The 56,134-nt window shown below is 71.3% G+C and carries 49 protein-coding genes and 1 pseudogene; 19 read left to right on the forward strand and 31 right to left on the reverse strand.

Features of this window, described 5'->3' with window-relative positions:
- The 4 genes and pseudogenes from C3489_RS38805 to C3489_RS25465 form a co-directional block, all read right to left on the reverse strand.
- A pseudogene (locus C3489_RS38805) lies at nt 1–588 on the reverse strand (hypothetical protein); the annotation flags it as partial.
- A 187-nt stretch (nt 589–775) separates the two neighbouring features.
- Nucleotides 776–1,192: a DUF6113 family protein gene (locus C3489_RS25455; protein ID WP_103784394.1), complete on the reverse strand. Its 417-nt coding sequence runs from the start codon at nt 1,190–1,192 to the stop codon at nt 776–778.
- Nucleotides 1,192–2,058 (reverse strand): N-acetyl-1-D-myo-inositol-2-amino-2-deoxy-alpha-D-glucopyranoside deacetylase, encoded by an 867-nt coding sequence (gene mshB, locus C3489_RS25460; RefSeq protein ID WP_103784395.1) that lies wholly within the window; start codon nt 2,056–2,058, stop codon nt 1,192–1,194. The genes C3489_RS25455 and mshB overlap by 1 nt, the downstream gene beginning before the upstream one ends.
- A gap of 52 nt (nt 2,059–2,110) precedes the next feature.
- On the reverse strand, nt 2,111–2,305 hold the full coding sequence (locus tag C3489_RS25465; RefSeq protein WP_030842840.1) for a hypothetical protein: 195 nt from the start codon (nt 2,303–2,305) through the stop codon (nt 2,111–2,113).
- 156 nt (nt 2,306–2,461) lie between these two features.
- Between C3489_RS25465 and C3489_RS25470 the strand changes: the two genes are divergently transcribed.
- A complete protein-coding gene (locus C3489_RS25470) occupies nt 2,462–4,579 on the forward strand; it encodes a S9 family peptidase (RefSeq protein WP_103784396.1) in 2,118 nt (705 codons plus the stop codon).
- A 123-nt stretch (nt 4,580–4,702) separates the two neighbouring features.
- Here the strand turns inward: C3489_RS25470 and C3489_RS25475 are convergent, their stop codons facing one another.
- The 6 genes from C3489_RS25475 to C3489_RS25495 are packed head-to-tail and all read right to left on the reverse strand — an operon-like array spanning nt 4,703 to nt 10,509.
- Nucleotides 4,703–5,794: an ABC transporter ATP-binding protein gene (locus C3489_RS25475; RefSeq protein ID WP_103784397.1), complete on the reverse strand. Its 1,092-nt coding sequence runs from the start codon at nt 5,792–5,794 to the stop codon at nt 4,703–4,705.
- A complete protein-coding gene (locus C3489_RS25480; RefSeq protein ID WP_103784398.1) occupies nt 5,787–6,761 on the reverse strand; it encodes an ABC transporter ATP-binding protein in 975 nt (324 codons plus the stop codon). The genes C3489_RS25475 and C3489_RS25480 overlap by 8 nt, the downstream gene beginning before the upstream one ends.
- A 6-nt stretch (nt 6,762–6,767) precedes the next feature.
- Nucleotides 6,768–6,941, reverse strand: coding sequence for a hypothetical protein (locus C3489_RS38810; RefSeq protein ID WP_181139836.1), 174 nt, complete (start codon nt 6,939–6,941; stop codon nt 6,768–6,770).
- A gap of 6 nt (nt 6,942–6,947) precedes the next feature.
- Nucleotides 6,948–7,955 carry an ABC transporter permease gene (locus C3489_RS25485; protein ID WP_181139837.1) on the reverse strand — a complete coding sequence of 336 codons (1,008 nt, stop codon included), beginning with the start codon at nt 7,953–7,955 and terminating at the stop codon, nt 6,948–6,950.
- Nucleotides 7,948–8,871, reverse strand: coding sequence for an ABC transporter permease (locus C3489_RS25490; RefSeq protein WP_103784399.1), 924 nt, complete (start codon nt 8,869–8,871; stop codon nt 7,948–7,950). The genes C3489_RS25485 and C3489_RS25490 overlap by 8 nt, the downstream gene beginning before the upstream one ends.
- 6 nt (nt 8,872–8,877) lie before the next feature.
- The gene (locus C3489_RS25495) at nt 8,878–10,509 is read right to left on the reverse strand and encodes an ABC transporter substrate-binding protein (protein WP_103784400.1); all 1,632 of its coding nucleotides are present in this window, start codon (nt 10,507–10,509) and stop codon (nt 8,878–8,880) included.
- A gap of 408 nt (nt 10,510–10,917) precedes the next feature.
- Between C3489_RS25495 and C3489_RS25500 the strand changes: the two genes are divergently transcribed.
- Genes C3489_RS25500 through C3489_RS25520 form a run of 5 tightly spaced genes read left to right on the forward strand, consistent with a single transcriptional unit; the run spans nt 10,918 to nt 16,698 of the window.
- The gene (locus C3489_RS25500; protein WP_103784401.1) at nt 10,918–12,768 is read left to right on the forward strand and encodes an ABC transporter substrate-binding protein; all 1,851 of its coding nucleotides are present in this window, start codon (nt 10,918–10,920) and stop codon (nt 12,766–12,768) included.
- 3 nt (nt 12,769–12,771) lie between these two features.
- Entirely contained in the window at nt 12,772–13,806 is a 1,035-nt protein-coding gene (locus C3489_RS25505) for an ABC transporter permease (RefSeq protein ID WP_258054940.1), read from the forward strand.
- Complete coding sequence (locus tag C3489_RS25510; protein WP_103784402.1) at nt 13,803–14,711, forward strand: ABC transporter permease; 909 nt, start codon at nt 13,803–13,805, stop codon at nt 14,709–14,711. Before C3489_RS25505 ends, C3489_RS25510 begins: the two co-directional genes overlap by 4 nt.
- Nucleotides 14,708–15,712 (forward strand): ABC transporter ATP-binding protein, encoded by a 1,005-nt coding sequence (locus tag C3489_RS25515; RefSeq protein WP_103784403.1) that lies wholly within the window; start codon nt 14,708–14,710, stop codon nt 15,710–15,712. The genes C3489_RS25510 and C3489_RS25515 overlap by 4 nt, the downstream gene beginning before the upstream one ends.
- A complete protein-coding gene (locus C3489_RS25520; RefSeq protein WP_103784404.1) occupies nt 15,709–16,698 on the forward strand; it encodes an ABC transporter ATP-binding protein in 990 nt (329 codons plus the stop codon). Before C3489_RS25515 ends, C3489_RS25520 begins: the two co-directional genes overlap by 4 nt.
- A gap of 121 nt (nt 16,699–16,819) precedes the next feature.
- Here the strand turns inward: C3489_RS25520 and C3489_RS25525 are convergent, their stop codons facing one another.
- The 7 genes from C3489_RS25525 to C3489_RS25555 all read right to left on the reverse strand — a co-directional run bounded on the left by C3489_RS25525 (nt 16,820) and on the right by C3489_RS25555 (nt 27,572).
- Nucleotides 16,820–17,968, reverse strand: coding sequence for an ABC transporter ATP-binding protein (locus tag C3489_RS25525; protein WP_103784405.1), 1,149 nt, complete (start codon nt 17,966–17,968; stop codon nt 16,820–16,822).
- Nucleotides 17,961–19,019: an ABC transporter ATP-binding protein gene (locus C3489_RS25530; protein ID WP_103784406.1), complete on the reverse strand. Its 1,059-nt coding sequence runs from the start codon at nt 19,017–19,019 to the stop codon at nt 17,961–17,963. Before C3489_RS25530 ends, C3489_RS25525 begins: the two co-directional genes overlap by 8 nt.
- 11 nt (nt 19,020–19,030) lie before the next feature.
- Complete coding sequence (locus tag C3489_RS25535; protein WP_103784407.1) at nt 19,031–19,969, reverse strand: ABC transporter permease; 939 nt, start codon at nt 19,967–19,969, stop codon at nt 19,031–19,033.
- Nucleotides 19,962–20,894: an ABC transporter permease gene (locus tag C3489_RS25540; protein ID WP_181139838.1), complete on the reverse strand. Its 933-nt coding sequence runs from the start codon at nt 20,892–20,894 to the stop codon at nt 19,962–19,964. Before C3489_RS25540 ends, C3489_RS25535 begins: the two co-directional genes overlap by 8 nt.
- A gap of 165 nt (nt 20,895–21,059) precedes the next feature.
- Nucleotides 21,060–22,682, reverse strand: a complete 1,623-nt coding sequence (locus tag C3489_RS25545) for an ABC transporter substrate-binding protein (RefSeq protein ID WP_103784408.1) — start codon at nt 22,680–22,682, stop codon at nt 21,060–21,062.
- A gap of 616 nt (nt 22,683–23,298) precedes the next feature.
- Nucleotides 23,299–25,215, reverse strand: a complete 1,917-nt coding sequence (typA, locus tag C3489_RS25550; RefSeq protein WP_103784409.1) for a translational GTPase TypA — start codon at nt 25,213–25,215, stop codon at nt 23,299–23,301.
- Nucleotides 25,216–25,379: 164 nt separating this feature from the next.
- Entirely contained in the window at nt 25,380–27,572 is a 2,193-nt protein-coding gene (locus C3489_RS25555; RefSeq protein ID WP_103784410.1) for an ABC transporter family substrate-binding protein, read from the reverse strand.
- Nucleotides 27,573–27,873: 301 nt separating this feature from the next.
- On the opposite strand from C3489_RS25555, the gene C3489_RS25560 reads away from it, so the two are divergent.
- From C3489_RS25560 to C3489_RS25575, 4 genes are read left to right on the forward strand one after another with little or no spacing between them, the layout of a single operon-like run.
- Nucleotides 27,874–28,161 carry a hypothetical protein gene (locus tag C3489_RS25560; protein WP_103784411.1) on the forward strand — a complete coding sequence of 96 codons (288 nt, stop codon included), beginning with the start codon at nt 27,874–27,876 and terminating at the stop codon, nt 28,159–28,161.
- A gap of 19 nt (nt 28,162–28,180) precedes the next feature.
- A complete protein-coding gene (locus tag C3489_RS25565) occupies nt 28,181–29,002 on the forward strand; it encodes a hypothetical protein (RefSeq protein ID WP_103784412.1) in 822 nt (273 codons plus the stop codon).
- A 23-nt stretch (nt 29,003–29,025) separates the two neighbouring features.
- Nucleotides 29,026–30,954, forward strand: a complete 1,929-nt coding sequence (locus tag C3489_RS25570) for a fumarate reductase/succinate dehydrogenase flavoprotein subunit (RefSeq protein ID WP_103784413.1) — start codon at nt 29,026–29,028, stop codon at nt 30,952–30,954.
- Nucleotides 30,954–31,724, forward strand: coding sequence for a succinate dehydrogenase/fumarate reductase iron-sulfur subunit (locus tag C3489_RS25575; RefSeq protein WP_103784414.1), 771 nt, complete (start codon nt 30,954–30,956; stop codon nt 31,722–31,724). The genes C3489_RS25570 and C3489_RS25575 overlap by 1 nt, the downstream gene beginning before the upstream one ends.
- Here the strand turns inward: C3489_RS25575 and C3489_RS25580 are convergent.
- The gene (locus C3489_RS25580) at nt 31,705–32,886 is read right to left on the reverse strand and encodes a hypothetical protein (protein WP_258054942.1); all 1,182 of its coding nucleotides are present in this window, start codon (nt 32,884–32,886) and stop codon (nt 31,705–31,707) included. The genes C3489_RS25575 and C3489_RS25580 overlap by 20 nt on opposite strands.
- Nucleotides 32,887–32,994: 108 nt before the next feature.
- Here C3489_RS25580 and C3489_RS25585 point away from each other — a divergent pair, with 108 nt between their 5' ends.
- Nucleotides 32,995–34,572 (forward strand): hypothetical protein, encoded by a 1,578-nt coding sequence (locus tag C3489_RS25585; RefSeq protein WP_258054943.1) that lies wholly within the window; start codon nt 32,995–32,997, stop codon nt 34,570–34,572.
- Between the two features lie 2 nt (nt 34,573–34,574).
- Here the strand turns inward: C3489_RS25585 and C3489_RS25590 are convergent, their stop codons facing one another.
- From C3489_RS25590 to C3489_RS25620, 7 genes are all read right to left on the reverse strand, one after another.
- The gene (locus C3489_RS25590; protein WP_103784417.1) at nt 34,575–37,190 is read right to left on the reverse strand and encodes a SpoIIE family protein phosphatase; all 2,616 of its coding nucleotides are present in this window, start codon (nt 37,188–37,190) and stop codon (nt 34,575–34,577) included.
- A gap of 248 nt (nt 37,191–37,438) precedes the next feature.
- Complete coding sequence (locus tag C3489_RS25595) at nt 37,439–37,927, reverse strand: ATP-binding protein (protein WP_181139839.1); 489 nt, start codon at nt 37,925–37,927, stop codon at nt 37,439–37,441.
- 182 nt (nt 37,928–38,109) lie between these two features.
- Nucleotides 38,110–38,586, reverse strand: coding sequence for a (deoxy)nucleoside triphosphate pyrophosphohydrolase (locus C3489_RS25600; RefSeq protein ID WP_103784418.1), 477 nt, complete (start codon nt 38,584–38,586; stop codon nt 38,110–38,112).
- A gap of 30 nt (nt 38,587–38,616) precedes the next feature.
- Nucleotides 38,617–38,817, reverse strand: a complete 201-nt coding sequence (locus tag C3489_RS25605; protein ID WP_103784419.1) for a hypothetical protein — start codon at nt 38,815–38,817, stop codon at nt 38,617–38,619.
- A gap of 346 nt (nt 38,818–39,163) precedes the next feature.
- Complete coding sequence (locus tag C3489_RS25610; RefSeq protein ID WP_103784420.1) at nt 39,164–39,916, reverse strand: GntR family transcriptional regulator; 753 nt, start codon at nt 39,914–39,916, stop codon at nt 39,164–39,166.
- A gap of 146 nt (nt 39,917–40,062) precedes the next feature.
- Nucleotides 40,063–41,286: a DUF4190 domain-containing protein gene (locus C3489_RS25615; protein ID WP_103784421.1), complete on the reverse strand. Its 1,224-nt coding sequence runs from the start codon at nt 41,284–41,286 to the stop codon at nt 40,063–40,065.
- A gap of 121 nt (nt 41,287–41,407) precedes the next feature.
- Nucleotides 41,408–42,238 carry an oxidoreductase gene (locus C3489_RS25620; protein WP_103784422.1) on the reverse strand — a complete coding sequence of 277 codons (831 nt, stop codon included), beginning with the start codon at nt 42,236–42,238 and terminating at the stop codon, nt 41,408–41,410.
- 80 nt (nt 42,239–42,318) lie between these two features.
- On the opposite strand from C3489_RS25620, the gene C3489_RS25625 reads away from it, so the two are divergent.
- On the forward strand, nt 42,319–43,248 hold the full coding sequence (locus C3489_RS25625; RefSeq protein WP_103784423.1) for a LysR family transcriptional regulator: 930 nt from the start codon (nt 42,319–42,321) through the stop codon (nt 43,246–43,248).
- Nucleotides 43,249–43,318: 70 nt separating this feature from the next.
- On the opposite strand, the gene ychF is transcribed toward C3489_RS25625, so the two are convergent.
- Nucleotides 43,319–44,407 carry a redox-regulated ATPase YchF gene (gene ychF, locus C3489_RS25630; protein WP_103784424.1) on the reverse strand — a complete coding sequence of 363 codons (1,089 nt, stop codon included), beginning with the start codon at nt 44,405–44,407 and terminating at the stop codon, nt 43,319–43,321.
- Between the two features lie 342 nt (nt 44,408–44,749).
- Here ychF and C3489_RS25635 point away from each other — a divergent pair, with 342 nt between their 5' ends.
- Nucleotides 44,750–45,235 carry a DUF6542 domain-containing protein gene (locus tag C3489_RS25635; RefSeq protein ID WP_308460824.1) on the forward strand — a complete coding sequence of 162 codons (486 nt, stop codon included), beginning with the start codon at nt 44,750–44,752 and terminating at the stop codon, nt 45,233–45,235.
- Nucleotides 45,236–45,280: 45 nt separating this feature from the next.
- Here C3489_RS25635 and ppgK read toward each other — a convergent pair whose 3' ends face one another.
- Together ppgK and C3489_RS25645 are read right to left on the reverse strand one after the other, a co-directional pair.
- Nucleotides 45,281–46,027: a polyphosphate--glucose phosphotransferase gene (gene ppgK / locus C3489_RS25640; RefSeq protein ID WP_103784426.1), complete on the reverse strand. Its 747-nt coding sequence runs from the start codon at nt 46,025–46,027 to the stop codon at nt 45,281–45,283.
- Nucleotides 46,028–46,056: 29 nt separating this feature from the next.
- A complete protein-coding gene (locus C3489_RS25645) occupies nt 46,057–47,073 on the reverse strand; it encodes a 4-hydroxy-3-methylbut-2-enyl diphosphate reductase (protein ID WP_103784427.1) in 1,017 nt (338 codons plus the stop codon).
- Between the two features lie 64 nt (nt 47,074–47,137).
- Between C3489_RS25645 and C3489_RS25650 the strand changes: the two genes are divergently transcribed.
- From C3489_RS25650 to C3489_RS25665, 4 genes are all read left to right on the forward strand, one after another.
- On the forward strand, nt 47,138–48,502 hold the full coding sequence (locus C3489_RS25650) for an APC family permease (RefSeq protein ID WP_103784428.1): 1,365 nt from the start codon (nt 47,138–47,140) through the stop codon (nt 48,500–48,502).
- A gap of 137 nt (nt 48,503–48,639) precedes the next feature.
- On the forward strand, nt 48,640–49,848 hold the full coding sequence (xseA, locus tag C3489_RS25655) for an exodeoxyribonuclease VII large subunit (RefSeq protein ID WP_103784440.1): 1,209 nt from the start codon (nt 48,640–48,642) through the stop codon (nt 49,846–49,848).
- Nucleotides 49,849–49,857: 9 nt separating this feature from the next.
- The gene (locus C3489_RS25660; protein WP_103784429.1) at nt 49,858–50,079 is read left to right on the forward strand and encodes an exodeoxyribonuclease VII small subunit; all 222 of its coding nucleotides are present in this window, start codon (nt 49,858–49,860) and stop codon (nt 50,077–50,079) included.
- 133 nt (nt 50,080–50,212) lie between these two features.
- Entirely contained in the window at nt 50,213–50,803 is a 591-nt protein-coding gene (locus C3489_RS25665) for a malonic semialdehyde reductase (RefSeq protein ID WP_103784430.1), read from the forward strand.
- A gap of 95 nt (nt 50,804–50,898) precedes the next feature.
- Here C3489_RS25665 and C3489_RS25670 read toward each other — a convergent pair whose 3' ends face one another.
- Nucleotides 50,899–51,432, reverse strand: a complete 534-nt coding sequence (locus tag C3489_RS25670; protein WP_103784431.1) for a DUF4245 domain-containing protein — start codon at nt 51,430–51,432, stop codon at nt 50,899–50,901.
- A gap of 127 nt (nt 51,433–51,559) precedes the next feature.
- On the opposite strand from C3489_RS25670, the gene glpX reads away from it, so the two are divergent.
- Complete coding sequence (glpX, locus tag C3489_RS25675) at nt 51,560–52,594, forward strand: class II fructose-bisphosphatase (RefSeq protein WP_103784432.1); 1,035 nt, start codon at nt 51,560–51,562, stop codon at nt 52,592–52,594.
- Nucleotides 52,595–52,712: 118 nt separating this feature from the next.
- Here glpX and C3489_RS25680 read toward each other — a convergent pair whose 3' ends face one another.
- Together C3489_RS25680 and C3489_RS25685 are read right to left on the reverse strand one after the other, a co-directional pair.
- Complete coding sequence (locus C3489_RS25680) at nt 52,713–53,081, reverse strand: WhiB family transcriptional regulator (RefSeq protein ID WP_103784433.1); 369 nt, start codon at nt 53,079–53,081, stop codon at nt 52,713–52,715.
- Nucleotides 53,082–53,204: 123 nt separating this feature from the next.
- Entirely contained in the window at nt 53,205–53,906 is a 702-nt protein-coding gene (locus C3489_RS25685) for a DUF1707 domain-containing protein (RefSeq protein ID WP_103784434.1), read from the reverse strand.
- A 157-nt stretch (nt 53,907–54,063) separates the two neighbouring features.
- On the opposite strand from C3489_RS25685, the gene C3489_RS25690 reads away from it, so the two are divergent.
- Nucleotides 54,064–55,734, forward strand: a complete 1,671-nt coding sequence (locus tag C3489_RS25690) for a fumarate hydratase (protein ID WP_103784435.1) — start codon at nt 54,064–54,066, stop codon at nt 55,732–55,734.
- The last annotated feature ends 400 nt before the right edge of the window (nt 55,735–56,134 follow it).

Raw genomic sequence — 56,134 nt, forward strand, 5'->3', positions numbered from 1 at the left:
GCCGTTGGTGGAGCCGGGCCGTCCGGAGCCGTTCACGCCGGGGCCCGTCTGAGGGCGGCCGGCGGGGCCGGGCCGGGAGCCGCCCGGCGCGCTCATCGAGCCGACGACACCACCGGCCCGGCCCCCGCCCTGGCCCGCTCCACCGGAACCGCCGGACGCGGCCGGGGCGTTGCCGGCGGAGGCGGGCGCTCCGCCCTTGGCCGGCGCGGACTTGCGGGGCGCGAACCAGTCGCTGGTCGCTTTCTCCTCCGGCTGCGGCGCGGGCTCGGCGGGCGACTCGGCGGTGCCGGCGGACGTCGCGGCGCCGGCCGGACGGGGCTCGGCGCTCTCGCTCTCGGCGGCTTCGCCGTCCCCGACGGGCTTGCGCACGACGACGGGCGGAATCGGCCTGGACCCGGGGATGTTGATCCGGATCCGGGTCGTCAGCGTCGTCTCGGTCTTCTTCTCCTCCGGCTGCGAGGCCGCGCGGCCCGCGTCCGTGGTGTCGCCGGAAGCCGTCGGGGTGCCGTACGGCGGAGTCCCCGAGGGGTAGGCGGCTCCGCCGCGCCCCTTGGGCCCGGAGGACGGAGTGTCAGTTTCACGACTCAAGGCAGGTTCTCCCGGTTGGCTCCGCCGCCCGCGTCATCGACCTTCGCTGGGGGTCCCCCCTGCTCGTGGAGCCTGGGGGAAGCTCGGCGGCGCGCACCACCATACTGGCCACCTCTGACCCGTATCCCACGACCGCTGGGGAAACCCACACGGGACTCGCACGTGCACGCGGTGGCGAAGTGGTACGTCACTTGCCAAGTCGGGCGGTGTCCGCGCCGGGTCGCCGACCGCCGCCGAGGGTGGCACAGATCACAGCCACGGCCATGCCGCCGAGCAGGAAGAGGTACGAGCCGCCTCCGGCGCCGAACAGGAAGTCCCCTTCCGGGCGAGTGGCGGTGAGGAAGACGACGGTGATCATCCAGCCGGCGACGGGCGCGACGGCCCCGGCCCGGCTGCCGGCGGCGCGCGCCCCGCCGAGGAAGAGCCCGGCGGCGCCGGCCAGCGCCAGCAGCAGACCGCCCGGGAACCAGCCGGCCTGCACCAGCGCCCCGGCCACGGCGACGACGGCGCCGAGCACGAACAGGCCGAGGTAGGCGGCGGCCCGCGCGGGCGACGGCGGCCGCAGCGGCTGGGCGAGCAGGGAACCGGAGCCGCGCTGCTCCATCACGCCTCCTTGGAGCCGAGGCCCGCGAACAGGTCGCTCTCGCACCCGTCCGCGCGCTCCCCGCGCACCAACTCGTAGTACTCGGTGGTGAACAGCGGCTGCGCCAGCTCGTTGGAGAGCGCGAAGTACGCGCCGCCGGGAGCGACCTCGATCTGGGTGGCGTGCGCGGCCATCGCGGCGGCCTTCGCGGCGGAGTACGGGGTGCCGTCGACGGCGGTGGTGACGCACGCGTCGGCGACGACACCGGGTACGTCGTCGACCGTGGCCGTCTTGGTGAAGGGCAGGCCCGGCAGCTCCCGCTGGAGGCGGGCGAAGGAGTCGTCGGCGACCGTGCGCGGCACCCGGTTCCAGTAGATCCTGGCCACGGGCCGGCCGGCCTCGGCGGCGAGTTCGGCGGCGCGCATGGCGACGCGGTGGGCCTGGATGTGGTCGGGGTGGCCGTAGCCGCCGTTGTCGTCGTAGGTGACGAGGACCTGGGGCCGCACCTCCTGGATCACCTGAAGGAGATGTCCGGCGGCCTCGTCGACGTCGGCCTGCCAGAAGCAGGCGGGGTCGTCGTTGTCGGGCAGGCCCATCATCCCGGAGTCGGTGTAGCGGCCGGTGCCGCCGAGCATCCGGTGGTCGGTGACGCCGAGTTCGCGCATCGCGGCGGCCAGCTCGCCCAGCCGGTGCCGGCCCAGCTCGGCGCCGGTCAGATGGCGCAGGGCGGGCGGGATGACCTCGCCGCGCTCCCCGAGGGTGCAGGTCACCAGGGTGACCTGGGCGCCCTCGGCGGCGTACTTGGCCATGGTGGCGCCGTTGTTGATCGACTCGTCGTCCGGGTGCGCGTGCACCAGCAGCAGACGTCGGGAGGGCAGTGCGGTCATGAGCCCACCCTACGGTGAAGCCGGGCGCCGCCCGGGGAGGGGCTGAAGCGGCTCAGAACTTGATGCTTCCGATCATGCCCGCGATGTTCGTGGTCAGCTCGTTGATGGTGGGGGCGACCGTGGAGGATGCGAGATAGAAGCCGAGCAGCATGCAGACGATCGCGTGCCCCGCCTTCAGCCCGGACTTCTTGATCAGAAGAAAGACGATGATCGCCAGCAGCACCACCGCCGAAATCGAGAGTGCCACGGCGGTTCACCTCCAAACAGAGCAGGGCACCTTGTAAATCCATGCGCTTGCCGACAGGTTCATACCCACGCAGCGTTAGTGATCATAGCTGTCAGTACGCGCGCATCGCTCGGCGCACGGGCGCACAAGGGGGCTCATGGCCAATATGGTCAGGGCATGACGAGCGAGCCTGATTCCTTCCCGCGGCGGCATGCCCGCACCCAGCGATTCACCCTCGGCGTGCCGCGTTCGTTCACGGTCGCGCCGGACGGCTCCCGTGTCGTGTTCCTGCGGTCGTCCTCCGGGACCGACCGGGCGGGCGCGCTGTGGGTGCTCGACGTGAACGACGGCTCCGAGCGACTGGCGGCCGACCCGTACGCCCTGCTCGGCGGGGCCTTCGAGGATCTTTCGCCCGAGGAGCGGGCACGCCGCGAGCGCAGCCGGGAGGGTGGCGCCGGCATCGTCGGCTACGCCACCGACGCGGCCGTGGAACTGGCCTCTTTCGCCTTGTCAGGGCGGCTTTTCACGGCCGAGCTGCGGGTTGGCACGGCACGTGAACTGCGGGTTCCGGGGCCGGTGATCGATCCGCGGCCCGCCCCCGACGGGCGGCATGTCGCCTACGTCGCCGAGGGCGCCCTGCGGGTGGTCGGCGCCGAGGGCGAGGGCGACCGGGCGCTGGTGGAGGCCGAGACCGAGGGGGTGACCTGGGGGCTGGCCGAGTTCGTCGCGGCCGAGGAGATGTCGCGTTCGCGGGGTTTCTGGTGGTCTCCGCAGTCGGACCGGCTGCTGGTGGCGCGGGTGGACGACACGCCGGTCAGGCGCTGGTGGATCGCCGATCCCGCACATCCGGAACGTGAGCCACATCATGTCGGGTATCCGGCGGCCGGGACGGCGAACGCGGAGGTGCGGCTGTTCGTCGTCGGGCTGGACGGGGTGCGCACGGAGGTGGTCTGGGACCGTGCGCGCTACCCGTATCTGGCGCGAGTGCACTGGTCAGCGGCGGGTGCGCCGCTGCTCCTCGTGCAGGCGCGGGACCAGCGCAGCCAGCTGTACCTGGCGGTGGACGCGGACACCGGGGCGACCCGGATGGTGCACGCGGACGATGATCCGATTTGGCTGGAACTTTTCGCCGGGGTGCCGAGCTGGTCGCCCTCCGGACAGCTCGTCCGCATCGCGGACGAGGGCGGCGCGCGGGTCCTTGCGGTGGGCGAACGCCCGCTGACCGGGCCGCAGTTGCACATCCGCGCGGTGCTGGACGTCGCCGACGAGGACGTGCTGGTCTCGGCGTCGGCGGGCGCGGAGGCCGAGGCGCCGGAGACCGGTGAGGTGCACGTCTACCGGGTGAACGAGCTCGGCGTGGAGCGCGTGTCGCAGGAGCCCGGCGTGCACTCGGCGGTGCGCGCCGGGGGCGTCACGGTGCTGGTGTCGGCGGCGCCGGACCGGCCGGGTACCCGGGTCCAGGTGCTGCGGGACGGCAAGCCGGTGGCGACTGTCCCGTCATATGCCGAAGATCCCGGTCTGTCCCCGCGCGTGACGTTCACCGAAGGGGGCGCACGGCGTATCCCGTGCGCCGTGCTTATGCCAACGGACTACCCCGGTGACACCCCCCTGCCGGTGCTCCTCGACCCCTATGGTGGCCCGCACGGCCAGCGGGTGGCCGCCGCGCACAACGCGCATCTGACCTCGCAGTGGTTCGCCGACCAGGGCTTCGCGGTCGTGGTCGCGGACGGCCGGGGCACCCCGGGCCGCTCGCCGGCCTGGGAGAAGGCGATCCACCACGACTTCACCCTCACCCTGGACGACCAGATCGAGGCGCTGCACGACCTCGCGCGCCGCTACCCGCTGGACCTGTCCCGGGTGGCCATCCGCGGCTGGTCCTACGGCGGTTACCTGGCCGCCCTCGCCGTACTGCGCCGCCCGGACGTCTTCCACGCGGGCATCGCGGGCGCCCCGGTCACCGACTGGCGCCTGTACGACACCCACTACACCGAGCGCTACCTCGGCGACCCCACCGCGGACCCGGCGCCGTACTCGCACAACTCCCTGGTGGACGACGGCGGCCTGGTCTCCCCCGCCGAACCGCACCGCCCGCTGATGGTGATCCACGGCCTCGCCGACGACAACGTGGTGGTCGCCCACACGCTGCGCCTGTCCTCGGCACTGCTGGCGGCGGGCCGCCCGCACGAGGTCCTCCCCCTGTCCGGGGTGACCCATATGACCCCCCAGGAACAGGTCGCGGAGAACCTGCTCCTGCTCCAGGTGGACTTCCTGCGGCGAGCGCTCGGACAGCCCTGAAAACCTCCGCGAACTGCGTTAACACACCGGCAACTTCACGGAAGCGGTACCGATATACGGACGCGGGAGGCTGATCAGCGTACGGCCGTGCGGGTGCCGTGAGCGGGCCGGGGTGCAGCGATGTCACCCCGGCCCGCTGCCGTGCTGCGGCGGGCGCTGCTCGGGGGGCGCCTCGGGCGGGCGGCCGGGACGGTCCTCCGCCGGGACGACGTGCTTCTCCTCCGCGAAGTGGCAGGCCGACGGGTGGGCGGGTGGGCCCACGGGCAGCTGGGGCGGGATCACCAGCAGGGGGACCTCCTGGGCGCACTTGTCGCGGGCCTTGAAGCAGCGGGTGCGGAAGCGGCAGCCGGAGGGGATGTTGGTGGGGGACGGCACGTCACCGCTCAGGATGATGCGCTCGCGGTGTTCGCGGGCCTCCGGGTCGGGGACCGGGACCGCGGAGAGCAGGGCCTGGGTGTAGGGGTGCGTGGGGTGGTCGTAGATCTCGGTGTCGGTGCCGATCTCCACGATCCGGCCCAGGTACATCACCCCGACCCGGTCCGAGATGTGCCGGACGATCGACAGGTCGTGCGCGATGAAGACGTAGGACAGGTCGAACTCGCTCTGCAGGCGGTCCATCAGGTTGATGACCTGCGCCTGGACGGAGACGTCCAGCGCCGAGACCGGTTCGTCGGCGACGATCACCTCGGGGCGCAGCGCGAGGCCACGGGCGATGCCGATGCGCTGGCGCTGGCCGCCGGAGAACTGGTGCGGGTAGCGGTTGATGTACTCCGGGTTCAGACCGACGACGTCCAGCAGCTCCTGCACCTTGCGGCGCCGGTCGCCCTTCGGGGCCACCTCGGGGTGGATCTCGTACGGCTCGCCGATGATGTCACCGACCGTCATACGGGGGTTGAGCGAGGTGTACGGGTCCTGGAACACCATCTGGATGTTGCGGCGGACCGCCTTCAGGGCACGGCCCGACAGCTTGGTGACGTCCTCGCCCTTGTACTTGATGGAACCCGCCGTCGGCCGTTCCAGGTTGACCAGCATCTTGGCGACCGTCGACTTGCCGCAGCCGGACTCGCCGACGATGCCGAGGGTCTCGCCCCGGGCCAGGGTGAAGTCGACGCCGTCGACGGCCTTCACCGCACCGACCTGCTTCTTGAACAGGATGCCCTGGGTGAGCGGATAGTGCTTGACCAGCCCGCTCACTTCGAGGATCGGCTCAGCCATGCAGGCACTCCCTCCAGAAGTGGCAGGCGCTGCCCCGCTCCTCGTCGACCTCGTACAGCGGGGGCACGTCCGTACGGCACACGTCCTGGGCCATGGGGCAGCGGGGGTGGAAGGCGCAGCCGGGCGGGATGCTCATGAGGTTGGGCGGCAGGCCCTTGATGGCGTACAGCTCCTGGCCCTTCTGGTCCAGCCGGGGAATGGAGTCCAGCAGGCCGCGGGTGTACGGGTGGGCCGGCGCCTTGTAGATGTCGTGCACCGGCGCCGACTCCACGATCCGCCCCGCGTACATCACGGCGATGCGGTCGGCGACGTCGGCGACCACGCCGAGGTCGTGGGTGATGAGGATCAGGCCCATGTTGTACTCGCGCTGCAGGTCGGCGAGCAGCTCCATGACCTGGGCCTGGACGGTGACGTCGAGGGCGGTGGTGGGCTCGTCGGCGATGATGAGCGCGGGCTCCAGGGCCAGCGCCATGGCGATCATGATGCGCTGGCGCATACCGCCGGAGAACTGGTGCGGGTACTGCCGCACCCGCTCCTTCGCGGCCGGGATGCGCACCCGCTCCATCAGCTCGACGGCCTGGGCGCGGGCGTCCTTGCGGGACATGCCGCGGTGCACGACGAACATCTCGCCGAGCTGGTCGCCGACGGTCATCACCGGGTTGAGGGAGCTGAGGGCGTCCTGGAAGATCATCGCCATCCCGGCGCCGCGGATCTTGCGCCGCTCGTCCTCCTTCAGCTTCAGCAGGTCCTGGCCCTGGAAGAGGATCTCGCCGCCGGTGACCCGGCCCGGCGGCATGTCGAGGATGCCCATGACGGTCTGCGCGGTGACCGACTTGCCGGACCCGGACTCGCCGAGCACGGCGAGGGTCTCCCCCGCGTCCACGCCGTAGGTGACGCCGTTGACGGCCTTGGCGACCCCGTCCCGCGTCCTGAACTCCACGTGCAGATCACGCACTTCGAGCAGCACGGCGGCTCACCTCAGCTTCGGGTCGAGGGCGTCGCGGACCGCGTCGCCGAGCGGGATGGGCACGGAGCCGGCCACCGCCGGACCGCCCGACGGGCACGGCGAGGCGTGCGGGCACGGCACCCCCTCCGGCACACCGCCCGCATCCGCGTCCCCCCGCCGGGACCACGCGCAGCGCAGCACGATCGCTCACCTCAGCTTCGGGTCGAGGGCGTCGCGGACGGCGTCGCCGAGCATGATGAAGGCCAGGACCGTGATCGCCAGGGCGCCCGAGGGCCACAGCAGGGCGTGTGGGGCGTTGCGGATGTAGGGGGCGGCGGCGGAGATGTCGATGCCCCAGGACACGCTGGGCGGTTTCAGGCCGACGCCGAGGAAGGACAGCGTGGCCTCCAGGGCGATGTACGTGCCGAGCGCGATGGTCGCCACGACGATCACCGGGGCGACGGCGTTGGGCGCGATGTGCCGCAGCAGGATGCGGGAGTTGGAGGCGCCGAGGGCGCGGGCGGCCTGCACGTAGTCGTTCTGTTTGGCGGTGATGACCGAGCCGCGGGCGATGCGGGAGATCTGCGGCCAGCCCAGCAGCACGATGAAGCCGATGACCGGCCAGACCGTGTTGCTGGTGACCACGGACAGCAGCACCAGGCCGCCGAGGACGACCGGGATCGCGAAGAAGATGTCGGTCGTCCTCGACAGGAACGAGTCCGCCGCGCCGCCGAAGAACCCGGCGAGCCCGCCCAGCACGCTGCCCAGCAGGGCCACGCCCAGCGTGGCGCACACGCCGACCGTGACGGACGTACGGGCGCCGTAGACCGTCCGGGTGTAGACGTCGCAGCCCTGGCCGTCGTAGCCGAAGGGGTGGCCCGGGGAGGAGCCCTCCTGGGCCTTGGCGAGGTCGCACTTGAGGGGGGAGCCGGAGGCGATGGCCGACGGCCACAGGGAGATGAAGATCAGGAAGAGGATCACGACGGCGGAGATGATGAACACCGGGTTGCGGCGCAGGTCGCGCCAGGCGTCGGACCACAGGCTGCGGGGCTTGGCCTGCGGGCCGGTGCCCTCGGGGCCGCCCGGGGCCCGTCCGCCGGAGGCGGCTGATGGATTCTTCTCCAGCGTGGTGGCCTCACTCGCGGCGAGGTCCATCGCCCCTCCCATGCCGGTGCCGGCGACGGCGCCCTCCTGCTCGTACGGCGGCTCAGGCATAGCGGATCCTCGGGTCGAGTACGGCGTAGAGCAGGTCGACGAGCAGGTTGGCGATCAGGAAGACCAGCACGAGGACGGTCACGAACCCGACCACGGTCTGGGTGTTCTGCCGCAGGATGCCCTGGTAGAGCTGGTAGCCGACGCCGTGGATGTTGAAGATGCGCTCGGTGACGATCGCGCCGCCCATCATCGCGCCGATGTCCGCGCCGATGAACGTGACGACGGGGATGAGGGAGTTGCGCAGCAGGTGCCGCACGACGACCCGGCGCCGGGGCAGTCCCTTGGCCACCGCGGTGCGCACATAGTCGGAGCGCCGGTTCTCCGCGATGGACGTGCGGGTGAGCCGGGTGACATAGGCGAGGGAGACGGAGGCCAGTACCAGGCCGGGCAGGATCAGTTCGTCGAAGGGCGCCTCGGAGGACACCGACGGGCTGACCCAGCCCCACTGCACGCCGAGCAGCAGCTGGAGCAGCAGGCCGGTGACGAAGGTGGGCACGGAGATCACCACGAGGGTGGCCAGCAGCACCCCGGTGTCGACGGGCCGGCCGCGGCGCAGGCCGGTGACGACGCCGAGGGTGATGCCGATGACGATCTCGAAGACGATCGCGACGAGGGTGAGCCGGATGGTGACGGGGAACGCCGTGCCCATCAGCTCGGTGACCTCCTGGCCGTTGAACGCCGTACCGAAGTCGCCGGTGAAGACGTTCCCCATGTAGGTCAGGTACTGCTGCCACACCGGCTTGTCGAGGCCGAACTCCTTCTTCAGCTGGGCGGCGGTGGCCGGGTCGCACTGCCGCTCGCCGCACAGCCCCGCGATGGGGTCGCCCATCACGTTCACCATCAGGAAGATCAGCAGCGTGGCCCCGATGAACACCGGGATCATCTGGAGCAGCCGCCGGACGACGTAGCGTCCCATGACCGGTCAGCTCACCTTGATCTCGTTGTACACCGGCACGCTGAACGGGTTCAGCTTCACGTCGGACAGGCGCTCGGACCAGCCGGCGCTGCCGTTCTGGTACCACAGCGGGATCGCGGCCATGTTGTCCCGGACGACCCCCTCGGCCTGCTGGAACAGGCCGACGGCCTTGGTGGTGTCGGTCTCCTGGTTGGCCTGGTCGACCAGGCTGTCGAACTGCTTGTCGGACCAGTGGCCGTCGTTGGAGGAGGCGTTGGTGTAGTACAGCGGCTGGAGGAAGTTCTGGATGAGCGGGTAGTCCATCTGCCAGCCGGCCCGGAAGGGGCCGCTCATCTTCTTCTGGGTGATCTGGTTGCGGAAGTCGGCGAAGGTGCCGACGGGGTTGCCGACGCAGGCCTTGGTGTTGTCGAGCGCGTTGTTGATGGAGTTGCATACGGCGTCGACCCACTGCTTGTGGGAGCCGGTGTCGGCGTTGTAGGTGATCTTCACCTGGCCGCCGGGGATGCCGCCGCCCTCCTGGATGAGCTTCTTGGCCTGGTCCGGGTCGTAGTCGCAGTACTGCCCGCACAGCCCCGCCTTGTAGCCGCCGGCCGCCCCGAGGACCGGGGAGGTCCAGTCGGTGGCGGGGGTGCGGGTGTCGACGAAGATCGTGTCGGTGATCTGCTTGCGGTTGATGGCCATGGACAGGCCCTGGCGGACCTTGTCGGAGTTCGGCTTGTTCCAGTCCGGGTCGTAGAAGGGGAAGGCGAGGGTCTGGATGATGCCGGCCGGGGTGTTGAGGTAGCGGTCGCCCAGGTCGCTCTTGACGTTCTTGAGCTGGGCGGCGGGGACGTCGTCGACCAGGTCGAGGTTGCCGGCCATCAGGTCGGTGTAGGCGGTGTTGTTGTCCGTGTAGACCTTCAGGTCCACGCCGCCGTTCTGCGCCTTGTCCGGGCCCGGGTAGCCGTCCCACTTGCGCAGGGACATCTGGGAGCCCTTGGCGTACGACTCGATGGTGTACGGGCCGTTGCCGATCGGCTTCTTGAGCCAGCCGGCGTGGTCGGTGAAGAAGGCCTGCGGCAGCGGCGCGAACGCCGGGTAGCCGAGGGTGTCGGGGAACGTGGAGAACTTCTGGGTGAGCGCGACGGTGAAGGTCTGGTCGTTGACGACCTTCAGTCCGGACAGGGTGGACGCGGTCTGGGTCCCGCTGTCGGGGTGGACCTTGTCGTAGCCCTGGATGTAGCCGAAGAAGTAGGCGTTGCGCTGGTTGTTCTTCAGGCTCGCCCCGTAGTTCCAGGCGTCCACGAAGGACTTGGCGGTGACCTTCTCTCCGTTGGAGAAGGTCCAGCCGGGCTTGATGGTGATGGTGAAGTTCTGGGAGTCGGTGGTCTGGATCGACTGGGCGAGCATGTCCTCGGCCTTGCCGCTGACCGGGTTGTACCGCTTCAGACCGCGGACGATCATGTCGAGGACCTTGCCGCCCTGCACCTCGTTGGTGTTGGCCGGCTCCAGCGGGTTCTGCGGGTCGCCCCAGGACGCGCTGAGGACACCGCCGCCGTTGCCGCCACCGCCGCTGCCTCCCCCGCCCCCGCAGGCCGTCGCCGCGAGGACTACCGCCGCGGCGCAGGCGGCCCAGGTGGCGTGCGTGGCTCCGCGCATGGAGTCCCTCCTCGTCCCTGCGCCCGCACCGGGCGACGGGATGCCGCCGGTGCCGGGCACTGATCGTTATCGCCACTATCCGCTTGAATGCCACATACCTCACATTCACGCCATCCGTCCGGGGCACGGGTCGCCCGTCCGGCGGCACGGCGTACCACCGGGCGGGTCCGCCGCGTTCCCCGGGAGTTCTCCCGAATGACCGTCAGGGCTTCACCTGGGGCGCTTCAGTGGACTGGACCAATGGGGTGGAGCAGAGGGTGTCGAAGCCCTGTTTTCGCAGGCAGCAAGGGGTTTGACGGACCGTTGACGTGCGCAGACAGCCACTGATAGACACAGCCGTCCCCGAGCGAGCGGCCACTTCCGGACACTGCCGTCTCCCCTGCGAGCGACGACGCGAGGTCACGTTCCATGAAGCGAAACGATCAGCACGGACCCGTAAGAGCGCGCCCCACCACCCGGCTCGGCGCCGCGGCCGGCACCGCCGCGCTGGCCCTGACCGCCGCCCTCGCCACCCCGCTCGCCCCCGCGCCCGCGCAGGCAGCGGCGGCGGACGGCGGCCCGAAGGTGCTCACCGTCGCGGTCGCGCAGAGCGTCGACTCGCTCAGCCCGTTCCTCGCGACCCGTCTGCTGTCCACGAGCATCAACCGGCTGATGTACGAGTACCTCACGGACTACGACCCCGGCGACGCGCACGCGATCCCGGGCCTGGCCACCCGGTGGCAGCCGTCGGCCGACAAGCTCACCTGGACCTACACCATCCGCTCCGACGCCACCTGGTCCGACGGGCAGAAGGTCACCGCCGAGGACGCGGCCTGGACGTTCACCAAGATGATGACCGACGAGGCCGCCGCCACCGCCAACGGCAGCTTCGTCACCAACTTCCGCAAGGTGACCGCGCCGAGCCCCACCCGGCTGGTCATCGAGCTGAAGAAGCCGCAGGCCACGATGACCGCGCTCGACGTGCCGATCGTGCCCAAGCACATCTGGGAGAAGGTCGGCGACTTCTCCAAGTTCAACAACGACAAGACCTTCCCCGTCGTCGGCGACGGCCCGTACGTGCTCGCCGGCTACAAGGCCGACAGCTACGTCCGGCTCAAGGCCAACAAGAAGTTCTGGCGCGGCGCCCCCAAGTTCGACGAGCTGGTCTTCAAGTACTACAAGGACGGCGACGCCGCCGTCGCGGCCCTGCAGAAGGGCGAGGTGTCCTTCGTCGGCAACCTCACCCCCGCCCAGGCCGCCGCTCTGAAGACCCAGCAGAACATCAAGGTCAACGACGCGCCCGGCCGCCGCTTCTACGCCCTCGCCGTCAACCCCGGCGCCCGCGCCAAGGACGGCACCCGCTTCGGCGACGGCCACCCCTCGCTGCTGGACCAGCGGGTGCGCCAGGCACTGTTCCTCGCCGTCGACCGCAAGACCCTCGTCGACAGGGTCTTCCAGGGCCACGCCGTCGAGGGCGCCGGCTACATCCCGCCGCGCTTCACGTCGTACTTCTGGAAGCCGTCCGGCGAGCAGGAACTGGCCTACGACCCGGCGAAGGCCGAGCAGCTCCTCGACCAGGCCGGCTACAAGAAGAACGGCTCCGGGCAGCGCGTCGGCAAGGACGGCAAGCCGCTCACCTACCGCCTGCTGTGCCACGCCACCGACCCCAACGACAAGGCCGTCGGCCAGTATCTGAAGGAGTGGTGGGGCAAGCTCGGCATCGGCGTCCGGCTCGACTGCCTGGACAACGTCAGCGACCCGTGGCTGGCCGGCACCTACGACCTCGCCTTCGACGGCTGGTCGGTCAACCCGGACCCGGACTTCGTGCTGTCCATCCACACCTGCGCGGCCCTGCCGTCCGACCCGAAGAAGACGGGTGCCACGGACAACTTCATCTGCGACAAGCAGTTCGACGACCTGTACGCCCGTCAGCTCGCCGAGTACGACCCCGCCAAGCGGGCGGACCTGGTCAAGCAGATGGAGTCGCGGCTGTACGACACCGGGTACATGAACGTCATGGCGTACCCCAACGCGATGGAGGCCTACCGCACCGACCAGATCGCCTCGATCGAGACGATGCCGAAGGCGGCGGGCAACATCTACGGCCAGGACGGCTACTGGAGCTGGTGGTCGGCGACCCCGGCCGCCTCCGACGGCTCCGACGACTCCGGCAGCTCCACCGGCGTGGTCATCGGGATCGTCGCGGGTGCCGTCGTCCTCGCGGGCGCCGCCGGCTTCCTCGCGCTGCGCCGCCGCTCCACCGCCGAGGACCGCGAGTAGCCCATGACCGCCACCACCCTCGCCACGGCGGGCGCGCGCGACCGGCGCCGCCCGTCACCGGTGCCGTACCTGCGCTACGGCGCCGGCAAGCTGGCCGGCGCCGCCGTCTCACTGCTGGCCGTGCTCGTCACCGGCTTCTTCCTGTTCCGGCTCATCCCCGGCGACCCGGTCCGCACGATGACCGGCGGCCGCCCCATCTCGGCGGAGCAACTGGCCGCCTACCGCCGCGAGTTCGGGCTCGACCTGCCCCTGTGGCAGCAGTTCACGGATTACTGCGGCAAGGCCCTCACCGGCGACCTCGGCACCTCCTACCAGTTCCGCGCCCCGGTCCTCGACAAGATCACCGAGGCGCTGCCGAACACGCTGCTGCTCACCGGCACCGGCTTCGTGCTCTACACCCTGCTCGGCGTCTTCCTCGGCACCCGCGCGGCCTGGCGGCGCGGCAGCCTGTCCGACCGCGTCCACACCGGGCTGGCGCTCACCCTGTACTCCGTGCCGTCGTTCTGGCTGGGCCTGCTGCTCATCATCGTGCTGGCGGTCGGCGTCGGCCCGCTCCCCGGGCTCTTCCCCACCGGCGGCATGGAGTCCGGCGGCAAGGAGGGGTTCGCCTACGTCCTCGACGTCGCCCACCACCTGATCCTGCCGGTGGTCACGCTGGTCGCCGTCGAGTACGGCCAGACCCTGCTCGTCACCCGCTCGGCGCTGCTGGACGAGATGGGCAGCGACTATCTGACGACCGCGCGGGCCAAGGGGCTGCGCGACGACCTGGTGCGGCGCCGCCACGCGGTGCCCAACGCGCTGCTGCCGACCGTCACGCTCGTCTTCGTCAACCTGGGCCGGACCGTCGCCGGGGTGATCCTGGTCGAGACCGTCTTCTCCTGGCCCGGCCTGGGCGGCCTGTTCTACCAGGCGCTCAGCGTGCCCGACCTGCCGCTGGTGCAGGGCCTGTTCCTCTTCTTCGCCGCGGCGGTGATCGTCATGAACACGCTGGCCGACCTGGTCTATCCGCTGCTCGACCCGAGGGTGGGGCGGACATGAGCACCACCGCGACACCCAGCGTGGCGGGGCTGGCCTGGCAGCGCCGCCGCCGGGCCGCCGCCCGCTTCTGGCGGCAGTACCGCACCCACCGCGCGGGCCTGGTGGGCCTCGCGGCCCTCGCCCTCCTCGCCCTGCTCGCGCTGACCGCGCCGCTGACCGTCGGCTCGGACGTGGCGAGCGTGACCGGTGCGCCCGGGCGGCCGCTGGAGAGCCCCAGCGGGGAGTTCTGGCTGGGCACGGACCGCTTCGGCCGCGACCTGCTGGGCCTGCTGGTGTGGGGCTCGCGGGTGTCGCTGCTGGTGGGCCTGCTGGCGGCGGTGCTGTCGGTGGCGATCGGCGCGGTCGTCGGCATCACCGCCGGGCACTTCCGGGGCGCGTACGCGACCGTGCTGATGCGGGTCACGGACTGGTTCCTGGTGATGCCGACGCTGGTGCTGGCCATCGCGCTGGCCACCGTGATGTCCCGCTCGCTCGGCACGGTCGTGCTGGCGATCGGCGTGACCACCTGGCCGACGACCGCCCGGCTGGTGCGGGCGCAGACGCTGGCGGTGGAGTCACGGCCGTACATCGAACGCGCGAAGGCGCTCGGCGGCGGCCACTGGCACATCATGACCCGCCATGTGCTGCCCAACGTCATGCCGCTGGTGCTGGCGCAGACGACGCTGATGATCTCCTCCTCCATCCTCGCCGAGGCCACGCTGGCCTTCCTCGGGCTCGGCGATCCCACGGTGGTGTCCTGGGGCGGCATGCTGCAGGAGGCGCGGGAGGCGGGCGCGGTCAGCTCCGGCGACTGGTGGTACCTGGTGCCGCCCGGCATCGCGATCGCGGGGGTGGCGCTGGCGTTCACGCTGTGCGGGCGGGCCGTGGAGGCCGTCCTCAATCCCAGGCTGGGGGTGGCGCGATGACGCTGCTGGAGGTGCGGGACCTGTCGGTGACCTACCAGGGCGGGGCGGCCGCCGTACGGGGCGTCGACCTGACCCTGGAGGCCGGGCAGAAGCTGGGCATCGCGGGCGAGTCGGGCTGCGGCAAGTCCACGCTGGCGCTGGCACTGCTGCGGCTGCTGCCCGCGGGCACCAGGGTCACCGGGCGGATCCTGCTGGACGGCGAGGACGTGCTCGGCATGCGCTGGGGACGTCTGCGCGCGGTGCGCTGGGCGGGGGCGTCGATCGTGTTCCAGGGCGCGATGCACTCCCTGAACCCCGTGCACCGGGTCGGCGACCAGATCGCCGAACCGGTCCTGCTGCACGGCCGGGCGACACCGGCCGCCGCCCGCAAGCGGGCCGGGGAACTGCTGGAACAGGTGGGTCTGCCGGCGGCCCGCGCCTCCGCCTTCCCGCACGAGCTGTCCGGCGGCCAGCGCCAGCGCGTGATGATCGCCATGGCACTGGCCTGCGAACCCGGCCTGGTCGTCGCGGACGAGCCGACGACCGCGCTGGACGTGATGATCCAGGCGCAGATCCTCCGCCTGATCGAACAGCTGGTCACCGACCAGCATCTGGGCCTGATCATGATCAGCCACGACCTGGCGGTCCTGGCCGACACCTGCGACCGGCTGGCGGTGATGTACGCCGGGCGGGTGGTCGAGCAGGGCCCGGCGCGGGCCGTCCACGAGGACGCCCGGCACCCGTACGCGAAGGCCCTGTCGGCGGCGTTCCCGCGCATCGGCGACCCGGCGTCCCGGTTCGCACCGGCGGGCCTGCCCGGCGACCCGCCCGACCCCTCCGCCCTCCCCACCGGCTGCGCCTTCCACGCCCGCTGCCCGGTGGCCCTGCCGGTGTGCGCCGCCGACGACCAGCCCCTGCGGCAGGCCGGCCCGGACCGCTCGGCGGCGTGCGTGCATGTGGAGGGCGTACCGGATGCGGATGCCGGCGGCCTGCCGTCCGAGAGCGCGAGGAGCACCCCATGACAACACCGCCGCTGCTCAGCGCCCGGGGGCTGCACGTCACCTTCCCCGGCCGGCAGGGAGCCGGCCCCGCCCGCGCGGTCGACGGGGTGGAACTCGACATCCGCCCCGGTGAGATCGTCGCCCTCGTCGGCGAGTCCGGCTGCGGCAAGTCGACGCTGGCCCGCGCCCTGCTGGGCCTGGTGAAGCCGACGGCGGGACAGGTGACGTACGACGGAGGGGAACTGTCCTACTCGGGCCGCGCCCTGCGCGCCTACCGCCGCCAGGTCCAACTGGTCCTCCAGGACCCCAGCGGCTCCCTCAACCCACGGCACACGGTGTACGACGCGGTGGCCGAGGGCCTGCGCATCCACGGCCACGCCGGGGACGAGCGCGCGGCGGTCGCCGACGCCCTGTCCCGCGCGGGCCTGCGCCCACCGGAGCGCTTCTTCCTGCGCTATCCGCACGAACTCTCCGGCGGCCAGCGGCAGCGGGTCGTCATCGCGGGCGCGCTGGTGCTGGAGCCGAAGCTGCTGGTGGCCGACGAACCGGTGGCGTCCCTCGACGCCTCGGTCCGCGGCGAGATCCTGGCCCTGCTGCTGCGCCTGCGCACGGAACTGGGCCTGGCGGCCCTGGTGGTGACCCACGACCTGGGCCTGGCGTGGAACATCGCGGACCGGGTGGCGGTGATGTACCTGGGCCGGATCGTGGAGACGGGAACGGTGGAAGAGGTACTGACGGCTCCCCGCCACCCGTACACCCGGTCCCTCCTGTCTGTCCTCCCCGAGGCCCCCGGCACCCCGGTCATCCTGACCGGCGAACCCCCGGACCCGTCCCGCATCCCGCCCGGCTGCCGCTTCCACGCCAGATGCCCGATGTTGGCAAGCGGTGAGGCGGCACGGGCAGGGGTGGCAGAGGCCTGCCGCACAAAGGACCCAGGCATCCTGAACACCGGTACGGCCACGCAGTCGGCCTGCCACTTGTCACCAACGGGGCTGATTCCGACGTAAGGGGCGCGGGGAACTGCGCGACCAGCCACAACGCACCCGCACCCGAAAACGGACCGAAAAACCAAAGTTCCCGGCGCCCCAAAACAAAGGGCACCGGGAACAACGGCTCAGCCGACGGCAGTCACACCGCGTGGACGACGTCCTTCTCCTCGGCGAAGTGACACGCCGACTCGTGCGCCGCAGGCGTGTCCGCGCCCTTGAAGCGCTCGGGGATCGCCAGCAGCGGCACCTCCTCCGCGCACTTGTCCTGCGCCTTCCAGCACCGCGTGCGGAACCGGCAACCCGACGGCGGGTTGGCCGGGGACGGCACGTCACCGGTGAGGATGATGCGCTCGCGGTGGTCGCGGGCGTCCGGGTCCGGCACCGGGACCGCCGACAGCAGCGCCTGGGTGTAGGGGTGCGTCGGGTGGTCGTAGATCTGCTCGTCCGTGCCGATCTCGGCGATCTTGCCGAGGTACATCACGCCCACACGGTCCGAGATGTGCCGGACGATCGACAGGTCGTGCGCGATGAAGATGTAGGACAGGTTGAACTCGTCCTGCAGACGCTCCATCAGGTTGACGACCTGCGCCTGGACGGACACGTCCAGCGCGGACACCGGCTCGTCGCAGATGATGATCTCGGGGTTCAGGGCCAGGCCGCGGGCGATGCCGATGCGCTGACGCTGACCGCCCGAGAACTGGTGCGGGTAGCGGTTGATGTACTCCGGGTTCAGACCGACGACATCGAGCAGCTCCTGCACCTTGCGGCGCCGGTCGCCCTTGGGGGCCACCTCGGGGTGGATGTCGAAGGGCTCGCCGATGATGTCGCCCACGGTCATACGGGGGTTGAGCGAGGTGTACGGGTCCTGGAACACCATCTGGATGTTGCGGCGGACCGCCTTCAGCGCGCGCCCGGACAGCTTGGTGATGTCCTGGCCCTTGTAGAAGATCTCGCCCGCGGTGGCGCGCTCCAGGTTCATCAGGAGCTTGGCGACCGTGGACTTGCCGCAGCCGGACTCGCCCACGATGCCGAGGGTCTCGCCCTGGTACAGGTCGAAGGAGACCCCGTCGACGGCCTTGACCGCGCCGATCTGCTTCTTGAACAGGATGCCCTGGGTCAGCGGAAAGTGCTTCTTCAGGTTGCGCACCTGGAGGATCGGCTCACCGCGCTGCACCGGCGCCTCGATCGCGGCGACCGCCTCCTCCTCGGAGTGGGCGTCGACGACGTCCACCTCGGAGACGTTCGGCGTGGCGTCCCGCTGCTCGTCGTTCTTGCTGAGCTCAGCCATGGAGCGTCTCCTTCCAGAAGTGGCACGCCGAGGCGCGGCCCGGCAGCTCCGTGCCGTCCTGCTCGGTGACCGGCGCCAGCGGCGGGACCTGCTCGCGGCAGATGTCCTGGGCCTTGGGGCAGCGCGGGTTGAACGCGCAACCGCTCGGAATGCGCAGCAGGTTGGGCGGCAGACCCTTGATCGCGAAGAGCTCCTGGCCCTTCTGGTCCAGGCGCGGGATGGAGTCCAGCAGACCCCGCGTGTAGGGGTGCGCCGGCCGCTTGTACAGCTCGTGGACCGGGGCGCGCTCCACGATCCGGCCCGCGTACATCACCGCGATCTTGTCCGCGACGTCGGCGACGACGCCGAGGTCGTGGGTGATGAGGATCAGACCCATGTTGTACTCGCGCTGCAGCTCCGCGAGCAGGTCCATGACCTGGGCCTGAACCGTCACGTCGAGGGCCGTGGTCGGCTCGTCGGCGATGATCAGGTCCGGCTCCAGGGCCAGCGCCATGGCGATCATGATGCGCTGGCGCATACCGCCGGAGAACTGGTGCGGGTAGTCGTTGACCCGGGCGGCCGCGGCCGGGATCTTGACCTTGTCCATCAGCTCGATGGCCTTGGCCTTGGCGTCCTTCTTGGACAGGCCCTGGTGGACGCGGAACATCTCGCCGAGCTGGTAGCCGACGGTCAGCACCGGGTTCAGGGACGACAGCGCGTCCTGGAAGATCATCGCGATGCGCCGGCCACGGATCTGCCGGCGGTCCTCGGCGGACATCTTGAGCATGTCCTGGCCGCGGAAGAGGATCTCGCCCTGCGGGATCTTCGCCGGCGGCATGTCGAGGATGCCCATGATGGCCTGCGCGGTGACCGACTTGCCGGAGCCGGACTCACCCAGCACGGCGAGGGTCTCGCCCGCGGAGACGCTGTAGTTGACGCCGTTGACGGCCTTGACCACGCCCTCGCGGGTGTGGAACTCGACGTGCAGGTCGCGCACTTCGAGCAGCGGACCGCCGTCGCCGCCCTCGCCACGCGGCGAGGGCACGGAAGTGGTGTCTTCGATGATGGTCACGTACGCCTCCCTCAGCGCGACTTCGGGTCGAGGGCGTTGCGGACGGCCTCACCGAGCATGATGAACGCCAGCACCGTGATGCTGAGCATGATCGACGGGTACAGCATGATGTACTGCGCGACGCGGATCGAGTTGCCGCCGTCGGAGATGTCGTTGCCCCACGACACGCCGTTCAGGCCGAGACCGAGGAACGACAGGGTCGCCTCGGCACCGATGTAGACACCGAGCGAGATGGTGGCGACGACGATCACCGGGGCCACCGCGTTGGGCAGCACGTGGCGGAACAGGATCCGGTTGGTGGAGGCTCCGAGCGCCTTGGCCGCCTGCACGTAGTCCGTCGCCTTGACGGTGATGACCGCGCCTCGCATGACGCGGGCCGTCTGGGTCCAGCCGAGGAAGGCCAGGGCGGCGATGACGACCGGGATGGAGCGGTCGGTGAACGAGTTCAGCATCACCATCGCGCCGAGCAGGAACGGGATGCCGAAGAACATGTCCGTCACCCGCGAGAGCACGGCGTCGATCCAGCCGCCGAAGTAGCCGGCGAGCATGCCGATCAGGCCACCGAAGACCGTCACGAGCAAGGTGGTTCCGGCACCGACCAGGAGCGAGGCGCGCGTGCCGTAGATGGCGCGGGCGTACACGCTGCGGCCCTGGGCGTCGTAGCCCAGCCAGTCCTCGGCGAAGACGTTGCCGTAGTGCGGGTGCTGGAGGTAGTGGGCCGCCAGGTCCTTGTTGTCGGGGTCGGCACCGGTGAACAGGCCGGGCCAGGCCGCCATCACGAGCAGCAGCAGGATCAGCACGGCGGAGACGACGAACACCCAGTTGGTGCGCAGGTCCCGCCAGGCGTCGCCCCACAGGCTGCGCGTCTTCTCGGGCTTGGCCTCGGCGACGGCACCGGCGGCGGTGGCGACGACGGGCTCGTCCGCTGTCTTGGTGGTCAGCTCAGGCATAACGGATCCTCGGGTCCAGAACCGCGTACAGCAGGTCGACGATCAGGCTGGTGACGAGGTACACGAGGACGAGGATGGTGACCAGGCCGACCAGCGTGGTGCCCTCACGGCGGGTGATCGACTCGGCGATCGTGCCGCCGACGCCATGGATGTTGAAGATGCTCTCGGTCACGATGGCGCCGCCCATCAGGGCACCGAGGTCGGTGCCGAGGAAGGTGACGACCGGGATGAGCGAGTTGCGCATCAGGTGCACGCCGACGATACGGCGGCGGGGCAGGCCCTTGGCGACGGCCGTGCGCATGTAGTCGGCCCGCAGGTTCTCCGCGATCGAGGTGCGGCTGAGCCGGGCGACGTAGGCCAGCGATGCGCTGGCCAGCACGATGGCCGGCAGCAGCAGCTGGTTGAAGTCGGTCGGGTCGGTCACCGACGGTTCCAGCCAGCCCAGGTTCAGCGCGAACACCGTCTGCAGGATGTAGCCGAGCACGAAGGTCGGCACGGAGATCAGCAGCAGCGTCAGGAAGAGGACGGTGGTGTCGGCCGCCTTGCCGGCGCGCATGCCGGAGACGACGCCGAGCAGGATGCCCAGGACGGCCTCGATGACGAACGCGAGACCGGCCAGACGCAGCGTCACCGGGAAGGCGTCGCCGAGGATCTCGGTGACCTTGCGGCCACTGCCGACCTGGCTGCCGAAGTCGAAGTGCAGAACCATGTTCCGCATGTAGTCCCAGTACTGCACCAGGACCGGCTTGTCGAGGCCGTACTCGTGCCGCAGGGCCCTGAGGACCGCCGGGCTTGTGGCCTTGTCTCCGAAGAGACCCCGCACGGGATCGCCGGGCAGGGCGTAGACCATCAGGAAGATCAGCAGGGTTGTCCCGATGAAGACCGGGATCATCTGGAGCAGTCGTCGTGCGACATAGCGCCCCATGGTGCCTCCATGTCAGTCACAGCGGCAGGCCCTTTCCGCCGCACACGAACGCTCCCCCGAGCTGTTGTCCGTGCGTGTGCGGTGAAAAGGGCCCCCCGGCCTGTTCGGCCGAACCGTGCCGCACCCGGGCGGGGGTGCGGCACGGCAACGCTGTTTCGCCAGCGGTTACTTCTTGACCTGAACGCCGGTCAGGATCGGGTCGCCGTCCTGGGCGTACTTGACGCCGGACACCTTCTCCGAGTAGCCCGCGTTGACCTTGTAGTACCAGAGCGGGATGCTCGGCATGTACTTCGGCAGTTCCTTCTCGATCTGCTGGTAGAGCTTCTGCGACTCCTCCAGCGTCTTCGCGTTGTCCGCCTGGGTGATCAGGGCGTCGATCTCCTTGCTGGAGAAGGCGCCCTGGTTGCCGTCGGACTTGGTGCCGAACAGGTCACGGATGAAGTTGGCGATGAACGGGTAGTCGAGCACCCAGCCGGAGCGGTACAGCGACTTCACCTCGTGCGCGTCGCGCGCCTTGGTGTCGGCCTGGAAGTCGGCCTTGGAGTCGCCGGTGCACGCCACGCCGGTGGCCTTGGTGATGGAGCCGCAGACGGCCTCCACCCACTCCTTGTGACCGCCGTCCGCGTTGAACTGGATGGAGATCTTGTTGCCCGGGACGCCACCGCCGGCCTTGATGAGCTCCTTGGCCTTGGCCGGGTCGTACTTGGTGATGTCACCGGCGGCGTTCGGCTGGTAGCCGAGAACACCCTTGGCGACCCAGCCGGTGGCGGGCTCACGGGTGCCCTGGAGCACCGTCTTGGTGATGGTGTCGCGGTCGATGGCCATCGACAGACCCTGGAGGACGCGGGGGTCGATGTCCTTCCACTGCTTGGTGTAGTACGCCACCGCGATGCTCTGGATCGCGGAGTACGACTGGTCCACGGCACGGTCGCCGAGGTCCGCCTTGTACACCGGCAGGTCGCGCGGGGCGATCTGACGCATCACATCGAGGTTGCCGGACTTCAGGTCCTGGTAGGCGGTCTCCAGCTTGGCGTAGTTCTTGAAGATCACGCCGCCGTTCTTCGCCGCGTTCGGACCCGTGTAGTCGGCGTTCTTGACGACCTCGATCTGCTGCTTGTGCTGCCAGCTGACGAACTTGTAGGGGCCGTTGCCGATCGGGTGCTCGCCGGCCGCCGCCGGGTCCTTGTAGAAGGACTCGGGCAGCGGGTCGAAGACCTCGTAGCCCAGCTTGTAGACGAAGTAGGGCAGAGCCTTCTTCAGCGTGATGGTGAAGGTGTTGTCGTCGACGACCTTCAGACCGGACAGCTCGGTGGCCTTCGGCTTGCCCTCGGCCGGCGCGACGTCGTCGTAGCCCTGGATGTCGGAGAACCAGAAGCTGTTGGTCTGCTTGTTGGCCGGGTTGGCCGCCCAGTTCCACGCCTTGACGTAGGACGTGGCGGTGACCGGGGTGCCGTCGTGGAACTTCCAGCCCGGCTTCAGCTTGACGGTGAACGTCTTGCTGTCCGTGGTGTCCACGGACTGGGCGTTCATCATCACGATCTTGCCGCTGGCGTCGTAGTCGACGAGACCGGTGAACAGGGCCCGGATCACCAGGGACCCGTTGGACTCCATGGTGTTGGCAGGCTGCAGCGGGTTCTGCGGCTCGCCCGTCTCGACCGAGAACTTGCCGTTCGGGTCGATCGCGGCCTTTCTGTCGCCCTTGTCCCCGCTGCCACCACCACAGGCGGTCGCGCCCAGCGCCACAACCGCGGCTATCGCGACCCACTTGGCGCTCTTCGCACCGCGCATGGGTTCCTCCTTATGAGTCCTTTGGTTCACCGCATAGGGGGGCAGCCGTCACTCCACCGTCATGGACGGCGCAGATGGTGAGGTGTCCCCCCGCTCGCTGAGTCGGCGCCGCACAAGGCGTGACCCGAGATCCGAGCTCTACGCGCCTAACTATCTGCCATGGGCCACCAGCCGAACCACACCCCTAAGGTCTCGGTTCGATCACACCTGCTGCCTACTTCTTCCAAAATCCGGACAAACAGTTTGCAGATAGATCGCTGCGAAACGGACTTGTTACACATCTATCGGTGATCACTGTCCGCATTCCGGACGCAAGGGTGGGGAAAAGCAGTTGCGGCTACTGTGACCGCCGTGCGGGGGTGCTCCGCGCTGCCCGAAAGGGATGCGACCGTCCGTGAACGGTGCTGGCCCCGGGGGCATTTGAGCGCACGGCAGATGACGCCCAGCCACCTTGCAGACTAGTGCGAATCGGCCACCCTGTGCGGCTTAGGGCCCAGGATGCAGGGTTTTCCCTACCCTCTCCTGATTTCCCCGCCACGCACGGTATGCGTACGGCGACACAAAAGAGCCGGGCCCCGCCTGAAGGGCGGGGCCCGGCTTCTTCGGTACCGGTGACTCAGCCGTGCTTGGCGCGGCTCGCGGCACGGGCGCGCTCACGGGCGTCCAGGTTCACCTTGCGGATGCGGACGGCCTCCGGGGTCACCTCGACGCACTCGTCGTCGCGGCAGAACTCCAGGGACTGCTCCAGCGACAGCTTGCGCGGCGGGACGATCGACTCCGTCACGTCGGCCGTCGAGGACCGCATGTTGGTGAGCTTCTTCTCCTTGGTGATGTTGACGTCCATGTCGTCGGCGCGGGAGTTCTCGCCGACGATCATGCCCTCGTACACCTCGGTGCCCGGCTCCACGAACAGCACGCCGCGCTCCTGGAGGTTGGTCATCGCGAACGCGGTGACCGAGCCGGCGCGGTCGGCGACCAGCGAGCCGTTGTTGCGGGTCTGCAGCGTGCCGAACCAGGGCTCGAAGCCCTCGTGGATGGAGTGGCCGATGCCCGTGCCGCGGGTCTGGGTCAGGAACTCGGTACGGAAGCCGATGAGACCGCGCGAGGGCACCACGAACTCCATGCGGACCCAGCCGGAGCCGTGGTTGGACATGTTGTCCATGCGGCCCTTGCGGACGCCCATGAGCTGGGTGACCGCGCCCATGTGCTCCTCGGGCACGTCGATCGTCATGCGCTCGACGGGCTCGTAGGTCTTGCCGTCGATCTCCTTGGTGACGACCTGCGGCTTGCCGACGGTCAGCTCGTAGCCTTCCCGGCGCATGGTCTCGACCAGGATGGCGAGCGCCAGCTCACCACGGCCCTGGACCTCCCAGGCGTCGGGGCGCTCGGTGTCCAGCACGCGCAGCGAGACGTTACCGATCAGCTCGCGGTCCAGGCGGTCCTTGACCTGGCGGGCGGTGACCTTGCGGTCCTTGACGGCCGCCTTGGCGTCGGCGCCCTTGCCGGTGCCGCCACGGCCGACCAGCGGGGAGGTGTTGGTGCCGATGACCATGGAGATCGCGGGCTCGTCGACCGTGATCAGCGGGAGGGCGACCGGGTTCTCCGGGTCGGCCAGCGTCTCGCCGATCATGATGTCCGGGATACCGGCGACGGCGCAGATGTCACCCGGGCCGGCCTTCTCGGCGGGCTTGCGGGTGAGCGCCTCGGTCATCATCAGCTCGGAGATGCGGACGTTGCTGATGGTGCCGTCACGCTTGATCCAGGCGACCGTCTGGCCCTTGCGCAGCTCGCCCTGCTCGACGCGGAGCAGCGCGATACGGCCGAGGAAGTTGTCCGCGTCGAGGTTGGTGACGTGGGCCTGGAGCGGGGCCTCCTCGTCGTAGGTCGGGGCCGGGATGTGCTCCAGGATGGTGGAGAAGAACGGCTCCAGGCTGTCGCTGTCGGCCGGGACGGTGCCGTCGGCCGGCTTGGTCAGCGAGGCGACGCCGTCGCGGCCGCAGGCGTAGACGATCGGGAACTCGATCTGCTCCTCGTCGGCGTCCAGGTCGAGGAAGAGGTCGTAGGTCTCGTTGACCACCTCGTCGATCCGGGCGTCGGGGCGGTCCGTCTTGTTGATGCACAGGATGACGGGCAGGCGCTGCTGGAGCGCCTTGCGCAGCACGAAGCGGGTCTGCGGCAGCGGGCCCTCGGAGGCGTCCACGAGCAGCACGACACCGTCCACCATCGACAGGCCGCGCTCGACCTCGCCACCGAAGTCGGCGTGGCCGGGGGTGTCGATGATGTTGATCGTGATCGGGTCCCCGCCGTCCTTCGGGTGGTACTTGACCGCCGTGTTCTTGGCGAGGATCGTGATGCCCTTCTCACGCTCCAGGTCGTTCGAGTCCATGACCCGGTCGTCGACCTGGTCGAGCTGGTGGGCGGCGAAGGCACCGGCCTGCTTCAGCATGCCGTCGACGATGGTGGTCTTGCCGTGGTCGACGTGGGCGACGATGGCGACGTTGCGGATGTCGTGACGCGTTGCAGTCACAGCCATATTGCGGCGATCTCCCGGAGTGTGAGGACGGCCCGTTTGCATACGTCCGTATGAAGGGCCCTGCCGGGCTGAACACGCCACGGCCTCACCCCATGGTACGGGGCAACCTCGGATCCGGCTTGGCCGGTACACGACGACGCGGCACGGGGCCTGGTCGCCCGGCCTTACGACGACGGGCTCGCCGAGGGCTTCTCTCCCTTTTTCAGGTAGCCCATGTCCTCGTACACCGGTGTCTGGAAACCGAAGGCTCCGGCGTTCGCGAGGGATTTCCGGGCGGCGATCAGCTGCGGGCGCTGGTAGAGGGGAATCGATCCTGCTGCCGCCCAGATGCGGGAGTCCGCCTTGCGGATCAGGTCGCGTTCCTCGTCCTGGTCCAGCGTCGCGATCGCCTGGGCGAAGAGCTGGTCCACCTGGTCGGTCCCGACCCGCGTGTAGTTCTGCTCGACCGTGAGCGAGCCGTCCGCGGCCGGCACCGGCTTGGCGTAGATCGGGCGGGCGTCGGTCGCCGGGAAGGCGGAGACCGGCCAGGAGTACAGCGCCAGGTCGTAGTCCCCGGCCGCGATGTGGTCCTTGAAGTAGCTCTCGTCGGACACCTTGGTGATGTCGGTCTGGATGCCCACCTTCCGCAGCATCGCCGAGATCCGGTCCGCGACCTGCCGCAGCGTCTGCGACCCCGCCCCCGAAGGCAGCACGAACCGCAGCGTCAGCGGCTTGCCGTCCTTGGCCAGCACCCGCACGCCCGTCCCGGCCGGCGCCGCCGTCCCCTTGGGCGCGTACGCCCCGGGCGCCCCGCCCGGCCGCAGCTGCCGCTCGGCGTACTGCCGGCCGTCCTGCGCCAGGTGCCGCCCGCCGTCCTCGCCCTGCCCGTGCTGCCGCCCCGCCTTGTCGTCCTGGCCGACGATGTACGCCCCGTCGGAGCCGCCCTGCGACTCCTCGTCGTCCTTCTTGCCGCGCGGCCGGCCGTCCGGTTCCGCCCCGGCCGCCTTCTCCCCCTTCTTCTTCTGCTCCGTCACCGGCCCGCCCGGCACCCACCCCGCGTCCGCGAGCAGCGCCTGCGCCTCCGCCGTGTCCTGGCCGCCGAGCGCGCCGCTGTTGTCGGCGTAGTCCGGCTGCCCGGCCAGGGCCAGATGACTGCCGACCGGCTCGGCCGGCAGCCCCAGCGGCTTGAGCACCAGCTTGGCCAGGTCCTTGCGGTCGAGCGCGCGGGCCACCGCCCGGCGTACCCGTTCGTCGGCCAGCGGGCCGTCGGAGCCGTTGAGCGCCAGCTGGGTGTAGGCCGGCTCGAAGGACTTGCGCACCTCGTAGCCGCGCAGCTGCTCCTTCTCCTTCTGCTCCCGCGCGACCGCCTCGGTCAGCTTCTCCCAGGCCCGCAGCTCCTCGTCGCCGGGCTCGGCGTCGGAGCCGCGCTGCGCCGCCCAGGTCCGCAGCGCCTTGACCGCCGTACGCCCGCCGGGGCCCTGCAGCGGTCCGGCCGCTCCCCCGGCGGAGCCGGTGACGCGGCGGGCGTCGGCGGGGTCGATCTCGGCCAGGTCGACGCTGCCCGAGGCGAGCGCCTGCGCCCGCTTGTCGCGCGGGATCGCCGCCAGCACGATCTCGTTCAGCTTCGCCGGGTGGCCCCACCAGCGCGGGTTGCGGGTGAGGACGACGTCCTTGTCCTTGGTGTCGACCGTCTGCACCTTGAAGGGCCCGGCGCTGACCTTCAGCTTGCGCCGCGCCCCGTCGTTGAAGGCGTCCGGCGTCCCCATGACGTCCTTCGGGTACAGCGGCGAGAACAGGGACTGCCAGTCGGCGTACGGCTTGGCGAAGGTGACCTTGACCTCCAGGTCGTTCGCCCCGCGCTCGATCTTCTCGATCCGCTCGTACCCGGCGTTGCGGGCGGTCCAGTAGGCGGAGTCCTTGCCGGACAGGGCACGCCACTGCGCGGCGAAGTCGGCCGCGCCGATCTCCCGGCCGTCGCTCCACACGGCCTGCTGGTTCAGCTTGTACAGCACGACCTGCTTGGGCTCGGTCTCGACGACCTTCGCGGACTCCAGGAAGTCGGGATTGCGCTGCGGCCGCCCCTGCGCGTCCGTCCGGAACATCGACGGCAGCACGGCCTGCGCGATCCGCGTGGTGGTGGCGTCGGCGTCGGACTGGAAGGTGTTCAGGGTCTCGGGGACGGCGTCCACGGCCCAGCGCAGGGTGCCGCCGTCGGCGATCTGGGCGCGGGCGGCCCGGGCGATGTCCTGCCCGGCGAGGGGTTTGCCGGCCTCGTCCTCGGAACTGCAGCCGGTGAGCGCGGTCACCGCGAGCGCGCCCGCGGTGAGGTAGGCGACCGAGCGCAGGACGGCGCGCGGTCCGACGACGTCGTGGGACATCTCTGGAGTACCTCCGGAAAGCCGCGGGCGTTATGATCACGTTTGGCGGTATATGGAGCTGATCACACGTATGCAGATTCGATGCAGCCACTGAAGAGGAAAGGTTCCGGCGACAGCGAGCGACACGGCGGGGACGGACCGTAAGGCCACTCGTCCGGCGCAACACACCGGGCAGTGCACCCGCACGCCTCCGCCAATCGGTGCACATCCCTTCCCAGCACAAGGTGTGACGCGCAACACTCGCAGGCGCATGAACGTTGCCACCCAGGGCCCGAGGGTCCCCCGGAAGTGAGGGCAAGTCATGTCCGTGCACGACGAACTCACATCAGTCCAGCGCAGCCTCGACGACCTGTACCGGTCGCTGGGACGCCTGGAGAAGCAGCTCGGCGGCGGCAGCCTGGAGATGCGCCGGGCCCGAATGGACGCCGACCATCTGCGCGAAAGCGTCTCGCTGCTGCGCTCGGCCATCGCCCCGGCCCAGGCCGCGCGGCCGGAGGTGGTCGCCATCCCCGACACCCCCTACGACGGATCCCTGTGGACCGACTCCGACGACGAGGGTCTGGGCGCCCGCGACCGGCACGCCCCCTGACCGGACGGGAGTCCTGACGTTGGCCACGGGTACCGAACCCCGTCCAGGAAGCGGCGGCGTCCGCTCGGCCTCACGCGCCGCCATCGCCGCCGCGCACCTGCGCACCGACCGCTGGTGGCTGGCCCCGGCCGCCACCGCGGCCGGTCTGCTCGCCTTCGTCGTGTACTCGACCTGGCGGGCCTTCGTGAACGCCGACTACTACGCGGCGCCGTACGTCTCGCCGTTCTACTCGCCGTGCCTGGCGCAGAACTGCCGCACCATGCACGCGGGCCCCAACGCGGACGTCTTCGGAAGCTGGTGGGGCATCTCCCCGGCGATCATCATCCTGATCTTCCCGCTGGGCTTCCGGCTGACCTGCTACTACTACCGCAAGGCCTACTACCGGGGCTTCTGGGCGTCCCCGCCGGCCTGCGCGGTGCCCGAGCCGCACGCGAAGTACACCGGCGAGACCCGCTTCCCGCTGATCCTGCAGAACGTCCACCGGTACTTCTTCTACGCCGCGATCCTGGTCGCCGGGGTGCTGACATACGACACCGTGCTCGCCTTCCGCGACGAGCACTACCGCTGGGGCCACATGGGGCTCGGCACGGTGGTCTTCCTGGTCAACATCGTGCTGATCTGGGCGTACACCGTGTCCTGCCACTCCTGCCGGCACATCGTCGGCGGGCAGCTCAAACACTTCTCGAAGCATCCCGTGCGCTACCGGATGTGGCAGTTCGTCGGCCGGCTCAACGCCCGGCACATGCTGCTCGCCTGGGCGTCCCTGGTGAGCGTGGCGCTCGCCGACTTCTACGTGTATCTCGTCGCGTCCGGTGTCTTCGACGATCCGCGCTTCTTCTAGAGATTCCAGTGAGGGACTGACCGATGTCCGTGGTGGAACGGCAGCAGTGGGACGTCGTGGTCGTCGGTGCCGGCGGCGCCGGGCTGCGCGCCGCGATCGAGGCGCGCGAGCGGGGCGCCCGGACGGCCGTGATCTGCAAGTCGCTGTTCGGCAAGGCGCACACCGTGATGGCCGAGGGCGGCATCGCGGCGGCGATGGGCAACGCCAACGAGCACGACAACTGGCAGGTCCACTTCCGCGACACGATGCGCGGCGGGAAGTTCCTCAACCAGTGGCGGATGGCCGAGCTGCACGCCAAGGAGGCCCCCGACCGGGTGTGGGAGCTGGAGACCTGGGGCGCCCTGTTCGACCGCACGAAGGACGGGCGGATCTCCCAGCGCAACTTCGGCGGCCACGAGTACCCGCGGCTGGCGCACGTGGGCGACCGCACCGGCCTGGAGCTGATCCGCACCCTCCAGCAGAAGATCGTCGCCCTGCAGCAGCAGGACCACAAGGAGACCGGCGACTACGAGTCGGGCCTGAAGGTGTTCCAGGAGTGCACGGTCACCAGGGTCCTCAAGGACGGGGACCGGGTCAGCGGGGTCTTCGGCTACGACCGTGAGAGCGGGCGCTTCTTCGTGCTGGAGGCGCCCGCCGTGGTGATCGCCACCGGCGGCATCGGCAAGTCCTTCAAGGTCACCTCGAACTCCTGGGAGTACACCGGCGACGGCCACGCCCTCGCCCTGCTCGCCGGCGCCCCCCTGCTGAACATGGAGTTCGTGCAGTTCCACCCGACCGGCATGATCTGGCCGCCGTCGGTGAAGGGCCTCCTGGTCACCGAGTCGGTGCGCGGCGACGGCGGGGTCCTGAGGAACTCCGAGGGCAAGCGGTTCATGTTCGACTACATCCCGGACGTCTTCAAGGAGAAGTACGCCGAGACGGAGGAGGAGGCCGACCGCTGGTACGACGACCCGGACAACAACCGGCGTCCCCCCGAACTCCTCCCCCGCGACGAGGTCGCCCGCGCGATCAACTCCGAGGTGAAGGCCGGCCGGGGCTCCCCGCACGGCGGGGTCTTCCTGGACGTGTCCACACGGATGCCGGCGGAGGTCGTCAAACGGCGGCTGCCGTCGATGTACCACCAGTTCAAGGAGCTGGCCGACGTCGACATCACCGCGGAGCCGATGGAGGTCGGGCCGACCTGCCACTACGTGATGGGCGGCATCGCCGTCGACTCCGACACGGCCGCCGCGCGCGGGGTGCCCGGACTGTACGCGGCCGGTGAGGTCGCGGGCGGCATGCACGGCTCCAACCGGCTCGGCGGCAACTCGCTGTCCGACCTGCTGGTGTTCGGGCGGCGGGCCGGCTGGCACGCGGCGCAGTACGCGCAGGGCCTGGCCTACGAGCGGCCCCCGGTCGACGACGCCCAGGTGGACGCGGCGGCGGCCGAGGCGCTGCGGCCGTTCTCTGCGGAGGGCGACGCGGCGCAGGGCCCGCCCGAGAACCCGTACACCCTCCACCAGGAGCTCCAGCAGACCATGAACGACCTGGTCGGCATCATCCGCCGGGAGGCGGAGATGGCGCAGGCGCTGCACAAGCTCGGAGAGCTGCGGCTGCGCGCCCGGCGGGCCGGGGTGGAGGGCCACCGGCAGTTCAACCCGGGCTGGCACCTGGCGCTGGACCTGCGGAACATGCTGCTGGTCAGCGAGTGCGTGGCGCGGGCGGCGCTGGAGCGCACCGAGTCGCGCGGCGGCCACACCCGGGAGGACTTCCCGTCGATGGACCGCACCTGGCGCCGGGTGAACCTGCTGTGCCGGCTCACCGACCCGACGGGCGGCCTCGCGGCCACGGACCCGGGGCACGGTCAGATCACCCTCGAACGGGAGACCACCGACCCGGTCCGCCCCGACCTGCTCTCCCTGTTCGAGAAGGAGGAGCTGGTCAAGTACCTCGCTGAAGAGGAGCTGTACTGATGAGCAGCTACCAGGCTCGCTTCAAGGTGTGGCGGGGGGACGCGGACGGCGGCGGCCTGGAGGACTTCACCGTCGAGGTCAACGACGGCGAGGTCGTCCTCGACATCGTCCACCGTCTCCAGGCCACCCAGGCGCCCGACCTCGCGGTGCGCTGGAACTGCAAGGCCGGCAAGTGCGGGTCGTGCTCGGCGGAGATCAACGGCCGGCCCCGGCTGATGTGCATGACCCGGATGTCGGTCTTCGACCGCGCCGAGACGATCACGCTCACGCCGCTGCGCACCTTCCCGGTGATCCGCGACCTGGTCACGGACGTCGGCTTCAACTACGCCAAGGCGCGCGAGATCCCCTCCTTCGTACCGCCGCCGGACCTCGGGCCCGGCGAGTACCGGATGATGCAGGAGGACGTGGACCGCTCGCAGGAGTTCCGCAAGTGCATCGAGTGCTTCCTGTGCCAGGACACCTGCCACGTCGTACGCGACCACGAGGAGAACAAGCCGGCCTTCGCGGGCCCGCGCTTCCTGATGCGGATCGCCGAACTCGACATGCACCCCCTGGACGCGGCCGAGGAGACCGGCCTGGACCGCAAACGCACGGCCCAGGACGACCACGGCCTCGGCTACTGCAACATCACCAAGTGCTGCACGGAGGTCTGCCCCGAAGGCATCAGGATCACGGACAACGCCCTGATCCCGCTGAAGGAACGGGCCGTGGACCGCAAGTACGACCCGCTGGTGTGGCTGGGCTCGAAGATCAGGAGGCGGACGTCGTAGGCCGGTCGGCCCAGCCCTCCCGGTAGGCCGCCCAGTCGGCCTCCGTCGCCGCGAAGTCCACGTACAGGGCGACGCCGAAGTTCGCGCGGGCCGCGTCCGTGCGGGACAGGCCCAGGCGGACGCCGCGTACGGCCGCCGGGACGGTCTCCGCGGCGCCGCGGTGGCCGAAGCGGTTCTCGTGGTAGAAGGGCAGGCCCATCAGCAGGTCCGTGGTCGGCGGGGTGACCTCCAGGGCGAGGGAGGTCTGCTGGGCGACGTACCCGCCGTAGGTGCTCTGCCACTGCTGCATCGTGTCGTACGACATGACGGCGATCTGGTCGACGCGGCGCGCGACCTGGCCGAAGAACTCCTGCGACCACCATTTGGGGTGCCCGGCGAGCACGCCGAAGACGGAGTGCAGCCCCGGCAGGGGGTCGATCTGGTGCGCGGCGACGGACAGCAGCGCCCCGCGCGAGCGGGTCTCGCGGTGCAGCGCGTCGAGCAGGCCGAGGTAGTCGCGGTCGCCGGAGTGCAGGGGCTCCAGGTCGAAGTGGGCGCCGTCGAAACCGGCGTCGAGGACCGCGCGGGTGGAGCCCACGATCGCCGCCCGGGTCGCGGGCAGCTCCAGGCGCAGCCCGTCCGGCCCCTCCGTGGCCAGCACATCGCCCAGCCACGCCTGCACCCGTACTCCGGGCAGTTCCCGGTGCACGGCCGCCACCAGCCAGCGCGCCCTCGGGTACGCCGACGCGGGCAGCGTGCCGTCGTGCTCCAGCGGGCCTGCGTGCACATACAGGTCGCGGACGCCGGTGCCGGCGAGGCGGTGGGCGAGGGCGGTGACGTCGGCGTCCTTCTTGCGGCCGTCGATCCACGCGTGGCCGAGCCACAGGGCGTCCCGGTTCCGGGTGCGGGTGCCGTCGGCGACGTCGCCGGTGTAGTTCACCCGCAGGGCGATCTGCGTGGCGAGCACCGGGAGCAACAGGAGCAGCACGAGGGCCAGCCCGGTGCGGCGGGCGCGGCGCGGCCACCGGCGCCGGGGAGCGGACCCGGGCGGGCCCGGCTCAGCGCCCTGCCGTCGCGGCCGGCGGAGCCGGGGGCGCGAGGCGGGTGACTCGGGGCCGGCGGCCTCCTCCGGTATGCCGTCCGGTCTGTCCGCCGGGTCCTGCGTACGCTGCGCCCGCTCCATCCCCGTACCCCTCCCTGGTCCGTCCGCCCCACACCGGACGTCCCGTCCGTCCGCCCCCCGGACGCGTCCCGCTCGCGGCCCCGCATACCGGGTCATACGCTCCAGAACGTGACGTCATCCTCTCCCCGGGGCCGCCCGCGGCGTACCGCGTCGCACATATCCGTGCGGGTGGCGCATGCCGCGCTGGGCGGCACGGTGGGGGTGGTGTGGCTGGTGTTGCCAGGGATGACGACGATCAGCGGGCCGCCGGTTGCGATCGCCCACCCGGCGCCGGCCACGAGCACGGCCGCGCAACCCCGTGAGGACGAGACCTCCCCGACGGATCTGCTGCTGCCCCTGGTCGCCGTGGGAGCGGCCGGACTGCTCGCAGGCTACGGCTACCTGCGGCACACCCGACGCACCCGGACCCGCACCCCACCGACCGCCGAGCCGCCCGCGCCACCTGCCGGCACGGCCCCCGCGCCGCCCGCCGCCGAACCCCGGCCCGCGCCGACCCTGCTCCCGCCCCGCCCCTACACGCCGACGCCGGACGAGCTGGACCGGCAGGCGCGGGCGGCGCTGGTGGAGGCCGACGACTGTGTGCGCACCAGCCGCGAGGAGCTCCACTTCGTGCGGGAGCTGCACGGCCCACAGCCGGTGGAGCCGTTCGCGCGGGCCCTGCGAGAGGCGGAGGGCGAACTGGCGGCGGCGTTCGCGCTGCGTCAGCGCTACGACGAGGGTCTGCCGCAGGAGGAGGACTCCGCGCGCCGGCACACGCTCGCCGGGATCACCGGCCGGTGCGCGGAGGCGGGGCGCGTACTGGACGCGCATGCGGCCGCCCTCGACGAACTCCGCGCCCTGGACACGGACCCGGCTGCCGCGCTCGGTGTCGCGGAGGCCCGCTTCCGGGCGCTGGCCGCCCGGACGGGGGACGCGCAGGCCACGCTCACCGCCCTGGGCGAGCGGTACGCGCACAGCGCGCTGGCACCGGTCGTCGGTTACGTCGAGATGGCCAAGGACCGCCTGGTGACGGCGACCACCCGCCTCAACGAGGCCCGCCAAGCGGCCGACCGGGGCGAGAGCGGACACGCGGCGGCGCGACTGCGCTCCGGTGAGGCGGCCGTGGCGCACGCGGAGGTCTTCGTCACCGCCGTCGAACGGCTGGCCCGCGAGCTGGCGGCGGCCCGCTCCATGCTCCCGGCGGCCCTCACCGGCGCGGAGGCGGAACTGGCGGCGGCCCGCCGGGCCACCCCGGTGGACATACCGCCCGGCGAGCTGCGCTCCCGCGCGGCGCACGCGGACGCCGTGCTGACCTCCGTACGGCTGGAGCTGACCGGTGGACGGCCCTACGACCCGCTGGCGCAGCTGCGGCGGATCGTGCGGGCGCTGGCCCCGGTGGCGACCGGCCGGGCGGGGGTGCTGCCGGCCGCCGGCCGGCTCACGGCCGGCAGCGCGGTGGCCGGCGCGGACGGTTTCGTCGCCACGCACCTGGGCGTGGTGGGCGCCGAGGCCCGCACCCGCCTGGCGGCGGCGACGGCGTCCCTGCGGTCGGACGCGCTGCCCGGCCTGGTGGCCGCCGACGCCCTGGCCACGGCGGCCCGCGACCACGCCGAACAGGACGTCCGCGTGCACGGCCCGCCACTGGAACCGGAGCCCCTGAGCTACGGCGGCCCGGCGACGCGACGCCGCCGCGAGACCACCGCATAGCCTCAGAACAGGCTCAGCAACGCCTCCGCCGGGTCCGCCGGGCCCGACTCGCCGTCCGGCAGGGCGAGTTCGAACCAGACCGTCTTGCCGCGCGGGGTGCGGCGCGAGCCCCAGGACGCGGAGAGCAGGCCGACCAGTTGCAGACCCCGGCCGCCCTCGTCGGTGTCCCGGGCGCGGCGGCGGCGCGGCTGGACCAGGCCGGAGTCCCAGACCTCGCAGACCAGCGTGCGGTCCAGCAGCAGCCGCAGCCGGATCTCGCCCTCGCCGTATCTGAGGGCGTTGGTGACCAGCTCGCTCACCAGCAGCTCGGTGGTGTCGACCAGCGGCTCCAGGTCCCAGGCGAGCAGCCGGGCGCGGGCGTACTCGCGGGCCCGGCCCACGCTGCGCGGCTCGCGCGGCAGGGTCCAGTCGCCGACGGAGTCGGCGGGCAGGCCCTGGACGCGGGCCATCAGCAGGGCGATGTCGTCCTCGCCGTGATGGGTGTCGAGGGTGTTGAGGACCTGGTCGCAGACGTCCTCCAGGGGACGCGCGGGGTCGGTGAGCGCGCCGACGAACGCCTGCAGGCCCTCGTCCAGCGGGTGATCGCGGGACTCGACCAGCCCGTCCGTGTAGAGGGCGAGCAGCGCGCCCTCCGGCAGCTCGACCTCCACCTCCTCGAACGGCTCCCCGCCGACGCCGAGCGGCATCCCGGGCGGCACATCGAGCATCAGCGCCGACTCGCCGGGTTCCACCAGCACCGGTGGCAGATGCCCGGCGTTGGCGAAGGTGCAGCGGCGGGTGACGGAGTCGTAGACGGCGTAGACACAGGTCGCGAGGTACACCTCGGACAGGTCGGCCTCGCGGGGGCGGCGGGCGGCCCGGGTGGCCTGCTGGACACCGCCGGGGGTGCCGAGCCCGCGCGCGATCTCGTCCAACGCGGAGAGCACCTCGGCCGGTTCCAGGTCGAGCAGCGCCAACGTGCGTACGGCGGTGCGCAGTTCGCCCATGGCCACGGCGGCGCGCAGCCCGCGGCCCATCACGTCGCCGACCACCAACGCGGTGCGGTGCCCGGGCAGTTCGATGACGTCGAACCAGTCGCCGCCGACCTCGCTGGGCCTGCCGGTGGAGGCGTTGCCGGGCAGATAGCGGCAGGCGATGTCCAGGCCGGAGGCGACCGGGTCACCGGGCGGCAGCAGGGACCGCTGCAGTATCAACGCCCGCTCGTGCTCACGCCGGTACAGGCGGGCGTTGTCGATACAGACCGCGGCCCGCGCCGCCAGCTCCACCGCGAGATCCCGGTCCCGGTCCCCGAACGGCTCGCTGCCCTTGGTCCGCGCGAACAGCGCCAGTCCTACGACGGTGTCGTGGGCGACCATCGGCACGGCGAGCATCGACTGCACCAGCCCGCCCTCCTCGCCGGGCACGTTCCGCGGCCGGGCGGTGCGCAGGGCGTCGGCGAACGGCGAGTTGAACGGGTAGTGGTGGACCGCGCCGACCGGCACCGGCTCACCGGAGCCGCCCCGGAACGGGGTGTCGGCGACGGCGCTGGCGTAGGCGACGCGGCGCAGTTCGGCGCTGCCGTCGGCGAGGCCGGGCGGGGTCTCGTCACCGGCCAGCAGACCCTGGTAGAGGTCGACGGTGGCCAGGTCGCAGAAGCCGGGCACGACGACGTCGAGGAGCTCGCGGGCGGTGGTCTCCAGGTCCAGCGAGTTGCCGATGCGGGCGCCGGCCTCGTTGAGCAGGGCGAGGTTGCGCCGTGCGGCGGCGGCCTCGCGGGCGGCGGCGCGGCGGGCGGTGATGTCGGTGCCCAGCCAGGCGATGCCGATGGGCCGGCCGGAACCGCTGTGCACCCGGTAGAGGTTGATGGACCAGTGCCGGCGCTCCTGGGAGCCGGGCACATGCCCGGTGACGTGCATGTCGGTGATGGAGTCGCCGGTCTTCAGGACCCGGCGCAGGGTCGCCGAGACCCGCTCGGCCTCGCGCCGCGGCAGATAGTCGTACACCCCCTTGCCGCGATGGTCATCGGGGGTGCCGCCGAAGATGGACGCGAACCGCTGATTGGCGCGGCGCACTTTCAGTTCGGTGTCGATGAGCAGGAAGCCGAACGGGGACTGGCCGAAGATGGCCTGCGAGGCGGCGAGGTCGGTCTCGATGCTGCGCAGGGTGCGCACGTCCACGACGATGCAGACGGCGGCCTTCTCGCCCTCCTGGGTGCGCGTCGGCATGACGTACACCTCGGCGAGCCCGTCCGTGCCGCGCCCGCCGCCCTCCTCGTCGGGCACCCGGAACGGGACCACGCCGGTCCACTCCCGGCCGTCGAGGATCTCGGCCATCTTGCGCTGGCCCCGGTCGCGCAGGTCGGGGTCGATGAACGCCTCTATGGGATCCATGCCGACGGCGCGCTCGGCGGGGATGCCGAAGATCTGCTCGGCGCGCAGGGTCCACTGGTCGACGAGTCCGTCGGGGCCGATGGAGAAGGACGCGACCTTGATGTAGTCGTAGATCGAGCCGGGCGGACTGCTCTGCCACAGAGTGTCACCGGGCCGCTCCGCATGGGAGGCGAGCGCACCCGCGGCTGCCGTCTTCGCGCCGTCCGACGGGTCCTCGGACTCCGTGGCCTTCGCTGGTATCTCGCTCACGCGAACCGTCCCCTCCAGCTCACCGCGTCGGCACCGGTCACCGGCAGCGGCTGCCCGCAGTATCCAGCACTACGGCGCCGCACGACACGGTGTTCACGATCACAGCACGGTCCAGCTCGTTTTTGGCCCGTCCTGCGAGAACACTTCCAGTCTTCTAACCAGGCGGGACGTCCTCGAATCACGCACTCCGGCACGAGTGCCCGGCCGTACCCCTCGCGGGGCCGTGCGCCGTGCACCCTGTCTGACCCTCAGCCGGGGAGCGACGGGCCCCGGCCGGGCAGCGCGAGTTCGAACCACACCGTCTTGCCGCCGTCACCGGGGCGGGTGCCCCAGCGCCGGGAAGCCGATGCGACCAGTTGCAGACCCCGGCCGCTCTCGTCGTCGGGGTGCGGGGTGCGTTCACGGGGCATGTCGGGCAGCGGGTCGGAGACCTCCACCAGCAGCACGCCGCGGCCGTCGCGCCCGGCGGGCCGCACCAGGCGGACGCCGATCGGGCCGGTGGCGTGCCGCAGCGCGTTGGTGACCAGTTCGCTGACCAGCAGCGCGGCGGTGTCGCCGAGGCTGTCCAGGCCCCAGGTGTGCAGCCTCCCCCGTACCGCGGACCGGGCGGCGCGCACGGCGCCCGGCTCAGCGGGGAACGTCCACTCGGCGCAGTCGCCTTCGGTGTCGATCACGCCGATCACTTCCCAGGCCAGCGGTCTGCCACCCCTGTCCGGTTTCGTGGGGTTAATGGGCACATACCCGATATCCAGTGGGGGGTACCGCCCGAGCGGGCGCACTGTGGCACTAACGGCGTACGGGGGCGCTCGCGCCGGCGGGGGCGGGGTGCGGCTATGAGCTCGGCAGGTGTGGGGCGTGGGTGGGTGCCGAGGCGGCTAGGAACTCGGGGGGTGCGGGGCGTGGGTGGGTGCCGGGGCGGCTAGGAGTTCGGGGGGTGCGGGGCGTGGGCGGGTGCGGGATCGTCGTGGCTGGTCGCGCAGCTCCCCGCGCCCCTGAGGTGGGGACAGTGGGCGGTGGTCGCCTGTACCGCCGGGATGTCCTGGTCCAGCCAGTCGACGGTCCAGAGCTCGTCGGGGGTCAGCCAGCGAAGCTCGTCGTGGTCCTCCAGGGCCACGGGCTCCGGAGAGCCGGGCAGCAGCCGGGCCGTCCAGACCCGGAGCACGTACGGCTCGCGCAGCGGCCACTCCCCCGGCACCCGGGCGAGCGGCTCCGCCGTGACGCCCAGTTCCTCGCGCAGTTCGCGCACCAGTGCCGCCTCGGGCGCCTCGCCCTGCTCCACCTTGCCGCCGGGCAGCTCCCAGCGGCCGGCCAGCTCGGGAGGCGCACTGCGGCGCGCGGCGAGCAGCCGCCCGTCGTCGAGCAGCGCCGCCCCGACCACCACGATCCGTTCCGTCATGCGCCGGAGCCTACGTGAGCGCGGCGCGGGTCAGTTCCGGGTGCCCTCCGCGTTCTGGCCGTGCTGGCCGATGCGTTCGACCCAGTAGAGCTGCTTGTGCCCGCGGGCGTCGAGGCTGTCGGCGATCTTCTGGGCCTCCGCCCGGGTCGCGTACCTGCCCACGCTGTAGCGATTGCCGTTGTCGTCCTGCCGTATGACGACCCAGAGAAGGGAGATCGTGCTCTCGTTCATCGCGCCCCACCGCTCCTTCCCGCCCTGGCTCGCCCGCGTCCCATCCGCGGCCCGAACCCCCCGCCCGCTAAGGAAACCGCAATCCGCATATGCCCGAGCCTACGCCCAACCTTCACGCACCGAATACGGCTTTTTACGAAGAGGTACGCAACCGGCCAGTACGGAAGGGGCGCACGAGGGCGAATGCGCCGTGCACCCCACACGACGCGCCCGCTCGGCGCGCTGCCGGGCACACCGGGGCAGACGGGGAACGACCTGCGAAGACGACCGAAACGTGACGGCGGGCGCAGGGCCGGACAGACGGCCCCCTCCGCGCCGGCCGGGGCGCGAACCGCAAAGGTGTGCGCTACCTCACCGGCAGGTGGTACGCGACCTGGTAGCGGTCGGCCGGGATGACGACGTCGGCGGTCTCCACCGGGCGGCCCGAGGCGTAGTAGGTGCGCTGGACGACCAGGACCACATGGCCCGGCACCCCGCCGAGCGCCTGCAGCTCCTCGGCGAGGCCGGGACGGGCGCCGACCTCCTCGGTGACGTTGTCCACGATGACGTCGATGGCACGCATCCGCTCCACCACGCCCATCCCGCCGAGCGGGCCCTCCTCCGGCAGCATCACCGGTGTGCGGCCGGTGAGGGCGAGCGGCTCCCAGGAGGTGGAGAGCATCATCGGCTCGCCGGACTCCCGGAAGAGGTACCGGGTGCGCATCACGCGGTCTCCGGGCTCGATGCCGAGCCGCTCGGCCACGGCCCGGCTCGCCTCCGTCTGCTCGCTGCTGGACTCCCAGGTCCCGCGCACGCCGGCGTCGGCCTGCTCCTGGCGGAACGGGGTGGCCCCGGACTCGGGACGGAAGCCGGAGCGGGCGATCCGGCGCGGCACCGGCTGCTCGCGCACATACGTCCCCGAACCGGAGCGGCCCTCGACCAGCCCCTCGGCCATCAGCACCTTGCGCGCCTCCAGCGCGACGGTGTCGGAGACGCCGTACTCCTCGCGGATACGGGCCTGGGAGGGCAGCCGGGTGTGCGGTGGCAGCAGACCGTCGACGATCTTCTTGCGGAGATCACCCGCGACGCGCAGATACGCCGGCTGCTCACCGAAAGTCACTGGCCGCTCCCATCAGCTTGTACAGACAGCAACAGCGTGGCAACCGTAGGTTGTGCCATGCAAGCAAAGGCCAGAGAATCACTCGATGTGATGACATGCGCCGGGGCGGGGCTTTACCCAGGCACTTCTTTCCACTCCGCCGACGATCACACCTGCGTCGAGCCCTGATCGCCGGAGCCGCCCGAGCCCTCGCCATCGCCGGAACCGCCGGAACCGCCGGAATCGCCGTACCGGGCGGAGCGCGGCGTGGCGGCCAGCTTCAGCGCCTTGCGCACGGCGACCGTCGAGGCGCCCTCGTCGACCTCGTACGCCTCGTAGTAGTGCTGATCGAAGGTGACCGCGTCGTCGGCGGTGGCCGCCTTCGCCCACTCCTTGCGGGCGTTCTCCAGATCCTTGAGGTAGGTGCTCATCTGCCCGGCCACTCCGGCCGGCCAGGTGTGCTCGCGCAGCGCCCGGATCTGCCCCGCCACGGCGGTGTCCATGCCGGCGGCCCAGGTCTTGTTGCCCTCCAGGTCGTCCTCGGCGAGATCCTCCGGCTCCTGGTCGGCGAAGGTCTCGACGGCGGCGTCCGCCCGCAGGAACGCGAGCTGGTCGGCGTCGAGCGTGGTCTCGTCGGCGCGCAGCGAGCCGGTCAGCGTGCCGTACTCGTCGGCGTTGCCGAAGACGCAGGCGACCTCGTGGTCACCGCGTCCCCAGGCGCGCTCACCGGGCGTGTAGTAGTACAGGTCGACGTTCTCGGGCCATGCCCAGCTGTCCATGACGTAGGACCGGGCGAGCGGATGGCAGCGGACGTACGCCGTGTCCTTGATGGTGCTGTCGCCGGGGTAACCGTCGCCGCCCGGCATCGTGAACGTGCCGAACACCTCGCCGTCGTGCACGCCCTCGCAGGGCACCTCGTCGAGGCCGCGGGTTGCGCCGCCCAGCGCGCCGGGCTCGACGAAGCAGTGACCCTTGCCCAGCGAGAGGGCCGTTTCGCCGCGGGCGCCCTCCTTGACGCCCTGCCAGAACTCGGAGACGCCCCCGGTGGCGAGGGCCAGCACCCACAGGGCGAGGCCGATCGTCGACAGCACGGAGCCGCCGATGGCCAGCGCCTTGCCGCGCTCGCCCCGCCTGCGGATCTGCACCAGCGCGATGACGCCGAGCACCAGGCCGACGGCGGGCAGGAAGCACAGGGCGCCGAGGACGAGGGAGGCGATGGCCACGCCGTTGACCGGCACGGGCCGGTTGAACGGGACGTAGCCCTGCCCCCAGGGCTGATACGGCGGGGCGTAGCCCCCGGGTGCCTGGTACGGGCCCTGCGGCGGGACTGCCTGATGGGGGCCCGGCGCGGACGGAGGCTGCTGGGGTCCCGGGGGCGGCGGTATGGACACGAGGGCCGTGCTCCTGCTTCGGACGGTACGGGCGAGGGGAACTGACGCACTGGGATGTTCGCATGCGCCACTGACAGGCCGGCCGCCCGTCCGGCTTCCTCGCGCAGACCGGGCCGGCCGCCTAGGCGTCGAAGGCGGTGCTCCGGGCCTGCTTCTCCCAGGCGGCGATCTCGGCACGCACCTGGTCGAGGTGGCCGACGACCGCGTCGACGCCGTCCTCGCCCAGCGGCAGCCGCAGCGGGGTCTGGTCGGCCTGGAGGGCGGCGAGGATGACCGCCGCGGCCTTGGCGGGATCGCCCGGCTGGGTGCCGTCGCCGCCCTCGACGAACCCCCGGGTCTGGCTCACCTTCGGGTACAGCCCGCTGTCGGCGCTGATCCCGGCCCGGTGGCCCTGGAAGAGCGAGGTGCGGAAGGCGCCCGGCTCCACGATCAGCACCTTGATGCCGAACTCGCGCACCTCGTCGGCGAGTCCCTCGGACAGCCCCTCCAGCGCGAACTTCGTCCCGCTGTACGCCGAGAAGCCGGCGAAGGACATCTGCCCGCCCATGCTGCTCATCTGCACGATCGCGCCCGAGCGCCGCTCGCGCATGTGCGGCAGCACCGCCCGCGTGAGGGCCGCCGGCCCGAAGACGTGCAGTTCGAACAGCTCGCGCAACTCGGCCTCGGTGGTCTCCTCGAACGCGCCGACATGGGTGCGGCCGGCGTTGTTCACCAGCACGTCGATCCGTCCGTGCCGGGCGATGACGTCCCGCACGGCCCCCTCGGCGGCACCCGTGTCGGAGACGTCCAGGCGCAGCGCCTCGACCTGGTCGGGGTGCGCGGCGACGAGGTCGTCGAGCGCCTCGGGGCGCCGTACGGCCCCGACGACCACGTCACCGGCGGCGACGGCCGCCTCGGTGATCGCCCGCCCGAAGCCGCTGCTCGCCCCGGTCACCAGCCACACCTTGTTCATGACCCCTCCTCGTTCTGTGTCGGACACGAACAGCCTGCGGGTCCGGGGACTTGTCTGTCCAAGATCCTCGGTGATAACCGATGGGCATGACCACGGATGTCCATGTGCGGGACCTGCGCTACTTCCTGGCGGTCGCCGAAGAACTGCACTTCACCCGCGCTGCCGAGCGCCTGTATGTGTCGCAGCCCGCGCTGAGCAAGCAGATCCGGGCGCTGGAGCGGCAGTTGGGCGTGGAGCTGTTCCACCGCGACCGGCACAGCGTGGCCCTGACGCCGGCGGCCGAGGCACTGCTGCCGCACGCCCGGCGGGTGCTGGCCGCCTGGACCGACGGCGCGGCCGCGGTGGAGGCGGTCAGGGCCGCGCAGCGCAGCACGCTGGTGGTGGGCATGAGCACCAGCCCCGGCCGCGGCGGCCTGCTGCCGGCGATCCGCTCCCGCTTCACCGCGGCCCACCCGCACGTGACCCTGCGGCTGCGGCAGGTGAGCTGGGACGACCCGACGGCGGGCCTGGCGGACGGCACGGCGGACGTGGCCTTCGTCTGGCTGCCGCTGCCCGACGAGACCCGCTACGCCTGGACGGTGCTCGCCGAGGAGCCCCGCCTGGTCGCCCTGCCCGACGCCCACCCGCTCGCCGGCCGCGCCGAGATCGACTTCGCCGACCTGGCCGACGAACCGTTCCTCGCCCTGCCGCCCGCCGCGGGCGTTCTGCGCGACCACTGGCTCGCCCTCGACGAACGCGCCGGCCGCCCGCCCCGCATCGGCGCGGAGATCGCCGGCACGGAGGAGACGTACGAGGCCCTGGTGGCCGGCCTCGGCATCTGCCTGGTCGCCGCCGGCAACGCCCCGCTGATCACCCTGGGCGGCGTGACCACCCGCCCGGTACGGGGCCTGTCCCCCAGCCGGTACGTCCTGGCATGGCGGCGAGCGGACGCGGACCGGCCGCTGGTCCGGGCCTACGCCCGGGCGGCACGGGAGGCGGCGCGGGCGGGCAGCCCCCCGGCCGCTCGTTGACGATCTCGTGGCAGGCACGGGAAAAACGGAAGGGGCCGGACTCCGCGGAGTCCGGCCCCTTCCGCCGTGCTCAGACGTTGAAGCGGAACTCCACCACGTCCCCGTCCTGCATGACGTAGTCCTTGCCCTCCATGCGGGCCTTGCCCTTCGCGCGGGCCTCGGCGACCGAGCCGGTTTCGACCAGGTCGTGGAAGGAGATGACCTCCGCCTTGATGAAGCCCTTCTGGAAGTCCGTGTGGATCACGCCGGCCGCCTCGGGGGCGGTGGCGCCCTTCTTGATCGTCCAGGCGCGGGATTCCTTGGGGCCGGCCGTGAGGTAGGTCTGCAGGCCGAGGGTGTCGAAGCCGACGCGGGCCAGGGTGGCCAGGCCCGGCTCGTGCTGGCCGACGGACTCCAGCAGCTCCAGGGCCTCCTCCTCGTCCAGCTCGGCGAGGTCCGCCTCCAGCTTGGCGTTGAGGAAGATCGCCTCCGCGGGGGCGACCAGGGCGCGCTGCTCGTTCTTGAAGTCCTCGTCGATCAGTTCCTCCTCGTCGACGTTGAAGACGTAGAGGAAGGGCTTCGTGGTGAGCAGGTGCAGGTCGTGGAGGAGCTCCGCGCGCTCGCTGCCCTGGACGATGCCCTGGGAGAACAGGGTGTCGCCCTTCTCCAGGATCTCCTTGGCCTCCTCGACGGCCTTGACCTTCGGCGCCACGTCCTTCTTGATCCGGGACTCCTTCTGGAGGCGCGGGAGGACCTTCTCGATCGTCTGGAGGTCCGCGAGGATCAGCTCGGTGTTGATCGTCTCGATGTCGTCCTTCGGCGAGACCTTGCCGTCGACGTGGACGACGTTCTCGTCCTTGAAGGCGCGGATGACCTGGCAGATCGCGTCGGACTCGCGGATGTTCGCGAGGAACTTGTTGCCCAGGCCCTCGCCCTCGGAGGCGCCGCGCACGATGCCGGCGATGTCGACGAAGTCGACGGTGGCCGGAAGGATGCGCTCCGAGGAGAAGATCTCGGCCAGTTTCGCCAGCCGGGGGTCGGGGACGCCGACCACGCCGACGTTCGGCTCGATCGTGGCGAACGGGTAGTTGGCCGCCAGCACGTCGTTCTTGGTCAGGGCGTTGAACAGGGTCGACTTGCCGACATTGGGCAGACCGACGATTCCGATCGTGAGCGACACGTTGCGACTTCCCGTACGTGAGGGTGGAGGGCGGCGGGTCCCGGGCGGGGCCGATCCACCAGTCTACGGGGTGAGCGTGGGGCGCCCCGTGGTCGTCTCGAACGGTTGGCCGGGCTTAGCCCAATGGCGTGTCCGCGAGATGAGCGGGCGGATGAACCGACCTAAGTTGGTCCAATGGAGCAGCAGCCCAGGACGCGCCCTTCCCCGTACGGACCGCGCCGCCGCACGTCGTCGCCCTCGCCGCTGCCGCCCCAGGCGGGGCGCGGGAGGCGGGAGGCGGACGGCGCACGCCCGGCCCAGCCGGCCCCCTCGTGGGGGCGCGGTGCGGCGCAAGGTGCCGCCGTGGCCGGTCAGCGTCGCGCGGTCACCGTACGGCGGCCCGCTCCCCCGGCGCCGCGCCCGGTGCGGCGGCTGCCCAACCCCCGGCTGACCGGGCTGGGCAGCGGGCTGTTCTGCGCGGCCGCGATGGTCGCCTGGGCGCTGGCCGTGCGGCTGCTGTTCGCCGGCTCGCCGACGGCGTACGGCGTGCTGTTCCTGCCGGTGTGCGTGCTCACCGCCGTGTGGGTGCGCAAGGGGGATCTGCTGATCGCCCCCGTCGTGGTGCCGATCGCGTTCGCCGCGGGTCTGGTGCCGCTGGCCGACGGGCGGGAGGGATTCGGCGGCCGGTTGATGAGCCTGGTCACCGCGCTGGCGACGGAGGCGGGCTGGCTCTACGCCGGCACGCTGGCCGCCGGTGTCATCGCGACCACGCGCCGGCTCAGCCTGATCCGTCACCGCCGCCGCCAGGCCCGAGGGCGCGGCGGCTCCCTGCGTCAGGCGCGCGGCTAGGCCCTGCCGGGCCCCGCGACGCCGGGACGATCCGCACGACCGGGCCTAGCTGCGGGCGGCCGCGCGCATCGCCGCTCCCACGATGCCCGCGTTGTTCTGCAGCTGGGCCGGGACGATGTCGGCTCTGATGCCCTCGATCAGGTGCAGGAACTTGTGGGACTTGCGGCTGACGCCGCCGCCGATGATGAACAGCTCGGGTGAGAACAGCATCTCCACGTGCGCCAGGTACTTCCGCACCCGGCGGGCCCACTGCTCCCACGACAGGTCGTGGTCGTCCTTGGCCTTGCTGGAGGCGCGCTTCTCCGCGTCGTGGCCCTGCAGCTCCAGGTGGCCGAGTTCGGTGTTGGCCACCAGCGCGCCGTCGGTGAAGACCGCGCTGCCGATGCCGGTGCCGAAGGTCAGCACGATCACGGTGCCCCGCCGGTCCTTGCCGGCGCCGTAGCGCATCTCGGCGACGCCCGCCGCGTCCGCGTCGTTGACCACTGTCACCGGCAGGCCGCCGAGGCGCTCGGCGAACAGGGCGCGCGCGTCGGTGTCGATCCAGCTCTGGTCGACGTTGGCCGCCGTACGGACCATGGCTCCACCGGTGACCACGCCGGGGAAGGTGAGGCCGACCGGGCCGCTCCAGCCGAAGTGGTCGACGACCTCCTTCACTCCGTCGGCCACGCCGGCCGGGGTCGCCGGGTGCGGGGTCAGGACCTTGAAGCGCTCCTGTGCCAGGTCGCCCCTGTCCAGATCGACAGGGGCGCCCTTGATCCCGGATCCGCCGATGTCCACGCCGAAGATCTGCATGGCTCCACGTTACGACGGACCACTGACGGTCACGCCTGCGACGGACCGCTCCCGCCGCGCTCGGCGACCAGCGCGGCCGCCTCCTCGCGCAGGTCGCGGCGCAGCTCCTTGGGCAGGGAGAAGGTGATGGACTCCTCGGCGGCCTTGACGATCTCCACGTCCTCGAAGCCGCGCTCGGCGAGCCAGGCCAGCACCTGCTCGACCAGCACCTCGGGCACGGACGCGCCGGAGGTGACGCCGACCGTGCCGACGCCCTCCAGCCACGCCTCGTCGATCTCGTCGGCGAAGTCCACCAGGTACGCGGTGCGGGCGCCGGCCAGCTTGGCGACCTCGACCAGGCGCTTGGAGTTGGAGGAGTTGCGCGAGCCGACCACGATGACGAGGTCCGCCTCGGCGCCCATCTGCTTCACGGCCTGCTGACGGTTCTGCGTGGCGTAGCAGATGTCGTCGCTGGGCGGGGAGACCAGCCCGGGGAACTTCGTCTTCAGCGCGTCGACGGTCTCCATGGTCTCGTCCACGGAGAGCGTGGTCTGGGACAGCCAGACGACCTTCGACGGGTCGCGGACCTCGACCTTGTCCACGTCGCCGGGGCCGTCGACGAGCTGGATGTGGTCGGGGGCCTCGCCGGAGGTGCCGATGACCTCCTCGTGGCCCTCGTGGCCGATCAGGAGGATGTCGTAGTCCTCGTTCGCGAACCGGACCGCTTCCTTGTGGACCTTGGTGACCAGCGGGCAGGTGGCGTCGATGGTGGCGAGCCGGCCCTGGCGGGCCTCCTCGTGGACGGTCGGGGCCACGCCGTGCGCGGAGAACATCACGATGTTGCCGGGCGGCACCTCCTCCGTCCGCTCGACGAAGATCGCGCCCTTCTTCTCCAGGGTCTGCACGACGTACTTGTTGTGGACGATCTCGTGCCGGACGTAGACCGGGGCCCCGTACTGCTCCAGGGCCTTCTCGACGGCGATCACGGCGCGGTCCACACCCGCGCAGTAGCCCCGGGGGGCGGCGAGCAGGACACGGCGGCCAGGCGAAGCAGTCATGCGTCCCATCGTACGGGTGCGTCCGGCCGCCCAGAGATCGCGCACCGGGCGCCGCACGGGGAAGCTGGTTGGCATGTCCGATACGGATACGACGGCGTCCCCGGCCGGCGAGCACCAGCGGCTCCGGCGCAGCCTCGGCTTCCGTGACCTGGTGGTCTACGGGCTGCTGTTCATCGCCCCGATGGCGCCGGTCGGCGTGTTCGGCACGCTCGACGCCAAGTCGCACGGGGCGGTGGCCCTGGTGTACGTGGTGGCGACGGTCGCCATGGCGTTCACCGCTTTCAGCTACGCGCAGATGGTGCGGGTCGTCCCCCTGGCGGGCTCGGTGTTCGCCTACGCGCGCGTGGGGCTCGGCGAGGGCGCCGGGTTCGTCGCCGGCTGGATGGCGATGCTGGACTACGTACTCATTCCGGCGGTGGCCTACCTCTTCTCCGGGATCGCGATGAACTCCCTGGTCCCGGAGGTGTCCCGGTGGGTGTGGACGGCGCTGGCGGTGGTCGTCACGACGGTGCTGAACCTGTGGGGCGTGCGCACCGCCGCGCTGGCGGGCTTCCTGGTCCTGGCGATGGAGATCGTCGTGCTGCTGGTGTTCGTGGTCGCGGCGGTCGTGGTCCTGGCGCGCGACGGGGCCGAACGGGGCGTGTGGTCCCCGCTGTCGGGGGACGGCACCCAGGGCGCGTTCGCGCTGTCGGCGGTCCTCGGGGCGGTGTCGGTGGCCGTGCTGTCGTATCTCGGCTTCGACGCCATCGCCACGTTCGCCGAGGAGACCACCGGCGGGTCGCAGAAGGTGGCGCGGGCGCTGCTGTTCTGCCTGGCGCTCGCCGGTGTGCTCTTCGTCGCGCAGACCTATCTGGTCGCCCTGCTGGAGCCCACCTCGTCCGCCCGGCTGGCCGCCGATCCGGCCGCGCAGGGCTCGGCGTTCTACGACGCGGTGGACGCCTCCGTCGGCACGTGGCTGCACGACCTGGTCGCCGTGAGCAAGGCGATCGGGGCGGCGTTCGCGGCGCTGGCGGGGCAGGCGGCGGCGGGACGGCTGCTGTTCGCGATGGGCCGCGAGCGGCGGCTGCCGAGGGTGCTGGCGCGGACGGACGGCGGGGTGCCGCGGGTGGCGCTGCTGTGCGCGGCGGTGATCACGCTGGTCGCGGCGGGCTGGGCGGCGCGGCGCGACGACGGTCTGGACAAGCTGGTGTCGGTGGTCGACATCGGTGCGCTGACGGCGTTCACGCTGCTGCACGCGAGCGTGGTCGGCTACTTCGGGCGCCGGCGGGGCGAGCTGGTCTGGTGGCGGCATGTGCTGGTGCCGGTCGTCGGGGCGGGGATCACCGTCGCGGTGATCGTGGAGGCGAGCGGCGTGGCGCAGGTGGTGGGGGCGGTGTGGCTGGTGATCGGGCTGCTGGTGCTGGTGGGGCAGCGGGGGCGGCTGCGGCCACGCGAGTAGCGGTGGGGGCGTGCCCGCGACACCCCAGGGCGCGGCCGGCCCCCCGGCCCCGGCACACCGCCGAACCCACCGCGGCGCTCACCCGCGGCCCCGTGCACGCCGACGGCATGTCGTACCCGGCCGTTACGCTCGACCGCATGGCTGTCTCCACGACTCCCGAAGCGCCGCTCCCCGTCGGTGAGGTCTCCCGCCTGATCGGCGGCTGGATCGACCGCCTCGGCGCGGTGTGGGTCGAGGGGCAGATCACCCAGCTGTCGCGCCGCCCGGGCGCCGGCGTGGTGTTCCTGACGCTGCGCGACCCGTCGTACGACATCTCGGTGAGCGTGACCTGCTACCGCCAGGTGTTCGACGCGGTCGCCGACGTCGTGGGCGAGGGCGCGCGGGTCGTCGTGCACGCCAAGCCGGAGTGGTACGCGCCGCGCGGGCAGCTGTCGCTGCGGGCGGTCGAGATCCGCCCCGTGGGCGTCGGAGAGCTGCTGGCCCGCCTGGAGCAGCTGAAGAAGGCGCTGGCGGCCGAGGGGCTGTTCGCGCCCGAGCGCAAGAAGCCGCTGCCGTTCCTGCCGCAGCTGATCGGGCTGGTGTGCGGCCGGGCGTCGGCCGCCGAGCGGGACGTGCTGGAGAACGCCCGGCACCGCTGGCCGCACGTGCGCTTCGAGGTGCGCAACGTCGCCGTGCAGGGCGTGCACGCGGTGCCGCAGGTGGTGCAGGCCGTCAAGGAGCTGGACGCGCTGGACGAGGTCGACGTGATCATCGTCGCGCGCGGTGGCGGCAGCGTGGAGGACCTGCTGCCGTTCTCCGACGAGCAGCTGGTGCGGGCGGTGGCGGCGTGCCGCACGCCGGTGGTGTCGGCGATCGGGCACGAGCCGGACAACCCGCTGCTGGACCATGTCGCCGACCTGCGGGCGTCCACCCCGACGGACGCGGCGAAGAAGGTCGTGCCGGACGTCGGCGAGGAGCTGGAGCGGGTGCGGATGCTGCGCGGGCGGGCCCGGCGGTGCGTGGAGGCGTTCGTCGAGCGGGAGGAGCGGGGGCTCGCCCACGCGCTGGCCCGGCCGGTGATACAGGACCCGCACCGGATGGTGGACGAGCGGGCCGACCAGGTGGAGTCGCTGGTGGAGCGGTCGCGGCGGTGCCTGGGGCATCTGCTGGACCGCGCGGACTCCGAGCTGACGCACACGCACGCGCGCGTGGTGGCGCTGTCCCCGGCGGCGACGCTCAAGCGCGGGTACGCGGTGCTGCAGAAGGCCGACGGGCATGTGGTGCGCGATCCCGCCGAGGTGGAGGCGGAGGAGCCGCTGCGGGCGCGGGTGGCCGAGGGTGAGTTCACTGTCCGAGTCGACGTTTAGGTTGGGTGGATGACCAGCAAGGTGGATGAGGCGCTCGGGTACGAGCAGGCGCGGGACGAGCTGATCGACGTCGTACGGCGTCTGGAGGCCGGCGGTACGACGCTGGAGGAGTCCCTGGCCCTGTGGGAGCGCGGCGAGGAGCTGGCGAAGGTGTGCCGGCGCTGGCTGGAGGGCGCGCGGGCGCGGCTGGACGCGGCGCTGGCCGAGGAGGAGGCGGAGGCCGAGGAGTAGTCACCGGCGAGTGTGAGGGCGCTCACCCCGGGCCACCCTTTGTTGAACTTTGAACCTTCTCTGGCGTACCGTCGAGGACGTCAGACGATCCGGCCCACCCGGATCCGGACGCACCACCAGAGAAAGTTCACGCATGTCTCTCGTTCTTGACCCCGCCGCCCAGGACCTGCTCTTCCGCGAGGCCCGCACCGCGAACACCTTCACCGACGAGCCGGTGACCGACGAGCAGATGCAGGCGATCTACGACCTGGTCAAGTACGGTCCGACCGCCTTCAACCAGACCCCGCTGCGCGTCACCCTGGTCCGCTCCCCCGAGGCCCGCGAGCGCCTGGTGCAGCACATGGCCGAGGGCAACCAGGCCAAGACCGCCTCGGCCCCGCTGGTCGCGATCCTCTCGGCCGACAACGAGTTCCACGAGGAGCTGCCGGCCCTGTTCCCGGCCTTCCCGCAGGCCAAGGACGTCTTCTTCGCCGAGCGCCCGGTCCGTGAGGGCTCGGCGCTGCTCAACGCCGCGCTGCAGGCCGCGTACTTCATCGTCGGCGTCCGCGCCGCGGGCCTGGCCGCCGGCCCGATGACCGGCTTCGACGCCGAGGGCGTGCGCAAGGAGTTCCTGGACGACGACCACACCCCGCTGATGGTCGTCAACATCGGCAAGCCGGGCGAGAACGCCTCCTACCCGCGCGCCCCGCGCCTGGCGTACGACGAGGTCGTCACCACCGTCTGATCGTCTCGTCGAGAGACAAGTCGAGACAGCAAGAGGCCCCCAGCACCGCCGGGGGCCTCTTTCGCATGTCCGGACGGGAGGCGGGGCGGGCCGGCTCAGCCCAGCTTCAGCGCCTTCACCATCTCGGTCAGCTGCGCGAAGGAACCGGTGCCGGCCACCACGGTGGTCGAGCCGCCGGGGTTGTCCTTGAGGACCAGCGCGTCGTAGCGGCCGCCGGTGTAGCGGACCCAGGTGCGGCCGGCGATCTGCTCGGTGGCCGTCGTCGCCTTCGCTCCCTGGCTCGCCTCGTCGATGAACTCCGAGCGCTTCTGCGTGGTCGACTGCTCGATGGCCACGTACTGGCCGTCGGGAGCGCTGAAGCCGAGGTGCCAGGCATCGGACTTGTCGCCGCGGTAGCGGACCGACGTCGCCTTCCAGGTGTCCGGCAGACCCTCCGGGGCGGCCACCGGATACGGGGCCGCGCGGCGTGCCGTGGCCAGCTCGACCTGGAAGTCCACCCGCTTGAGATCGGGAGCGTGATCGTCGTGCGGGATGGCGATGAAGTAGACCACCAACGCCGCCATGCTGATCAGGACCAGGGAGAGGATCATGTCCCGGGCCGTCTTCTGCTTGCCTTTCGGAGCTGCCACGCCCCCTATCGTCGCAGGTGCCCGATGCGCTCATCCGTGGGGTCCCCTGCTCATTTTGTCGGACTGACGATAGAGTCGGGCCGAACACCCTCATCCGGCCGTCGTCGTATCAGAAAGGTGCGCTCCGATGACCGAGCATCATCATTTGCCGTCCGAGCTGGACGTCCCGTCCGAGGCCCCCGACCGCAACCTCGCCCTGGAACTCGTCCGGGTCACCGAAGCCGCGGCGATGGCCGCGGGCCGCTGGGTCGGACGCGGCGACAAGAACGGCGCCGACGGCGCGGCCGTACGCGCCATGCGGACCCTCGTCTCCACCGTGTCGATGAACGGCGTGGTCGTCATCGGCGAGGGCGAGAAGGACGAGGCCCCGATGCTCTTCAACGGTGAGCGCGTCGGCGACGGCACCGGGCCCGAGGTCGACATCGCCGTCGACCCGATCGACGGCACCACGCTGACCGCCAAGGGCATGCCCAACGCGATCGCGGTGCTGGCCGCCGCCGAGCGCGGCGCCATGTTCGACCCGTCCGCCGTCTTCTACATGGACAAGCTGGTCACCGGCCCGGAGGCCGCCGACTTCGTCGACATCGACGCGCCGGTCGCCGTCAACATCCGCCGGATCGCCAAGGCCAAGCGGGCCACGCCCGAGGACGTCACCGTCGTCATCCTCGACCGGCCGCGCCACGAGGGCCTGATCAAGGAGGTCCGGGAGGCGGGCGCCCGCATCAAGCTGATCTCCGACGGCGACGTCGCCGGCTCCATCTACGCGCTGCGCGAGGGCACCGGCGTCGACCTGCTGCTGGGCATCGGCGGCACGCCCGAGGGCATCATCTCGGCCTGCGCCGTGAAGTGCCTGGGCGGCACGATCCAGGGCAAGCTGTGGCCCAAGGACGACGAGGAGCGGCAGCGGGCGATCGACGCCGGGCACGATCTGGACCGGGTGCTGACCACGGACGACCTGGTCTCCGGGGAGAACGTGTTCTTCGTCGCGACCGGCATCACCGACGGCGAGCTGCTGCGCGGTGTGCGCTACCGGTCGGACACCGCGCTGACCGAGTCGATCGTGATGCGGTCGAAGTCGGGCACGGTGCGGAAGATCGACTCCGAGCACCGGCTGCGGAAGCTGCGGGCGTACAGCGCGATCGATTTCGACCGGGCGAAGTGACGCCGCCGGGCGGTCGCCGTCCCGCCCGGCCTTGAAGATGCCGGCGCCGAAGGCGCCCGGCACCGAAGAGGGGCGCCCCTGTGCGGAGGGGCGCCCCTTCGGCGTGTGCGGAGCTGGCTCAGCCCGCGATACGGCCCGTGGCCCTCGCCGTCTTCTTCAGCTCCATCTCGCGGCGGCGCCGCCGGGCCAGGACCACACGGCGTTCCGCGGCTGTGAGGCCGCCCCAGACGCCGTACGGCTCCGGCTGGAGCAGGGCGTGCTCGCGGCACTCGACCATGACCGGACAGCGGGCGCAGACCCGCTTGGCGGCCTCCTCGCGGGAGAGCCGGGCCGCGGTGGGCTCCTTGGAGGGCGCGAAGAACAGGCCGGCCTCGTCGCGCCGGCACACCGCCTCGGTGTGCCAGGGGGCGTCTTGGTCCCTGTCTCGCGTCGGCACCCGCTGGGCCGGTACGGCTACCTGCAGGGACGAATGCGGCGGTTGCAGCACGGTCTTCTCCTGACGACGGCTTCGCGAGCGAGAGACGATGCAGCAAGCCCTACCCGCTGTACGCGCGCCTATGCACTGAGTTCCCGACCGTCCGTGCCGCGGGCGGCGCCGAGTGGGCGTCCGTCAGTGCCCCAGATGCCTGCGCACGGCCCGGTCCGCCTTGCGCTGGACCTTGTCGAGGATGTCCGCGACGAGCTTGCCGCGGCTGGGCCGTGCCTCGATGTTGCCGAGCACCGCCCAGCCGTCGACGTAGACGACGGGCGCGTCGGGCTCGGCGGAGTCGAGCGTGTCCACCTCGAAGTTGCCGAGCACGCCGCCGCCGGTGCCGCGCAGCGAGACGTTCTCCGGCACCCGCACCTCGACGTTGCCGAAGACGGAGACGGCCTTGATCACGACCTGTTGGTACTCGAACAGCGCCTCGCTGAGGTCGATCTCGACGCTGCCGAAGACCGCGTACGCGTGGATGCGGCGGCCCGCGCGCCAGCGGCCGCGGCGGACGGCGCTGCTGAAGACCGCGACCACGTTGTCGTCGGGGTCGGCGGGCATCGCGCCCGGGACCGGCCGCGGCGGGACGGCGGTGTGCGCCGGTGCGGCCGGGCGCCGGCCGGCGGGCAGGTCGCGGACGAAGACCTCCAGCTCCCCGACCGTCTTGGCGGCGAGCACGCCCTCGACGCGTTCGGCGTGCTCGTCGGCGGTCAGCCGGCCCTCGGCCAGGGCCTCGCGCAGGATGTCGGCGATGCGGTCACGGTCGGCGTCGGAGGCACGCAGTTCGGCGACCGGCACGGCGGTCTGCGGCTGAGGGTCCACCTGCTTCTGAAGGTCCACGGCAGCAGCATAGCCAAACACGATAGATCGCGATAGCCCCTCGTTCGTGGGCGAAGTGAGCCTGACCTCACAGGCTCGGTGTCGGCGGCAGGTTCTACGCTGGTGAGGCCCGCCAGCGTCGGCGGGCCGCCGTCGTTCGAGTGAGGAATGGGCTGAGATGCCTGAGTTCGCGTACACCGATCTGCTCCCCCAGGGCGAGGACACCACCCCGTACCGGCTGGTGACCTCCGAGGGCGTCTCCACCGTCGAGGGACCGGACGGGCGGACGTTCCTCAAGGTGGAGCCGGAGGCGCTGCGCAAGCTGGCCGAAGAGGCCATCCACGACATCCAGCACTACCTGCGCCCGGCCCACCTGGCGCAGCTGCGCCGCATCATCGACGACCCCGAGGCGTCGAGCAACGACAAGTTCGTCGCGCTGGACCTGCTGAAGAACGCCAACATCGCGGCGGCCGGCGTGCTGCCGATGTGCCAGGACACCGGCACGGCGATCGTCATGGGCAAGCGCGGCCAGAACGTGCTCACGCAGGGCCGCGACGAGGAGGCCCTCTCCCGCGGCATCTACGACGCCTACACCAAGCTCAACCTGCGCTACTCGCAGATGGCTCCGCTCACCATGTGGGAGGAGAAGAACACCGGCTCCAACCTGCCCGCGCAGATCGAGCTGTACGCCACCGACGGCGGCGCCTACAAGTTCCTGTTCATGGCCAAGGGCGGCGGCTCCGCCAACAAGTCCTTCCTGTACCAGGAGACCAAGGCCGTCCTGAACGAGGCCTCCATGATGAAGTTCCTGGAGGAGAAGATCCGCTCGCTCGGCACGGCCGCCTGCCCGCCGTACCACCTGGCGATCGTCGTCGGCGGCACCAGCGCGGAGTACGCGCTGAAGACCGCGAAGTACGCCTCCGCGCACTACCTGGACGAGATCCCGGCGGAGGGCTCGGAGCTCGGCCACGGCTTCCGCGACAAGGAGCTCGAACAGAAGGTCTTCGAGCTGACCCAGAAGATCGGCATCGGCGCGCAGTTCGGCGGCAAGTACTTCTGCCACGACGTCCGCGTGGTGCGTCTGCCGCGCCACGGCGCGTCCTGCCCGGTCGCCATCGCCGTCTCCTGCTCCGCCGACCGCCAGGCCGTCGCGAAGATCACCGCCGAGGGCGTCTTCCTGGAGCAGCTGGAGACCGACCCGGCGCGGTTCCTGCCGGACACCACGGACGAGCACCTGGAGTCCGACGGCGACGTCGTCAAGATCGACCTCAACCAGCCGATGGACACGATCCTCGCCGAGCTGACCAAGTACCCGGTCAAGACCCGCCTCTCCCTGACCGGCCCGCTGGTCGTGGCCCGTGACATCGCGCACGCCAAGATCAAGGAGCGGCTGGACGCGGGCGAGGAGATGCCGCAGTACCTGAAGGACCACCCGGTGTACTACGCGGGCCCGGCGAAGACCCCCGAGGGCTACGCCTCCGGTTCCTTCGGCCCGACGACGGCCGGGCGCATGGACTCCTACGTGGAGCAGTTCCAGGCGGCGGGCGGCTCCAAGGTGATGCTGGCCAAGGGCAACCGCTCCAAGCAGGTCACCGACGCGTGCGCGGCGCACGGCGGCTTCTACCTGGGCTCCATCGGCGGCCCGGCCGCCCGCCTCGCCCAGGACTGCATCAAGAAGGTCGAGGTCCTGGAGTACGAGGAGCTGGGCATGGAGGCGGTCTGGAAGATCGAGGTCGAGGACTTCCCGGCGTTCATCGTGGTGGACGACAAGGGCAACGACTTCTTCCAGGACCCGGCGCCGGCGCCGACGTTCACGACGATCCCGGTGCGCGGTCCCGGGCTGGCGTAACGCCTCCGGCGGGAGCGGGGAGGGCGTTTTTCGCCCCCGCCGCCCCTACCCGTCCCCATCCCAGGGGCTGCCGCCCCTCTCCCCGCCCCATGGGCTGCGCCCCTGGACCCCGCCGGCTGCTCGAACGCCGGGCGGGATGGCGGGTGCCGCCGGAGGGAGAGATTCAACGGTCTCTCCGAGGGCCCAGAGCCGCGGTCGGCGTCCGTGTGGGTTGCCCGGGGCAGGGCCGCCTGGCCGACGCGGCGACTGTGGCGCGGCGGGGACGGATTTCGCCCCCGCCGCCCCTACCGTCCCCATTCCCAAGGGGCCGTCGCCCCTTCGACCCCGCTGGGGGCTCCGCCCCCGGCCCCCGCGAGGCGTCGCACGGAACCGGCTCGCCGGCGCAGTGGCAGCGGCACGC

The organism is Streptomyces sp. Ru71 (genome assembly GCF_002920535.1).
In the GTDB taxonomy this organism is placed as follows: domain Bacteria; phylum Actinomycetota; class Actinomycetes; order Streptomycetales; family Streptomycetaceae; genus Streptomyces.

Bases quoted from the DNA above. Each gene is read 5' to 3' on its own strand.
- C3489_RS25455 (WP_103784394.1), bottom strand. From the start codon at position 1,192: ATGGAGCAGCGCGGCTCCGGTTCCCTGCTCGCCCAGCCGCTGCGGCCG.
- mshB (WP_103784395.1), bottom strand. From the start codon at position 2,058: ATGACCGCACTGCCCTCCCGACGTCTGCTGCTGGTGCACGCGCACCCG.
- C3489_RS25470 (WP_103784396.1), top strand. From the start codon at position 2,462: ATGACGAGCGAGCCTGATTCCTTCCCGCGGCGGCATGCCCGCACCCAG.
- C3489_RS25475 (WP_103784397.1), bottom strand. From the start codon at position 5,794: ATGGCTGAGCCGATCCTCGAAGTGAGCGGGCTGGTCAAGCACTATCCG.
- C3489_RS25485 (WP_181139837.1), bottom strand. From the start codon at position 7,955: ATGCCTGAGCCGCCGTACGAGCAGGAGGGCGCCGTCGCCGGCACCGGC.
- C3489_RS25490 (WP_103784399.1), bottom strand. From the start codon at position 8,871: ATGGGACGCTACGTCGTCCGGCGGCTGCTCCAGATGATCCCGGTGTTC.
- C3489_RS25495 (WP_103784400.1), bottom strand. From the start codon at position 10,509: ATGCGCGGAGCCACGCACGCCACCTGGGCCGCCTGCGCCGCGGCGGTA.
- C3489_RS25500 (WP_103784401.1), top strand. From the start codon at position 10,918: ATGAAGCGAAACGATCAGCACGGACCCGTAAGAGCGCGCCCCACCACC.
- C3489_RS25505 (WP_258054940.1), top strand. From the start codon at position 12,772: ATGACCGCCACCACCCTCGCCACGGCGGGCGCGCGCGACCGGCGCCGC.
- C3489_RS25510 (WP_103784402.1), top strand. From the start codon at position 13,803: ATGAGCACCACCGCGACACCCAGCGTGGCGGGGCTGGCCTGGCAGCGC.
- C3489_RS25515 (WP_103784403.1), top strand. From the start codon at position 14,708: ATGACGCTGCTGGAGGTGCGGGACCTGTCGGTGACCTACCAGGGCGGG.
- C3489_RS25520 (WP_103784404.1), top strand. From the start codon at position 15,709: ATGACAACACCGCCGCTGCTCAGCGCCCGGGGGCTGCACGTCACCTTC.
- C3489_RS25525 (WP_103784405.1), bottom strand. From the start codon at position 17,968: ATGGCTGAGCTCAGCAAGAACGACGAGCAGCGGGACGCCACGCCGAAC.
- C3489_RS25535 (WP_103784407.1), bottom strand. From the start codon at position 19,969: ATGCCTGAGCTGACCACCAAGACAGCGGACGAGCCCGTCGTCGCCACC.
- C3489_RS25540 (WP_181139838.1), bottom strand. From the start codon at position 20,894: ATGGGGCGCTATGTCGCACGACGACTGCTCCAGATGATCCCGGTCTTC.
- C3489_RS25545 (WP_103784408.1), bottom strand. From the start codon at position 22,682: ATGCGCGGTGCGAAGAGCGCCAAGTGGGTCGCGATAGCCGCGGTTGTG.
- typA (WP_103784409.1), bottom strand. From the start codon at position 25,215: ATGGCTGTGACTGCAACGCGTCACGACATCCGCAACGTCGCCATCGTC.
- C3489_RS25555 (WP_103784410.1), bottom strand. From the start codon at position 27,572: ATGTCCCACGACGTCGTCGGACCGCGCGCCGTCCTGCGCTCGGTCGCC.
- C3489_RS25560 (WP_103784411.1), top strand. From the start codon at position 27,874: ATGTCCGTGCACGACGAACTCACATCAGTCCAGCGCAGCCTCGACGAC.
- C3489_RS25570 (WP_103784413.1), top strand. From the start codon at position 29,026: ATGTCCGTGGTGGAACGGCAGCAGTGGGACGTCGTGGTCGTCGGTGCC.
- C3489_RS25575 (WP_103784414.1), top strand. From the start codon at position 30,954: ATGAGCAGCTACCAGGCTCGCTTCAAGGTGTGGCGGGGGGACGCGGAC.
- C3489_RS25580 (WP_258054942.1), bottom strand. From the start codon at position 32,886: ATGGAGCGGGCGCAGCGTACGCAGGACCCGGCGGACAGACCGGACGGC.
- C3489_RS25600 (WP_103784418.1), bottom strand. From the start codon at position 38,586: ATGACGGAACGGATCGTGGTGGTCGGGGCGGCGCTGCTCGACGACGGG.
- C3489_RS25605 (WP_103784419.1), bottom strand. From the start codon at position 38,817: ATGAACGAGAGCACGATCTCCCTTCTCTGGGTCGTCATACGGCAGGAC.
- C3489_RS25620 (WP_103784422.1), bottom strand. From the start codon at position 42,238: ATGAACAAGGTGTGGCTGGTGACCGGGGCGAGCAGCGGCTTCGGGCGG.
- C3489_RS25625 (WP_103784423.1), top strand. From the start codon at position 42,319: ATGGGCATGACCACGGATGTCCATGTGCGGGACCTGCGCTACTTCCTG.
- ppgK (WP_103784426.1), bottom strand. From the start codon at position 46,027: ATGCAGATCTTCGGCGTGGACATCGGCGGATCCGGGATCAAGGGCGCC.
- C3489_RS25645 (WP_103784427.1), bottom strand. From the start codon at position 47,073: ATGGGACGCATGACTGCTTCGCCTGGCCGCCGTGTCCTGCTCGCCGCC.
- C3489_RS25650 (WP_103784428.1), top strand. From the start codon at position 47,138: ATGTCCGATACGGATACGACGGCGTCCCCGGCCGGCGAGCACCAGCGG.
- xseA (WP_103784440.1), top strand. From the start codon at position 48,640: ATGGCTGTCTCCACGACTCCCGAAGCGCCGCTCCCCGTCGGTGAGGTC.
- C3489_RS25660 (WP_103784429.1), top strand. From the start codon at position 49,858: ATGACCAGCAAGGTGGATGAGGCGCTCGGGTACGAGCAGGCGCGGGAC.
- C3489_RS25665 (WP_103784430.1), top strand. From the start codon at position 50,213: ATGTCTCTCGTTCTTGACCCCGCCGCCCAGGACCTGCTCTTCCGCGAG.
- glpX (WP_103784432.1), top strand. From the start codon at position 51,560: ATGACCGAGCATCATCATTTGCCGTCCGAGCTGGACGTCCCGTCCGAG.
- C3489_RS25690 (WP_103784435.1), top strand. From the start codon at position 54,064: ATGCCTGAGTTCGCGTACACCGATCTGCTCCCCCAGGGCGAGGACACC.